The organism is Flavobacterium omnivorum, from assembly GCF_900099915.1.
Classification (GTDB): domain Bacteria; phylum Bacteroidota; class Bacteroidia; order Flavobacteriales; family Flavobacteriaceae; genus Flavobacterium; species Flavobacterium omnivorum.
The window spans coordinates 1-57,671 of sequence record NZ_FNDB01000015.1; the positions used below are offsets into that span (position 1 = coordinate 1).

Here is a 57,671-nt window from a genome sequence, read left to right on the forward strand (position 1 = left end):
TATTTAGTTACCGCAGATTCGCAGATTTAAATTTTTTGTTAATCTGTGCATCTGCGGTTTCTTTTTTTTTAAAATCTTGTGATAGAATTACAGCCGAGCTTGTAAAACGGTGAAAAAATCGCATATTAATTTTACCCATAAAAAAAAACCGAACTATTTCTAGTTCGGTTATCAAATTAAAGATGAAAATAGGAATTAATCTTTAGAAGACTTAACAGCTAAACTGTAAATTACTAAACCAAACCCTATCTTATTGATAGCATCTGCAATGTTGTACACTACATCGATGTTACCCGCAGGGATAAATGAGTTGTACCATCCTGTTGTCCCCATCATATATCCTAATGGATAAATGGACCAACCTACTAGTACAAACCAACATAAAATTTTGTGTGCTTTAAGCACTTCTCCACCAGCTGCTGTAGCTAATTTTGATGCCTCACCTAACCAGATTTCATACACGATTAAGAAATAAGCAGCTCCGGAAATGAATCCCCATAAAGCAGCACTATCTGGAGCAATTACCTCTCCAATGTAACCTGTAACTAACATTACAATAGAATAGATAATCATCTTCCATAGTAATGATTGTTTGGCTCCCGCTACTTTTAGTATTAGGTAAAATTCCAAACACATTAATGGCACCGTTAGTACCCAGTCAACGTAACGGAAGAAAGTAGGCGATTCTCCAAATGAAGCCCAATAATCTCTCATGTAGAAATAATGTACCGCAGCAATAAAGGTAATTAAACCAGAAACTAATACTGAGGTTCGCCACTTTTTATCAAATTGGCTCAGTGATAAAAAGAAGAACGCTGATGCAGCCATCATAGCCATACAGCCTACAAAAAAAGTAAATCCAACATAATCAGTAGGTAACATTTTCCCAACTAATCCTGAAATAAACATAAAATTTGTCATAAAAATTAATTTTAAATGGTTTTGTTTAACCAAATATATGAAAAGTTAAACGATAAAAAAAACATTTTTGTTTATTATTTTTTACCTAATTTTAAACAATAATTAAATTAAATGAAAAATTATTCAAATATCGCAATAGTAGCTAGCTTTTTCGGATTATGGATGGATTCCTTTTTATCCACCAGGATGCAAATACTATCGGGTTTCCTTTTGATCTTTACCTTTGGAATTTTACATGGCGCAAATGATTTACTCCTAATTAAAAATACAAACACGATAAAGCAAACCAATTCTCGATTTAAAATACTAGCGTATTACGTAATGGTTGTTTTAGCAGGGATACTTTTATTTTACATTATTCCGCAAGTAGCACTTTTACTCTTTATCATAGTGAGCGCAAATCATTTTGGAGAACAGCAATGGCAAAATTTAGAACAAGACTTTCCAACTTGGCTCCTATTACTATTCCACTTTTTTTACGGACTTGTTATTTTGCTCTTGTTATTTAATTTTCACACCATTCAAGTGCAGAACATCATCTTTAAAATAGCAAATATGCTTGTACCGCTTCCCTACTTTTGGATAGCATTGCAGGTTTCAGTAGTCACTTTCCTATGCTTAAGCGCCTATTTTTATTGGAAATCAGAAAAAATTAGAAAAAAATTACTGGTAGAGCTCTTTTTTTTACTGCTCTTTGCGATCCTTTTTAAATCTTCCAGTCTAATATGGGGATTTGCAATCTATTTTGTTTTGTGGCACAGTATTCCTTCTATAATTGACCAAATTAAGTTTTTAAATGGCTCCTTTTCTAGTACCTATTTTGTTGCCTATTGTCGAGCAGCAGGAGTTTACTGGCTAATCTCCATTGTAGGGATTGCACTGATCTATTTTATATTTAGAGAAGAGCAGCTTTTCAATGCTTTATTTTTCTCTTTCTTGGCTGCCATCACTTTTCCACATGCAGTTGTGATCACAAGGATGTTTGGCACAAAACAAACTACAAAATAGAGGCATAAAAAAAACCGAGCCATTGCTGACTCGGTTTCTCCTAATTATGATCCCGATAAAAATCGAGATAAGTGATTCACATCCCGATATATCGGGAGTTTGCTACTTATTTTACTTCTTCAAATTCAACGTCTTCAACATTGTCACCTTGAGCTGCATCCCCTTGAGGTTGTGCTTCTTGTTGACCTTGTTCTCCTTGAGCATACATTGCTTCAGTAGCTGTTTTCCAAGCTGCGTTGATGTTGTCAAGAGCCGTTTGAATTGCAGGAATGTCTTGAGATTGGTGTGCCATTCTCAATTCAGTCAATGCATATTCTACTGCCACTTTGTTATCGTCAGATAATTTAGCTCCTAGTTCTTTCAATTGCGTTTCAGTTTGGAAAATCATTCCATCTGCTTCGTTCAATTTTTCAGCTCTAGATCTTGCAATTTTATCAGACTCAGCGTTAGCTTCAGCATCTTGTTTCATTCTTTCGATTTCTTCAGATGTTAATCCAGAAGAAGCTTCGATACGAATATCGTGAGATTTACCAGTTCCTTTGTCAGTTGCTGAAACTTTGATGATACCATTAGCATCAATATCAAAAGTTACTTCAATTTGTGGAACCCCTCTTGGTGCTGGTGGAATACCGTCTAAGTTAAAACGACCGATAGTTTTGTTATCAGCAGCCATTGCTCTAGCGCCTTGCAATACGTGCAATTCAACTGTTGGTTGAGAATCTGCAGCGGTAGAGAAAACTTGAGATTTTTTAGTTGGAATAGTAGTATTAGACTCAATTAATGTAGTCATAACGCCACCCATAGTTTCGATACCTAAAGATAAAGGTGTAACGTCAAGTAACAATACATCTTTTACATCTCCAGAAAGAACTCCACCTTGAATAGCTGCTCCAATTGCAACAACTTCATCAGGGTTAACTCCTTTAGATGCTTTTTTACCAAAGAATTTTTCCACTTCTTCAGCAATTCTTGGCATACGAGTAGAACCTCCTACAAGGATCACTTCGTCAATATCAGAAACTGTTAAATTAGCATCTTTAAGCGCTTTAGCAACTGGTGCCATAGAACGTTTTACTAATGCATCAGTTAATTTTTCAAATTGTGCTCTAGTTAATTTTTTAACTAAGTGTTTTGGTCCTGAAGCTGTAGCCGTTACGTATGGTAAGTTGATTTCAGTTTCAGCAGAAGAAGACAATTCAATTTTTGCTTTCTCAGCAGCTTCTTTCAAACGTTGCAAAGACATTGGATCTAAACGCAAGTCAATCCCTTCTTCCGTTAAGAAATCAGCAGCTAACCAATCAATAATTTCATGGTCAAAATCATCTCCACCTAAGTGAGTGTCTCCGTTTGTAGACAATACTTCAAAGACTCCGTCTCCTAATTCAAGAACAGAAATATCAAATGTACCTCCACCTAAATCGTAAACAGCAATTTTTTGATCTTTTCCTTTTTTATCTAAACCATAAGCAAGTGCAGCTGCTGTAGGCTCGTTGATAATACGCATTACTTTAAGACCTGCAATTTCACCCGCTTCTTTCGTAGCTTGACGTTGTGCATCATTAAAGTAAGCAGGAACCGTAATAACCGCTTCTGTAACTGTTTGACCTAAATAGTCTTCAGCAGTTTTTTTCATTTTTTGAAGAGTCATTGCTGACAATTCTTGAGCAGAGTATAAACGACCATCAATATCCACACGTGGCGTATTGTTGTCCCCTTTTACAATTTTGTATGAAACTCTTTTGGCTTCAGCCGAAACTTCACCAAAACCACGTCCCATAAAACGTTTGATAGAAGCAATAGTCTTAGTTGGATTAGTTACCGCTTGTCTTTTAGCAGGATCTCCTACTTTAATTTCCCCACCTTCAACAAAAGCGATGATAGATGGTGTTGTTCTTTTTCCTTCTGCATTAGGAATAACAACTGCTTCATTACCTTCCATTACAGAAACACAAGAGTTGGTCGTACCTAAATCAATTCCGATTATTTTACCCATTTTTAATATATTTAATTTTATTGTATACTAGTTTTAATGACTCGAAGTCGATAAGTCAATCTTTGTGCCAATACAAAACCACCTATTAAATTGTCAGTTTATGTTAAAATTGGCGTAAAAAAATCTGACAAGATGACATTTCAGGAGCTAATCCTGCTGTTCGTTGCAATCTCTGGCTGGGTTGGCTTTTTTTTCAAGGCCACAAAGGTGCTTCCGCTGGTCGCTCTTTGTAGCCAGAAAAAAAACAGCCACCCAAAGCCACAGGATTTTCACTGCCATCAGGGCTAAAAATTAAGTACCAAAGAATTTCAGTAGCGCGCTGCTACTCGATTAAAATGCACCTCCAACATATAAATTATACAATCACTACACCTTACCTATCTTTTTATACCTATGAGCAGTAAACCTACAACAACAAAACTAAAGACTTACATCACTTATATGGTAAACCACCTCCATATATGTCAAATAAACACAACATTTTACACAACCTTTTTTACCTGAGCAGTTGGACCTATTTAATGTCATACTATAAAATGAGTGAAATAATATTTAACAGAGGAGTCATATAAGCATTAAACCTTAAATGACCTTATTGTTGTTTAAGGTATATAAGCCTAACAAATGAAACTTAAATGACTTATATGGTAAAAAAAATGCACCATTGTTTTATTCTTATTGCTTACAACTAGCCAACACAAAAAATTACAGCCAAAAACGTACATGACTTATATGGTAAATCAAAACCTACTACTAGATTAAAAATCAATATCTTTAGTTTTTTAATTCGCCCATTATGAACTGGTCTGCAAAACTACTCACACACAAAAACGAAAAACGAATAGCCGTTTATTTCAACAAAAATGCCGAATTCATTGCCCGAATCAAACAAATTGACGGCGCACGATGGAGCCAATCTCTAGTAGCATGGCATTTGCCTGATACGGAAAATAACCGATTGCGATTTAAAATAAAACCAACATCCCACACCGTACCCTCTCTAGAAGGCATAGCACAAATAGAAAAGTTCACACAATGGCTATCCTCAAAAAGATATAGTCCCAGCACTATAAAAACATACAGTGAAGCATTAAAATCGTTTTTGGTTTTTTATCGAGAAAAAGCAATCCAAGAAATATCAAATGATGATGTAATCATTTACACTAATGACTACATCCTAAAAAATAATTTATCTGCTTCCTACCAAAACCAAATCGTAAATGCCATAAAATTATATTTCAAAACAGTTCGTGAAACCAAAGTAGAAATAGAAAAAATACACCGCCCAAAACGAGCCAAGTTATTACCCAATGTATTGAGTAAAGAAGAAATAAAATTAATCTTGAATGCCCACAGCAATATCAAACATAAAATGATGCTTTCGTTAATTTACAGTTGTGGCTTGCGTTGTGGCGAATTATTGGCTTTGCAACCTAAACATATTGACTCAAAAAGGAATATTGTACTACTAAAAAATGCCAAAGGTCAAAAAGACAGAATTGTACCCCTAAGTCCTAAAATATTAGAAATGTTACGGGACTATTATAAAGTATTTAAACCCACCACTTATTTGTTTGAGGGACAAACAGCAGGTATAAGCTACGATTCAAGAAGTTTACAATTAGTATTAAAACAAGCTTTGCACAAAGCAAGAATAACAAAACCCGCTACTTTACACTGGTTGCGACACAGCTTTGCGACGCATTTATTAGAAAGTGGTACTGATTTAAGATATATACAAGAATTATTAGGACATAGTAGCAGTAAAACAACTGAAATATACACACATGTTAGCACGAAAAGTATCCAACAAATAAAAAGTCCTTTTGATGACTTGTAAGAAAATTTTAGTATATTTGGAAGCAAGTAAAACGAAACAAACCTTCGCCAATCTACCCAAATATGGGGTGATACACGAAGGTTTGTTTCGCCTATATACTAGTTGGTGGCAATATTTTCGCAACTCGTAGAAAAAGACAAAATCAAAAATGACAGAACTAAAACTATACAAATCTAACTCGAAAGGAATAAAAATCCTTGCTTTGTGTTTACCTTTTGTATTAATTGGAATTTGGATGATTTCTGAAAAGCAAAATGGAACTTTTGATTATTATATGGGTTGGTTTATTGCTTCTTTTTTTGGTTTGGGAATTCCAATTAGCATTTTTACTTTATTAGACAAAAGACCTCAAATTATAATAAATGAAAATGGAATTTGGGACAGAACAACAAAACAGAAAGAAATCAAATGGGAACAAATTAAGGAGTCTTATTTGATAGATATTTATAATCAAAAATTTATATCAATAGTTGTCGACGAAACATTTGTATTCAAAAAAAATACTTTTAGTTGGTTAAATAAACTCAATAAATATGTTGGTGCTCAAGAATTGAATATAAATTTAAGTCAAATCAAAATTGACGAAAATAAACTGACAGATTTTATCAACCATATTAGAGTTTCAGAAAAATATCAACGAAATAATCTAATCAAAAACTTCAATTCTAACTTATTATTAAGTACAGTTTCAAATAGTCAAAAATATTTTGCTTATTCGCTAATTTTAATTTGTATGCTTATTGTTTCCTTAAGCAATTTTTATATGTTTTGGGTAATTATGATTACGATGGGAATTGGAGGTTTAATAGCAAGATGGTATAGAGGAATAAATAATAATTCTAACTTAAGAAAATACTCTGAACTAATTGCCTATTTAGGTTTTGCAAATATGGTTATAATTGGTCTTGCTTTTAAAACTTATGATTACACTACAAATAAAATTGGAATTAAATTAACAAATAAAATAGAAACTTATAAAACTGAATATGGAAATTATCCAAATGAAATAAAAACGTTAAGCGAAAAACTCAATTTAAACCTAATTGAAAAATATATTGCCGACAAAATAGTCTACAAAAAAACAGAAAATGAATATATTTTAGAACTTAAATTCTTAAATCACAACTTGAAAGAATTTGACAATGAACTAAAGGAATGGGATTAATACTGCCACCAACAGGCGTTTGGCAAGATTGCGAATTTTGTAGTAAATTCACGTTTACATTTCGCAAGAAATTTTATCTTTGATAGAAAATAATCAGTTCCGAAGTTCGCAACCTCGCCAAGCGCCGGAACGTTGGGCGTCATTCTACCGGACCGCAGAAAACCTAACATTCACCATTTAGGACATCTTTTTTATACTCACTGATTAATCGTTTCATCTCTTTCAAATCCTTAATTTTTTGGTCAAGCGAAACCAACTTTTCATCCAGAAAAGCCAATTTTTCGTTTTTTGACAATTTATTGCTGTACCAAGCATCAATTAGTTGTGCAATTTCACTAATTGTATATCCTATTGCTTTTGCATCACGAATTAATTCCAATTTTTCAACTGTTTCTTCATCGTAATGAAAATAGTTATTTGACTTTATGTTTTCATCACGAACACCTTTTATCAACCCCGACTTTTCATAAAATCGAATTGTGTGTGCAGTAATAACAGTTCGTTTCGACAATTCATTTATCAGCATTTCCTATGTTTTTTTTTGGCAAAGATAAATTATTATTAAAATAATCACAAGTATAGACTATACTCTAACGTTGTAGGTTTAAGAATATTGCTTTAGGTTTGCAGAAATTTAAAAATAATTTCAAAATGACAAAGACAATTTTAATTACAGGAGCAGGTCACGGATTTGCAAAAACAACTGCTTTTATTTTAGCAGAAAAAGGACATAATGTTATTGCAACAGCAGAAATTTGGCCACAAGTAACAGAACTTAAAGCTGAAGCAAAAGCGAAAAATCTTACCAATTTGACAATAGAAAAACTAGATATAACCAAACAAAGAGAAAGAGAATATTTAATTGAAAAGTACGACATTGATGTTTTATTCAGCAACGCAGGACTTATGGAAGCAGGACCAATTGGCGAACAACCACTTGATTTAATCCGCTCTATGTTTGAAATCAATGTGTTTTCAGCTTTAGAATTTGCACAAGGATTTATAAAAAAAATGGTTACTAAAAAATCAGGTAAAATTGTATTCACTTCTTCAATGGGTGGTTTGCTAACTGTTCCATACGCATCGGCTTATTGTGCTACAAAACACGCTTTGGAAGCTATAGCAGAAGGATTAAAAGTGGAGTTAGAACCGTTCAACATCAAAATTGCTACGGTAAATCCAGGTGCTTTTGACACAGGTTTTAATGACAGAGGAATGGACAGCATCAGACATTGGTACAACCCAAAAACGAACTTTACATCAGAGACAATTTTTGCAGGATTTGAAGAAATGTTATCTCAACAATTTGACCCACAAATGATGGTTGACGTAATTGTAGATGTTATTCTTTCAGACAATCCAAATTTCAGAAATGTTTGTCCACAGCCTGTTGAGGATTATATCAAACAACTACAAGCTGATGCTTGGACTTTAAAAAGTTAAGAAAATGGAAGCAATAAAAACTTATTTTAATGCTGAAAAAGCCGAAAGCCTATTATTCATAGGTTTCGGCATTTTTGCAATTATTTTATCCGTTTATCTTTATTTCTTTGTAAAAGATAGTTTTTGGAAAGGATTAGCTATTCCATTAGTCTTTTTTTCATTGATACAAATTATTATTGGAACAACAATCTTTACAAGAAGTCCAAAGGACAATTTAAAAGTAGAAAACATTTTAAAATATGAACCACAAAAAATTCAATTAGAAGAAATTCCAAGAATGGAAAAAGTAATGAAAAATTTTGTTCTTTATCGCTATTTTGAAATTGCAATGATTTTTTTAGGCATCATCTTAATGTATGCTTTATCAAATTATGGCTTTTGGAAAGGCTTTGGTTTAGGTCTTTTTATTCAATGTGCAGTTTTGCTTTCATTAGACTTTTTCGCTGAAAAAAGAGGACATTTTTACATCGAACATTTACAATCAATCAATCAAAAAATTCAGAATAATGACAAATAATAAAATTACAAAACACTCAACATTTAAAAGAAGTGTTTATACTGAAATACTAATAAACGCACCAATCGAAAAAGTTTGGCGTGAACTAACCAACTTCAAAGAAATGCCAACTTGGAGTAAATCGTTACAAAAAATTGAAGGCGATTTTAGAAAAAATGGACAAACCGATGTTCATTTTATGGACAATAAAGGCAAAGTTGGTATTTATAAACACGAACTTATACACTTTGAAGAAGGAAAATTATTTGGTTGGAGCGACCCATTTATTTTAGGCATAACAGACAACCATAAATATCAATTGGAGAAAATATCAGAAAATCAAACGAAATTCATTCAATCAGACGAAGCGAATGGATTTGCCACTTTATTTATGGGTAATTTCATTATGAACTTTTTCTTAAAAAGCTACACAGAATTTAATCAGACGTTGAAAAACAGAATAGAAAATAAAAGTTAAGTAAAAATAGCGGAAGAAAAAGAACGAACGCCCAACAGCGGTTTTGCAATAGTGGGGCTTTAGTGCTTAATTGAACATTTGTGCTTATATTTGGCATCGATGTTTGATTGAGCATTTGTGCTTTTAATTCCCCACCATCGCAAAGCCACGGGACGTCAAACTGTCTCAAAACCTCTTCTTTTTACGCATATATTTTAACCCAAATTTTCTTCTTAAATACTTGCGTAGCTCCTTGAAATACCGTACTTTTAAGTGTGATTTTCATCCCGTGAATCACTCTTAAACCAAGGCGAATGATAAAACACATCACAGGAGAAGACAGAAGCCAAATACCTCTTTTTGTAGCCTCGCTCGAAGAGACCATCGCACAGGACAACCAAGTGCGTCTCATTGATGCTTTTGTAGATAGTTTAAACCTTGACGAATTGGGCTTTAAACTCAAAACTGATACTAACGGTAGACCGCCGTATCATCCCGCGCAATTGCTCAAACTTTACCTCTATGGCTATCTCAATAAAGTGAGGTCTTCTCGAGATTTAGAAAAAGAATGCCTGCGCAATACCGAAGCCATGTGGCTCTTGTGTAAGCTCGCCCCTGATCACAACACCATTGCTAGCTTTAGAAAAAACAATACAAAAGGCATTCAAAGAGTTTTTCAGGCTACGGTGAAAATTGCTTCGCATTTTGAACTCATTGGGGGTACTTTACTAGCTGGTGACAGCACCAAACTCAGAGCGCAAAACTCCAAGAAAAACAACTTCAACTCCAATAAAATTGAGCGTCACCTCAAGCACATTGACAATAAACTCCAAGAATATAATTTGGCTCTAGCCAAAGAAGACGGGGATTTAGAACTCAAAAAAAGTATCGTTAAAAAGGTCAAAAAACACAGCGCTCAAAAACAAAAATATCTTGGATATCAAAACACCATTGACACCACTGGAGTGACACAAATATCTACTTCGGATCCTGATAGTCGCCAAATCATGACCAGAAACAACATCTCTGAAGTGGCCTACACGGTACAAACCACTGTAGATGCACTGCACAACATTCCTATTGATTTTAAAGTTACCAATGAAAATGATTCTAAAGCAATGGGCGGCATGCTGCGCCGGGCCAAAACCATCGTAGGACACAACAATTTTACCGCTATTTATGACAAAGGCTATTACACTGGAAGTGAATTTGATTATGCCAACAGGCTCAATATTGATGTTCTGGTTGCCATTCCAGCTGTATCAGCTCATGCGCCCGATACGGCTTTTGATGTCGAGCATTTTAAATACCATAAAGATACCGATACCTATACTTGTCCTGCCAATCAAACCCTAACCACAAACGGAAATTGGTACAACAAAACAAACGGAAAGTCGATAACCCAGATGAAGCATTACAAAACAACGGCTTGCTTGAGTTGTTCGTTTTTTGACAAATGCACCAAAAATAAAAAAGGCAGACTCATAGAACGCTCTCAGTATGCCGATTTAATCTATGAAAACAAGCTCAGAATCCAAAACAACTATGAGATCTATCGCAGGCGGCAAGCTATTGTAGAACATCCTTACGGAGTAATTAAAAGACAATGGGGATTTTATTATATCATGACCAAGAAAACTATAAAACACGCCTCGGCTGATGTTGGATTGATCTTCACTGCCTACAACCTGCGCAGACTCTTGAACCTGATTGACCCAATTGAGTTCAAACAGTACCTAAAAGCACTGCCCTTGTTTTTTAATAATTATGCGAAGCATTTTAAGGCGTTTTACAGCTCTGTTTTTTGGGCTGCACACCAAACCACTTTTTACAGAAAGTTGTTTTTTTGTAGTTTAAATCAACTATATTTACGCTGACAAATAAATAAATGGAGGTTTTGAGACAAACTGACGTTGGCAGTAATATTCCCGAAAAAAACCGAAAATGAAAATAAAAGTTGGAAATTGGAAAATTGATTCCAATACTTTAGTTAGAGTTGAATGGAAAAAATATTATCCAAAACTAATTGTTCACGAGAAGTATGAAAAGTATGTCAAATGGACATTAAGAGCTTTAACAGTAATTGGAATACTATTGAGTTTTTTAATTCTTCCATACGAAGTTGGAATCATTTTAACATTTATACTTTTCTTCATTGGGAGATTCTTTGAAAAAACACTTTTTGAATATTCTGTAATGATTCTTCAACCATTTTCAACTTTTGAAGTTGAATATGACCAATGGCTAACAAATGGTTATTTTTTATTAAATCCTGAAATTCCAAAAGAAAATGGATATTTGAATTACTTTGGACCTGCATATGCGGAAAAAGAATATGCAATTAAGTTTTTTAAATATATTAAATCTTGGAATTTAGATGAAGATATTGACGAAGACAATAATATCTGTATTTCGTTCATTTTAGAGGAAGATTCAAGTTATTCAACATTTCTTTATTCAAATCCAAAACGAAAATGGATAAATAATATGTTTAACGAATATGAAAATGCAATGAAAGTTGAAAAATATGGAAAAAGCCAACAATCAACTTTAATTCAAATGATTTATTGGAATAACTTAAAGATCAGTAATGGAATGTTTTTTACCAAATTTTTAGATCAACAAAAAAATAACGAAAATTTCTTCTTTGCACCTTTTTACATTGAAAATAAACAACCAGTATTAATTGACGAATTGAAGATTCTAAAAATGGATTATAAAGTAAAACATAGAAAAGAATTAACAAAAACAGAAACCGAGTATTATTACAAATAAATACTACTGCCAACAGCGGTTTGGCGCAATTGGGGTTTTAGGCTTTATCAAAGTTGGTTTTGTGTTTGGAAGTTGGTTTTTAAATCGATACATTTGGCTAACCAAATCCCCAACTGACGCCAAGCCTCGGGACGTTACCTGCTAGTTTAACACAAAATTCATCCAAAACAGAAATTAGAAAATATGTTTAAATCACAAGAATTATACTTAATCCAAAAACTTCTAAACAAAATTAAATATTCTGAATTTGAAGTTTCTGAATTTGATGATTTTGCATACAGCCCTATTACTAATGAAATTTTAGAAAAACTTAATCTCTATTTTGACGAAAAAAATGCGGGAACTCATTTAGCCAAAAACAATAGCAAAAGTCATTTTGAGTTTGATAATCAAATCGGAATTGCTATCCGAAATAGATTTAAACAAATTGATGATAATTATATGACAGTTATTTCAAAATGGACATACTTGGAAACTGAAAAATTTGCTGTAGACATTATTGGACCTATTGCTTTTGAAAAAGTAGAATTAGATAAATTAACTGAATATATAACCGAACTTGCTAAAGAGAAAACCAGCAGGTAACAGCCACTACAACGGATTTGGGCATTGGACGTAATGGAAAGTTGGTTTTGTATTTGGAAGATTTGGCAAATCCGAAAATAGAGCTTAATTTAATCCCAAACCCGCTGTAGTGCCAGAACGTTAGCGGATATTTTCGAGAAACAACACGAAATTAAAAATGAAAAAAATGACCTATTTAATTATTGGAACTTTAATAATCGGCGTTATAGCTTATTTGTATACTAATTCAAAAAAAACAAACAACAATCCTGAAGTTGAAAATAACTTAACAGAAAAATCTCAACCTAGAACTGAATTTGATCATTCTCTAAATGATAGTTTAACTTACTCTGAAAAACTAAACAAAACCAAGGAATTATATCCATTCGCAAAATGGAGAGAGAATTTTTTTGAGTATCAAATGGAACAATATACAGAGGAAAATTGTAATGAAGCAAAAGGAATATTTGACAATTTAATATTCAAACTTATCACATTAGGTGAAAATGGAAACAAAAATGAAAAGGAAAAATATTTTGAAATAGCGATTAATTCACTAAACAAATTGAATGAGAAAGATGAAGGAATTATTGAAACAGGTGAAAGAGAAGATTTATGTGAACTTATTGACCAAATAACTCTTGCGTCAGGTTTAAAACCAAAAGATTATGCCGACGGTGAAGGAATTGCTGACTTATGGAGAGAATGGTAATAAAAAACATCCGCTAACAGCCGTTACACAAGATTTGGGCATTAGGTTGAATTTAAAGATGGTTTTGTACTTGGAAAATTTGTGTTTAACCGAAAAACCTCGCATCTTTAATCCCAAACCTCGTGTAGCGCCAGAACGTTATGCGACATATTAGAAAAAAACGTAAATAATCAAATTTAGATTTTAAATGAAGAAAATTTTATACTTAACATTAGGTTTATTTTTTGGAATATACTTTAACACAAAAGCGCAAAATATATCACAAACCAAAACCGAATTGAACAAAGCTTTATGTAAAACTTGGAAAGCAGATTATGCAGTGATGAATGGAATGAGAATAAATCAATTACCAAATAATATTGCCTTTGAATTCGAGTTTAATTCTGACAACACCTATTTAGTAATCAAAGAAAAAACTAAACAAAAAGGAAAATGGACTTTTAATGAAAATAAAAAATACATTGACCTTGCAATCAATAACAAAACAAATTCACGTATAACTAAAATCACTGAAAATGAACTCATCTTGGTGTTAGTTTCTGACGGAAAAAGCAATCCTTCTGGTTTACCAAATATGGAAGTATATTGCAAAACTAAATAGAAAATACGTCGCATAACAGCCACTACAACGGATTTGGGCAATTGGCTTAATGGAAAGTTGGTTTTGTATTTGTTATGATTTGGCAAATCCTAAAATAGGGTTTAATTTAATCCCAAACCCGCTGTAGTGCCAAGACGTTAGGCACAATAATAACCGACGACAAAAAAGTGAGAATAATGAAAATAAATCTAAAATTTTTTACTTTTAAAATTCTAATACTTACCCTTTTTTTGGGCCTGACTTCGGGTTTTAAAACGAGTGACCAATTATCAAAAGAACAAGCAATTAAACTCGCAGAAAAATTTATTGTGGACAATGGTTATACTTCATTACCTGGCGATAAATCAAAATTAAGTTATGAATTGTTTGACAGTGAAAACAATGTTGACAATATATTAAAAGGCAGACACAACAGTCTTAATCCAAAAGCATTTTGCATAAGTGAAGACACCGACAGATGGAATGTTGGTTTCTTGTCTTCAAGTGTCGACAAAACTAAACTTAACTCTTCTCAGAGAAAGTCGAACTTAAAAGGGCGCGCAGTTATAGTGATGAAAAGCGGAAATGAAATTCGAATTGCACATAAAGAACCTCTCTTTTCATACTTTGAAAAATTGTGAAAAATATTGAATTAACTAACAGCCTAAAATTACTGTGCCTAACACACGCTACAAGCAATTTGGGTATTAGGCTTAATTTGAAATTGGTTTTGTATTTGGAAGATTTGGCAAATCCGAATAATGGGCTTAATTTAGTCCCAAACTGCTTGTAGCGCGGGAACGTCAGGCTGTGAAAAAACCTCTTTTTTCTAATATAATCTTCAAATTTCACGGCGCCACAATTCAAATAAAGCCTTTTAAGAAGGCTCTTTTTTTAGGCTGCAAATTTAGTTTGATGAAAAATAAAGTCTAATTGTGGCTTTATGCGCTTCGTTTTTAGACAAAACAAGACTTTTGCCTTGTAAGGTGAGTTCCATTTTTTGAGTTTGGCAATAAGATCGGGAACGCCCAGGATATTGATACTGCGTTTGATGTTATACACCAGCATAATCAGGCTGTGTTCTCCGTTTACTTTTTCTAGTCCCGTTAAATTAGTGTGGTTATAGCCCCATTGTCGCTTGATGGTTCCAAAGATATGCTCGTTAATCTCCTGTCGCTTTCGGTAGAGTTGCGCATTTGCATGGTAACGCTTGTTGTTTTCTTCTACGGCATCGGCATATTGACTTCGGTCGATTTACTCAATTTCATATTTGTTTTTTAATGGTTTTCGTGATTCGCTTCGCTTAATTCTCTGCCTGCCGCTCTACTAGTACATAAATGTTTTACGGGACATTCTTTGCATTTTGGGGTTCGGTATTTTTTAAAATTATAGCTGTCTTTATCTGTAGTTTTCTTATGCCAACTGCCTGTAGTTTTTAGTATTTCGCCCTGCGGACATGTATAGGTATCGGTGTCTTTATTGTATTGAAATTGGGCTACCAAATAATCCTTAGTCGTACCGTTTTCGTTACTTTTTCCTTGTTCTGGCTGGGCTACAATGGTAGTGATGTTGGCTTGTTTGCAAATTTCTATTTGTTTGCCATTATGATAGCCTTTGTCCACGAGTGCGGTATAGGTTTCTATACCTAGATTCTCTTTGGCTTCTATGGCAATAGCTGACAAAGCACTGCGATCATTCTTGTTGATGGTGTGCGTGGCCACTACAAGATTATGTTTAGCATCGACTGCGGCTTGAAGATTGAATGAGATTTCAACTACTTGTCCTTGCACTAATAAGGCTCTGGCATCGCTATCGGTAGAACTTATTTGAGGCTCGCCACTGGCTTTTAGTTTTTCTTCCAGTTGCTCATAACGCAATTTGTTCCCTTTCAATCGGTCTCACTTTTGTTGGATATTTTGGATTTTAGCGGGGTTATCTTTGGCGTCATTTTCTTCCAAAGCATTTAAGTATTTTTGGGTTTTTACTTCAATATAATCCACATGTTTGTCAATTTTCTTTTGGTTGAAATTGGCTTTCTTGCTATTGTGGGCTCGGCTTTTGGTGCCATCGATCGCAATGGTTTCACAGCCTATTAAATCAGCATCTTTTAAAAAAAGAACATAGAGTTTGAATAGCTTTTTCAAGGCAATGGGATTACTCTTTCTAAAATCGGAAATACTGTGGTAATTAGGACGGATATCTTCTAAAAGCCACTGCAGTTCTATGTTTCTCAAACATTCTTTTTTTAGTTTGCGACTACTTCTTAATCCATTGAGATAACCGTATAAATAGATTTTTAGAAACACTTTACTATTGAAACTCGGGCGACCTTCGGTCTTGAGCGTTTTTACGGCAAAATCGAGCTTAGAGAGGTCAAAAAACTCTACAAAGGCATCTATAAATCGCACTTGGTTATCGGGACTTATAGTATCTTCTAAACTTGAAAAACGCATTTGCTGACGGGAAATACCTATGATGTGTTGCATTCTTAAAAATACGAAAAATCTTCTTTTTGTACAAGTATTTTGTTATATTTGAGCATAAATACAACGGAGGTTTTTTCACAGACTGACGTCAACAGATAGGTTAAAAAAAACGAGACGAAAAAATGGACTATATCATAAAAGACGAAAAACTCGAGTTAATATACGAACACGGAAAAGGTGCTTGGACTTATCATTTGAGAATTCCAAATTCAAAAAACATTGAGGGAAAATGGGGCGAAATAGTAGTTTCAGGATTCATTGATAACTTTGAAATTAGTAGAAGACAACTTGCACCAATTAAAGGAGAAGATAAAATGCTTTCTGTAAATAGTGAAATACGTAAAGCAATCAATAAAAAAGGTGGTGAAATTGTTACGGTTTCTCTATATTTATTAAAGAAAAAAGAAGGAATAACTGAAAAACAAATTTTAGAAACTTTCAAAGAATCAGAAGTTTTAGAGGCTTATAAAAAACTAAATGAAACTGAAAAAAATGAAATTTTAGAAAGCATTATTTCACAAAAAGTTGAAGAGAAACAAATCAAAACAATTATAAAACACATAGATAAATTAAGCAAATAATGATTAAACAAACGTCTTTAAATTTTTTAAAAGAACTGAAAAAAAATAACTCAAAAGAGTGGTTTGAACAAAACAAAATAATTTATCAAGACTACAAAGATGATATTATTTCGTTTACAGACAGTTTATTAACAGAATTAGCAAAAATTGACTTATCAATAGCAAATGCAGATTTAATTCCTAAAAAATGCTTAACCAGAGTAAACAGAGATTTGCGATTTTCAAAAGACAAAACACCATATAAAAACTATGTTTTAGTAGTTCTTAATAAAAATGCTCGACACGGAAATACAGCAGGATATTTTATCCACATCGAACCAGGTAATATAATGGTCGGCGGAGGAATTTGGCAAACAACACCTGAATATTTAAAAAAAATTCGCAAAGAAATAAGTTATTCATACGAGGAAATTAACGGTATAATTTCGAGTAAAATATTTCAAGATACATTCCCAAGCGGTATTCAAGGTGAAAACAAATTAAAAAAATTCAATAATTTCTCTGAAAAAAGAGAGGACGTTATTGAATTACTTAAAATGAAAGGATTTTGTACCAAAGAAAATATAAATGACGATGTTGTAACAAGTGCAGATGCAATAAAAATTATTATTACCTATTTTAAAACCACAAAACCATTAATTGAATATCTAAATAAAGCAATAGAATTTGAAGAATAAAGCCCATCCGCTAACAGCTAGGGATTCGCTGCGTGCGTAGCAAGAACAATGAATTATAATCACCGAATACCAACAAAAATTAATTCAATGAGGTAAACCCGGGTTGAACAGGCTGTCCCGTTTTTACGGGAGAACAGATTGTACGTACGTTAACACTATGGAGTTGTCGTAAAGGTTTTAGAAAGAATTATAAGAGGCAAACGAGCCTCTTTTTTTTGGAGTGTTTTCTGCTTGGTTTTTTTCGTGTTTTCGATCACTTTGGAATACAAGTTACCTTATCCGTAAATTAGCGTTAACGGGGAATGGTGTTTTGGCTACCACCAAAATACCCGATACTTCGTATATCTGATTTTTCGAACAACGATAGCGCGGATTTGCAATCCGTGCCCACAAAGAGAATGATTGAGCGAGAAATTATGCCGATTTAGAGTGTGAAATAGAAGTGGTTTTATTAGAATTATTTCGATATTATTTACGGGCACGGATTGCAAATCCGTGCTATCGAAGTTTGTTCGTCTTCAGTGCAGTATTTAAAAGTATTGGCTTTGTAATTTGGGCATATAAGAGCGATTTTCAACCCTTTTTACGGATTGTTTTATTATGAGAACGGGAAAGTGACTTTTCCCATAAAAATTTTTAATTGTAGTTTAAATCACATATATTTACTCATTGATTAACCAAATAGAGTTCGTTTAGAGGTTTTTAGACGAACTGACGTTGTGTATAAATTTAACTCATACAAACATGAAAAAAATAATTTTACTGTTTATCATCGTATCTACAATGTCTTTCAGTTTAATAAATGACAATAATTACTATCTGTTGTTTGAAAAGGCTAATAACATCAAATTTTTCAAATATGGTAAACATTACTATTATGAATATTTTACGGATGAAAAAAAAGAAATTAATGGAAACTTGTATTATGTTGAAATTAGAAAGTATTCTTTTGGCGATATTGATACTACATACATAAGAAAGTCCGACATTAATTATTTACAATTCAATAGAATTACAAATTCTGAATCAATATTATTACCAATAAATCCCAAAATTGGAGACAATTGGCTTGAAAATGATGGCAGTTGGAAATATGAAGTGATAGAAGAAAAAGCAACTTTTGAAACATCAAATAAAAATTATGATGATTGTATTTTAGTAAAATGTAAACAATTAACAAATAGAGATTCTAATAAAAATGATGAATATTTACTATATTATTCAAAAGAGTCTGGCTTTGTTGGAAACATAGATAAAGAAAAAAAAATATTAAGTTTTCTAAAGGAAATTAAATTAAACACAGTAGAAGGAGAAAAAATTAAAACGAATTAAAAACGAACGTACAACAGCTAGGGTTTCGTTGCGTGCGCAGCACGAACAATGAAACCCGGGTTGAAAGGAACCGATTGTAATTCCGTCAACCTATGCACTTGTTGTAAAGATTTTAGAGAGAATTACAAGAGGCAAGCGAGCCTCTTTTTTTTGGAGTGTTTTCTGCTTAGTTTTTTTCGTGTGTTCCTTCACTTTTAAATATAAGTTCCCTTACCCATAAAATTAATTTTCATAGGAATTTGAACTTTGGCTACCGCCAAGATACCAAGCAGGTGGACCACGCTGGTCAAAGACTGCTATCCGGTGTAAATTACCAGTTTTACAACACGGACATTTAGGTAAAAAAGGCTTCTTTTCTGCTTTTTCTAATACCTTCACTTGTAGCTTTTCCTGCAAAAGCTTCAACTTCTGACGCTTCCAAGTGCTGCTCAAAAAACCGTAATGCCGGATCTTAACACCCGAGCCCAAAGGGCGAACTGACGAAGTAAACCGTTTGGGCAAAATATGCAATAAAAATCGGCGAATAAACTCTTTGTGCGTGAGTGTCATTCGTTTTTTCACACCAGCTACTTGGTAATCCTTGTACTCAAAAGCCACGTTTTGCATGTCAATGCTCTTGATTCTCTGGTTGCTAATGGCAATTTTATGGGTGTATCTGCCCAAATATTCCACCACTGACTTTGGGCTTCCAAAAGGTTTCTTAGCAAATACAACCCAAGGCTTGCGCCACAATTCTTTCCGGATTTGTTCGTATTGGATCGGTAATTTTGCCTTGAGTTTGGCGCAATATTTAGCCCTAAAAACCTTCGACAAGGCCTTGACTGGGAATAAAAATTTGCCATCCGTTCTGCTATTTTGCCACTGTCCGTTTTTGTCGACACCACCACCTGGAACAATGCAATGCAAGTGTGGATGCAAACTCAATTGCTGTCCCCAAGTGTGTAAAACGGCAATCATTCCGCTTTGGTTTTCTTTGGCTTTGCCAAAAGGTTGAAGCGTTTCCAATGCCGGTACAAAAAAGTAAATCGTAAATTAATTTCGGATCTTGCATCGCTAGACTATTAATGCTATCAGGCGAAGTAAAAACCACCAAAAAATAGGGAACTGGTTAGCACTCGCTCCCCCTGCCTGGCTATTGTCCACTAATAAAAGCACAACAGAAAAGCTAGGGCCGAAAAAAATTATTTTTTATAATTTGTTTAAAATATTGTTAAAAATATTAAACAAACCATATTTTTGTTTATCTTTGAATATCTTAATTTAATTTAAACTTAAAATATTGACTATGAAATTAGTAAAAGCAATTAGTGCACTTGTGTTATTAGGAGTAATCACTACTTCTTGTGGAGAAAAAAAACAAGCAGAATCAACAGAAATGACTGATTCAACAGCAGTAGCAATGGACACTACAGTTGTAGTGGAAACACCAAACATTGTAGGAGTAGCCTCTGGAAATGCAGATTTCTCAACACTTGTAGCAGCTGTAAAAGCAGCAGGTTTAGTTGAAACGTTAAGTAGTGAAGGTCCTTTCACTGTTTTTGCACCAAACAACGCTGCATTTGATAAACTTCCTGCAGGAACTGTAGATGGTTTATTGAAACCCGAAAGTCTTGATAAACTGAAATCAGTTTTGACGTACCACGTAGTATCAGGTAAATTTGACGCTGCAACCGTAATTGATGCCATAAACAAAAACAACGGAAAATACACTGTTACCACTGTTCAAGGAGGTACAATCGTTTTAAGTTTGAAAGACGGTAAAGTAATGTTAACGGATGCAAATGGCGGAATGGCAACCGTTGTTCTTGCTGATGTAGCTGCTTCAAATGGAGTAATTCATGCAATTGATACTGTAGTAATGCCTAAATAAGGTTTAAACCTTTTATTTTATAAACCGTTGTAGCAATACAGCGGTTTTTTTTTGCAAAATCACTACCAATTCCCTTTGATATTTCTATAATAAGCGACTTGTTAGACTATCTTTGGAATTCCATCTCCCAACATTTGAAAAAAATATATATAATTGTGTGGGTAACAATTGGCAAACCGCTGGCTCTCTTTTAACTGCTTGAACCTACCCTATTTTAAAAACATTTCTTTTTTGATTATTGAAAAATGCTACCTTCCATTTCAAACTAATTAATTGAAAAAAATAATGTAGATACCCATCATTAAGAATAGTATTTAAGTGACTCAATACATTTGATTTAAAACACCTAACATGAAATTTTCTTCTTTTCTAATTCTTATTTCAGTATTGCTTTTGAATTGTCAAAACAAAGACAACCAAGCGACAAAAGCAGCAATTAAAAAAAAGGCAGACACTTTGCAAATTGTTGAAGATAGCAACCAGAAGACGACCGATAGTGTGACCGCTATAAAATCGCAAAAGACTCACCAACTTATTCTAACGTCAAATGCTTTACAGGCAATAAATACAACGACAGGTTCCACAACGGAAATTCCTTTTGGCAAACCCTTTGATGAAATGAAAGAAATCGTGACTAGAATTTTACAATCAAAACCAATATCCGAAGGAATTAATGCAGAGTGTGGCGCTGGACGGCTAAAAATGGCATCTTGGAATAATGGATTGACGCTAGTGTTTCAGAAAAAAGGGGCACAATCAGTGGAATCAGAAAGCCCTTGGGAATTTGCGGGTTGGTATGTAAGCCTCAACCCACGAAATACAACAAAGATTACTACCATGTCTGGAATCGGTATTGGATCTACAAGAGGAGAAATGGAAAGCGCTTATGTGATTATCGTGAAGAAATCCAGTTTGGGATATGAATTTTCAACGACTTCAGGCCTATACGGAATTTTTGACGGCATGGGAAAAGAAGCAAAAATCACTAATATGTGGAGCGGCGTTAGTTGTAATTTTAGATAAGGTAAAAAAAAAGTCGTCAAACTATTTCAGCTAGAAAAATAAAATTTAGAAAAAACAGCTAAAGCAATAGGTTTAAATTGAAGCTCTTCCTTTTTGTTGATATACAGTACGGTCTTTTCAAACAATCACATGGATTGATGTAGCAGATAAAATCTTTTTTTGACCTAACCATTCGCAGGCAAAGCCAGAGCTACGGTAGAATTAAAATAAAATTATAAGCGCCACAATAAAATCACCTCGTTATTTCATTATTTAAAATTGAAAATGACGTATGGAAAAGGGTAGCAAAATTAATCCATACAAATCGAAAGTTCCTGTTTTAAATTTGTAGTCTAAAATATAAGCGATTGTATTTAGCTTTCGTTTTGATTTTGTGCTATCTGCTATTTTTTTTTATTCTAAAGTAAAAAAAGTGTAAAAATTCCATTTTAATTTCCCCATATCCTATTTTTAAAAATATCAACTGTTTGTTTTATGTGTTGGTTTATAACCCAAAAGATGACGATAACTAACATGGCATACCCTACGACGGTAAAAATTTCCATATTAGACAATAAAACCGATTGTTTTGCCACGGAACTTGCGATTTTTTTTAACGCTAATTGACAAGCATTATCTTCCGTATACCCTTTAGAAATAAAAAAAACTGCAGCTATTGCTGGGCATCTTTTAGGTTTTTTAGAAAATGAAATCACAGCAGGTCGCTTAACTAATTCGTTGATGTCACTTCAGGCTGGAATTGGAAAAGTAGCCAATGCCGTTATGTCTGGATTTGCGAAAAATAGTTTTGAGAATTTAGTGATGTATTCCGAAGTTTTGCAAGACAGCACCTTTGAACTTATAGATAGCGGAAAAATGAATTTCGCCTCGGCTTCTTCTATCACTGCTTCAGAAACTTGCTATAAAAAAATACTGGCTAATTTTGATTTTTATAAAGATAAGATGCTACTTCGTCCTCAAACCATAAGCAATTCGGCTGAGGTCATCAGAAGATTAGGCGTTATTGCTATCAAAACAGCGATAGAATTTGATATTTACGGCTATGTAAATTCAACGCATATTGCTGGAACCAAGATGATGAACGGCACTGGCGGGTCAGGTGATTTTGCTCGAAATGCCTATCTGAGTATTTTTGTAACCCAATCCTCCTCTAAAGAAGGAAATACTGTTTCTTGTTTTACCTATGGTTTCCCATGTAGATCATACGGAACACAATGTTGATGTTTTGATGATGGAGCAAGGAGTCGCTGATTTGAGAGGACTGGCGCCAAGAGAACCCGCCAAAGTAATTATCGATAATTGCGTTCATCCCGAGTACAAAGAAGAACTATCAAATTATTTTAATCGTTCCAATCTTCGCGGTGGTCGCACCACATCTTCTGGAAGAAGCTTTTAAATTTCATTTGCAATTCTTAGAAACCGGTTCCATGAAAAAAATGCTATAATAGATTTACCCTTAACCCAATAGAACCTTTCATACTAATGGTGGATGCAGTGCAAAAAATTGCCTATCGTTTTCCCTTAACAAAAATTCTTAAAAAAGACAAAGTATACTATTCACTATTTAACCTTGCTGATTGCAATCCAAAAGACCGTTTATAATTATATTTTTAAGAAGAAACAAAAGTTTTACAGACTACGTTTGATTATAACGTTCTAAAAAAAAGGGTAAAAGAATTGATTTAGTTGGTTTTCGTTCCACATATATTGCGTAGTTTTGACCATAGTACTTTGTCTTTTTGCTGCTCTATTTAAATGCAAAAGAGATCTAATAAAAAAACTTAAAAAAAATAATAATGACATCTTTTAGCAAAGAATTATCCTTTCGTTGGTCTGACTTAGACCCTAATTTTCATGTACGCCACAGTGCTTATTATGACTTTGGTGCGCAACATCGTATTGAAATTCTAGAAGGTTTAGGCCTAACAATGAAAGTTTTACAAGCGCAGCATTTTGGTCCAATTCTATTTAGAGAAGAATGTATTTTTAGAAAAGAAATAAAACTTTCTGATAAAATCATAATGCGTACCAAAATTTCTAAAATGAAACCCGATGCTTCACGCTGGTCTATTGTGCATGAGTTCTTGAATGAAGAGGATAAACTTTGCGCCATAATAACTGTTGATGGGGCTTGGATGGATACAAAATTGCGCAAAATTGCTCATCCTACACCTGAAATTGCTATTGAAGCCATTACCCTTTTTCCTAAAAGTGAAGATTTTATCAGTCTTTAATAAATTGAAGAATCCAATCCTATTTGTTTTATCATTGCTACTTAATTAAGGTTTAAAATTAGGGTAAAATCAATTAATATTAAAAAATCATGAGAATAAGAAGCTACTCCGTCACTTATAGAATAATCCATTGGTCCATAGCAATTTGCTTGATGGCTATGCTTTTTACTATATTTTTAAGACTTACGTGGATGAACAAAAACAATGTCGCACTGATCATTCAAGATTATTTAGCGACTACAAATCAATCTTTATCACAAGACCAGCTCCTTACACTTGCCAAAAAAATAAGAAAACCTATGTGGGATTGGCATATTTATATTGGATACGCTTTGGTAGGTTTGTACAGTATCCGAATTTTACTTCCGTTTTTTGGACAGATGAAGTTCTCCAATCCTTTTAGTCGTGGCCTTACGGCACAGGAAAAATTTCAATATTCCATTTATGCCATTTTTTATGTCTGTGTAGCCATTTCTCTAACGACAGGTTTAATTATTGTTTTAGGTCCAAAAAATTTAAAAGAGCCAATGGAACAAATACACGTACTTTCGATTTACTATTTGTTGACCTTTATCGTTCTTCACTTAGGCGGTATTTTCTTATCAGAGTTTACGACACAGAATGGATTAATTTCGAGAATTATCAGTGGGTCAAAAAAGGAAAAGTAAACTAGGATGGAGTAAAAATATTTGTCTCCCCATGCATCCGTTTTTTTTATACTTTTATAATTAGGTTATCAATTAGTTATTAATCCATAAAAAACCAATAATGAAATTATCAAAACTATTATCTGCATTGCTATTGATTTTGATCTTTAGCAGTTTTAATTCATTTTTTACGGATACCAGCACCACACCATCTAAAGCGTCAGCTGAGGAATATTACCAAATTAAAACGTATATTTTTAAAAGCGAAGAACAAGAACAAACTACTGACCTGTACTTAAAGGAGGCGTATTTACCCGGTTTAAAAAAACTAGGAATTAAAGATATAGGTGTTTTTAAACCTTTATCTAACGGCAAGGATACGCTAAAAAAAATCATCGTGATAATCCCTTTTTCTACTTTAGAAGGATTTCTAACCCTAGACAAAAAATTAGCAAAAGACAAAGGGTACTTGCTTGCAAGTGCTCCCTATTTGAATGCAACACACAAGCAGCCTCCTTACCTGAGAATAGAATCTGTTTTACTAAAAGCTTTTTCAGATCATCCGTTACTAAAAAAACCAGTACTAAATAGCATAAGAAAAAATCGTGTTTATGAATTAAGAAGTTACGAATCAGCAACTGAAACCATTTACGCCAACAAAGTAGACATGTTTAATGGTGGTGGAGAAATAAAACTGTTTGATAAACTCGGATTTAATGCTGTCTTTTATGGCGAAGTCATCTCCGGTGCCAAAATGCCAAACCTAATGTACCTGACTACTTTTGCCGATAAGGCGAGTCGCGAAGCACATTGGAGCTCTTTTTCACAAGCAGCAGAATGGAAAGAAATGTCCTCCCTCCCAAAATATCAGAATAATGTATCGCACATGGATATCACGTTTATGTATCCTACTGACTATTCTGATTATTAATTTTAAAATACAAGTACTATCTGTGTTACTATGTTCATCGCAATCTATTCAAGACTTCTAGGAGACTGTGCTGCTTTAAAAGCACCATATTTTAAAATCACGAAAAACTAAAGCCTAAATTCGATTATTACAATTGAAAAACTATTGAATACAACCATCGTGCTGTTTTTAAGGAGACCATCATAACAGCTCTCTTAAGTATCCCTTCAATAAGAATAGCGATAATTTGCTATAACACTATTTAAGTAGGTATTTACCTTAAATATTATCTGTTGAAAAATAGCGTTTATGATACTCATTAGTGAAAATTAAAACTATTGTTTGCATTCCTTTTATCACCAATTCAAAGTTAAATCGGCTCCATTATCCTTTTTAATCGCTAGAAATAAGGATGAGGTTGGTTCGTGTACCATCTTATAAATTTGAGTATCTTTAATACCAAATCAAGCTATGGAAACGGTCTATACAATACTAAAACTAGGTGCTGGCGTGGGTTTATTCCTGTTCGCTATTTACCTTGTTGAGGAATCCCTAAAAAACCTCTCTGGAAGAAGTTTCAAACTATTTTTGCAACGGATTACTAAAAACAATATTGGCGCTGTAGTTGGTGGTACCATTGTCACTGGTATTCTCCAGAGCAGTTCTATGGTTTCTTTAATGGTTTTAGCTTTTGTGGGCGCCGGTGTTTTTACAATGAAAAATGCAATGGCCATTATCCTAGGCGCAAATTTAGGAACAACAATTGCCAGTTGGTTAGTGGCCACACTCGGTTTTAAAACGAATATTGAAGTTATTGCATATCCAGCCGTTTGCTTAGGCGGTTTTCTATTGATCCTATTAGGAAACCGAAAAAACATAAAATACGTTTCTTATTTTCTTTTGGGATTTGGATTGATGTTCATCGGGCTTTCCTTTATGAAATCAGCGATGGAATCACAAGTTCAGCACTTTGACTTTTCGCCGTATGCTTCAATGCCATTACTTGTCTTTCTGATTATTGGTTTTTTAATTACACTTATTGTACAATCAAGCTCCGTGACCATGGCACTGACATTAAGCGCTTTAAACGCTGGAGCAATTGGATTTCCTATGGCAGCTGCTATAGTTTTAGGCGGAGAAACTGGCACAATTATTAAAATATTAGTAAGTGCCATAGGTGGTAATGCTTCCAAAAAAAGGGTAGCCCTGGGCAATTTATTTTTCAATATTTTCATTACTGCCATTGCCTTTATCTTATTAAAACCCATTCTATTACTAATTACTGATAGCATCAAAATTAAAGATCCATTGATTGGTTTAGTTACCTTTTCTAGTTTGATCAATTTATTAGCCATCGTGCTATTTCTTCCAGTATTAGATTCATTTACTAAATTTTTAGAGCGTTTTTTCAAAAATACGGATGGCAATACTGCAGCTTTTTTAGGCCATGCTTCCATTGAAGAACCGGAATCGGCATTGGATTTATTTCGTCTAGAAGCCCACTACTTTATACACAACTCGATACTTTTCAATCTGGAATTATTTAAAATCAACAACTTCGATTTTTACAAACAAAATGATTTTTCAGCAATTAATGAAAAACGAAACTATAATTCGAAAACAAGTGAAGAAAAATATGAGTTTCTGAAACAGCTCCAAGGTGAGCTACAGGCGTTCTATCTAAAATTACGAACAAAACTGAACAGTAAACAAAGTTCAGAACTCAACCAATTTATATCTGCCGTACGAAGTGCTATGCATGCCGTCAAAAGTGTAAAAGACATTGGTAGTAATATTACAAATCTGAGCCACTCTTCAAAAGATATCAAATACCAGTTTTTTATGCACAATAAAAAAGAAACTGAAAGCCTCTATTTAAAATTAAATAGACTCTTATTCAGAGAAAAACAGTCTAGTTTTGACGAACTGGTATCTTTATTTGATAGCATTCAAAAAAACTATACCTCGGCTCTTAATACCTTTTACACAGAGGTGCAACTTACTACAATAGAAAGTATTGATATAACGACGGTCATCAATTTTAATAGGGAACTTTTTACCGCCAACAAAGCGATTTTAATGGCTGTGAAAGACCTTTTATTAGAGGAGAAAGTAGCGGAACATTTTAATGAAATTCCCATCTATAAAACCTAAAGAACACTTTTTTCAATGCAAATAGACTCGAGAATTTTACAACTTTATTCTTAAATTATATAAGCTTTTTAACAATCAAATTTTGAACTTTACAGGCTGTTGTGTTTGGGATTGAAATTGCAATTCTGATTTAAATTTGCTATTTTTAGCCAAAAATTTACCTCATTTGAAAAAATATTTAAAGAAAAGTTTAAAAGTTTTCCTTTGGATAATAGGATCTGTAATTCTATTATTCTTAGCAGTGGTTATTGCCATTCAAATTCCCTCTGTTCAAAATTATGCCAAAAGCAAAGCGGTAGCCTACTTGGAAGGAAAAATAAAAACCAAAGTGACCATTGACCGATTAGAAATTGGTATGCCTAAAAAAGTGATTTTGGAAGGCGTTTATTTTCAAGATCAAAAAAAAGACACTCTTTTTGCTGGAGAAATGTTGGCTGTTGACATTAGTTTATTTCAATTAATGAACAATAAAGTCGAAATTAATTCCGTCCACCTTGTAGGCATCTCAGCAAATTTAAGCAGAGATTCGAAGGCTGTTTTTAATTTTGATTACATTATTAAAGCATTTGCTTCACCAGAAAAGCAAAAAAGTGATTCACCACCCATGCAATTTTCTGTCGAAGAAATCAAGCTGGATCGCGTTCAATTTAAATATAAGGATGTTGTCACAAACAATACGATTTATGCTAATCTAAATCATTTTGAAACAAAAATTAAAACCTTCGATCTTGAAAAAATGAGCTTTGAAATTCCAAAAGCTAAAATCAATGGTTTGAAATTCAAACTAAAACAAGGCATAGCTCAACCATCCATTTCCACAGCAGAAGCTACAATAAAAAATGAGCCAGAATCCATTTTAAATTTAAAACTTGGAGAAATTGATTTAGCCAAAATAGATTTTGATTATGAAAATGAAGTCACAAAATTAGCTACTACTTTTTATTTGAAAAAACTGCTTGCTAAAATTGACAAAATGGATCTCAATAATAAATTTGCTATTATTGAAAGTCTCAATCTTACTGGCGTAGAAGGTGCACTAACTCTTGGCAAAGTAGATAAAATAAATGCCACGCAAGAATCTAATGATACACAATCTACGAATTGGCAAGTCAAAGTAAATGCAACGGAGTTCAAACGTATTAATTTTCGCTACGATAACAACAATGTCGCAGCAGTACAAAAAGGAATCGATTACAATCATTTAAATCTTACCAATTTAAACTTGCAAGTGGATGCGCTGAGTTACAATCCGGAAAACATTTCTGGAACGGCTACTTCCCTTTCTGTAAAAGATAAAAGTGGCTTAAACATTCAATCTTTTACCGCTGACTTTTTCTACGGAAAAAAGAATGCTTTCTTTAAAAAATTATATTTAAAAACACCGCAAACAGAATTAAAAGATGAAATCCGAATTGGGTACCCATCCCTTGCGTCTTTAGCCAAAAATCCTGGGGAATTAGGATTAATAGCTAATTTTAAGAAAAGTAAAGTTGGAGTCAAAGATATTTTACTTTTTGCCCCTACTTTATACAATACAAATCCATTTAGTAGTAATCCCAATGCTATTTTGCTAATCAATGGAACCGTAAAAGGAAAGGTAAAAAACATGCAATTCCCATCCATTTCTATTAGCGGCATTGGAAATACAAAAGTAGTAGCAAGCGGAACCATTGAAGGTTTGCCAGATATCAATAAGACGTATTTTGACCTAAATATAAAAGAGTTACAATCAGGAGCTAAAGATTTTGTTGGCTTTTTACCTAAAGGAACAATTCCAAATTCAATTCAGCTCCCATCACAATTCAGCGCTAAAGGAACTTTTAAAGGAACGATTACCGATTTTAATACCAACATGAATTTGATTAGTAGCTTTGGTAATGCTAAAATCAAAGGAACATTTGATCAAACTAGGAAAAATTATGAGAAATATAATGTCCAAGCTGAACTGACTAATTTTGATTTAGGTAAATTTATCAAAAATGATTCCATTGGAAAAGTAACTTTAAAGACCAACATTAAGGGAACTGGTTTTGATCCAAAAACAGCAATAGCTTCCTTAAACGGAAGTATTCAAAAAGCATACTATAATAAATATACTTATAAAAATATAAATGTAAGAGGAGCTATCGCCAAAGGAAAATTTAATGTAATTGCTTCCGCTAAAGATCCTAATCTGACTTTTGATGTCTTGAGTAGCGGTAGTTTTAGGGACAAATATCCTTCTGGAAAATTAAAATTAAATGTGGATATTGCAGATTTAGAAAAGCTAAATTTACATGCAGGACCATTAAAAATAAGAGGTGTTATTGATGCTGACATTCAATCGGCAAATTTAGATTACCTAAATGGAACCCTCAATGCACACAGCATTTCGGTTATCAATGCCAAAGATCAATTTGTTATAGATTCTATTACAGTAGTAGCCACATCAACCAGTGAAAAAAACACATTATCCATCAAAGCTCCTTTTTTAGATGCTGAAGTTAATGGAAAATATAAGGGGTCGAATATTGTTGATGCCGTATCCAATTCTGTTGCAAAATATTATGATAGCAGCCCGAATTCAAAAAAAATAGCAGTCGAAAACCAACAATTTGCTTTTGCAATTAATATAAAAGATAGCCCGATTATACTAAAAATGATTCCTGATTTGAAAAGTCTAGAACCTATTACTTTAACCGGAAAATACAATTCTGTAAATGATTCTATTGTTTTGAATGGTAGTATTACAAAACTAATTTACGCAGAAAACACCATTACAAATGCCGTTTTAAAAATCGATACACAAGACAAAGCGCTGGTTTACAACTTTGTTATAGACGACATCCAAAACAAACAAATTCAGTTGCCACACACCAGTATTACCGGTAAAGTGGAAAACAATCGCGTGAATTACACCTTGCAATTAAAAGATGCTAAGGACGTGGAACGGTATTTAATTTCGGGAACATTAAAGAGCATAAACGGAAATAATGAGATAAATCTGGATCCAACAAATTTATTGCTGAACTATGAATCATGGAATATAGCAGAAGACAATTTGGTGCGTTTTGGCAAAAAGGGAATTTATGTAGATGAATTTGAGTTGAGTAAAGAGGAAAGTAAGCTTCGGATTGAATCCGAATCGACTACCCAAAATGCTCCAATAGCAATTGCTTTTAACAATTTTGACATTAAAACTATCACGAGTTTTGTTGAGAAAAAAGAGTTACAACTTAGCGGTAAGATCAATGGAAATGCATTGGTAAAAAATATAAGTACCACCCCACTTTTTACCTCAGACTTAAACATTGAAAATTTTACTTTCAAAAAAGATACTGTTGGCAACATAAGCATCAAAGTCAATAATAGCATTGCAAACCAATATGATGCCCTAATTGCAATCACTGGCCAAGGAAATCTGGTTACTCTAGAAGGATTTTACAAAACGGATCAGAGTAGTTTTGATATGAATCTGGATATTGAAAAACTAAATTTGAAAAGTATTCAAGGCTTCACTTTGGATAACATAACCGAAAGTACTGGTTTTTTGAACGGAAATTTCAAAATTACAGGAAATACCTCCCAACCACAAGTTGTTGGGGAATTACAATTTAATGCTATCGGTTTCAAAGCGACACAACTTAATGCACAATTCAAATCTATAAATGATAAAATAATCTTTACCAACGATGCTATTATTTTTAATAATTTTATTGTCAAGGATGAGCTGGAAAATGACTTAGCCATCAACGGTAAGATTAATAGTACCAATTTTAGGAATTTTGGTTTTGATTTAACCGTTGATGCCGAAAATTTTAAAGCCGTTAATTCCACAGCTAAGGACAATGATTTGTATTACGGTGAATTGTATTTAGACAACCATTTAGAAATAACTGGGAATTTTGAAAACCCTATTGTAGAGGGCAATATCAAAATAAATAAAGACACTAAATTTACTGTTGTATTGCCACAATCAGACCCATCAATAGCCGATAGAGAGGGTATTGTAGAATTTATAGACCAAGATAAACCTCAACTAGTTGAAACCATTGCTTTAGATGAACTGAACAGTGAAATGGATATAAAGGGAATCAACGCCTCAGTGAATATTGAAATAGACAAAGATGCTGAATTATCGCTGGTTATCGATAAAGCCAATGGGGATTTCCTTAAATTAAAAGGAGAAGCACAGTTGAACGGTGGAATTGATCCCTCAGGAAAAACAACATTAACCGGCAGATACGAGCTATCTGAAGGTAGTTACGAAATGAATTTTAATGCAATCAAAAGAAAATTCGACATAAAAAAAGGAAGTTATATTCTCTGGACTGGAGAACCTACAATGGCCGATATAAATATCACGGCAATTTATAAAACAGAAGCAGCTCCAATCGATTTAATCAACGATCAACTAGGATCGGTTACTGCTGAGATAAGAAATACATATAAGCAAAAAATTCCTTTTGAAACTAATCTTAAAATGACAGGGGAATTAATGAAACCAACTATTTCCTTTGACATTATACTGCCGGAAGGGAATAACAGTGTTTCAACAGAAATTATTAATTCGACACAGGCTAAATTGACGCAATTACGTCAGCAACCTGATGAAATGAACAAACAGGTTTTTGCCTTACTCCTGCTGAATCGCTTTATAGGTGAAAATCCATTTGCAAGTGAAACTGGCGGAACTAATGTATCAACTATAGCCAGGGAAAGTGCTAGTAAAATTCTATCACAACAACTTAATAATTTGGCAAGCAATCTAATTGAAGGCGTCGAACTTAATTTTGACTTAAATACTTCTAATGATTATACCACTGGGCAGCAGCAAAACAAGACCGATCTAAATGTTGGATTATCTAAGAAATTATTAAATGACCGCTTGAAAGTAACGGTTGGAAGCAGTTTTGGTATTGAAGGACCACAACAAGTCAACCAGAATGCAAATAATATTGCAGGAGATGTTTCGCTAGATTATCAACTCTCTAAAGATGGAAGGTATAAAATAAGAGTGTACCGTGTGAACAAATATCAAGTAGCACTTCAAGGAGAAGTAGTTGAAACAGGCGTTGCCTTTGTTATCACTTTGGACTACAATAAATTTAAAGAATTATTTGTAAAAAGTGAAGCAAAAAAAGCAATCAAAAAAGTAAAACAAGAATCAAAAAAGAAGTCAGATGAATAAGAGCTATTTAGTATATTTTCTATTAGTAGCGGCGCTCGCTTCATCGTGTAGCAACACTCGGTTTTTACCGGAAGGAGAATTGTTGTATACTGGTGCGAAAATAAAAGTGGAAGGACAAAATATTACTAAAAAGGAAAACAAAGCGTTAAAAACCCAGTTAAAAGCTATTGTTAGACCCAAACTCAATAGTGTTTTTCTAGGATTGCGACCCAAATTGTACCTCTACAATTTGGCTGGGACGCCAAAGAAAGAAAAAGGATGGCGCTATTGGTTAAAGAACAAAGTGGGTGAAGCTCCTGTTTTATACAGCCAAGTAGATTTAGAATACAACAAAAGTGTCTTGCAAAACTTCTCTGAAAATAGTGGCTATTTCAATGCAACCACTTCTGCAGATTCCACTCGCAAAGGAAAAAAAGCAAGTGCGACATATCTTGTAAAGCCAGCAAAACAATATAAAATCAAGGAAGTAAAATTTCCTCTTGATTCCTCCGTGATCGCCAAAGCAATTAACAATACCAGACGCCGAAGTCTCTTAAAAAAAGAGGAAGGATACAGCCTTGAGCGGATAAAAGAGGAAAGGGTTCGTATTGATGCCAGACTTAAAGAAAAAGGTTATTTTTACTTCAACCCCGATTATCTGAAAGTTCAAGTTGATAGTACTGTCGCTGATCATCAGGTTGATCTTATTGTGAAAATTAAGGACGAAGCTCCTAAACTAGCAGAAACTCCCTATAGAATTAATAAAATTATCGTCTATCCTAATTACACCATTGGCAGTGATAGTTTAAAAATTGATAAGGACTCTACCCAAAAATACAACGATCTCACCATCATAGATCCTGAAAATTTATTCAAACCCCGAATTTTTGATCGGGCTTTGTACTTCAAAAAAAATGATTTGTACAACCGAACTGATCATAATTTATCGTTGAATCGCTTAGTGAATTTAGGAACATTCAAATTTGTAAAAAACCAGTTCAGAGTTTCAGATACTATTGGCAATTACTTAGATGTCTATTACTATCTTACTCCCTTACCCAAGAAATCCCTGCGATTAGAACTATTGGCTAAAACCAATTCAGCAAATTACACGGGAACGGAACTGAGTTTAAACTGGAGCAACCGAAATACCTTCAGAGGTGCAGAATTATTGACCATTTCAGCTTTTGGCGGGGTTGAAGTACAAGTTTCCGGACAAAATAATGGCTTTAATGTATACCGTTTTGGAACGGAGGCGAATTTGATTTGGCCAAGATTAGTAGCTCCTTTTAAGCTTAATTCTCCCAGTGGTTTTGTCCCAAAAACAAAAGCAACATTAGGGTATGAATTCCAAAACAGAACCAAATTGTATTCTTTACAAACCTTCAAAGGATCTTTCGGGTATTTGTGGAAAGAAAATGAACGAAAAGAACATTTGTTTAATATTACGGAGATTACCTACGCCAGTCCGCAAAACGTTACTCCTTTGTACCAAGAGCAAATTTTGGCAAATGAATCGTTAGGAAAAGTGATTGAAAAACAATTAATCTTTGGGCCAACCTACTCCTATACGTACACCAACACCTTGCAAAAAAGGAAGAAAAACACCTTCTATTACAAAGGCACAATCGATTTAGCTGGAAATGTAGCTGGATTAGTTACAGGAGCAAATAGTAAAAGAGGGGATACAATTAAAATTTTTGATGTTCCGTTTAGCCAGTTTGTAAAAATAGAAAATGATTTTAGACATTATTATAAACTAGGACCTGATTCCCAGCTGGCCAGCCGAATCATTGTAGGTGCCGGATTTGCCTACGGAAATTCAGGAGAAATGCCCTTTATAAAACAATTCTTTATAGGCGGAACTAATAGTTTACGAGCTTTTAGAGCCCGTTCTATTGGACCTGGAAGCTTTGATGGCGCCTTGGCAAACACCAGTACTTTTTTACCCGATCAATCCGGTGATTTAAAATTGGAATTTAATACAGAGTACCGAGCCAAAATTTACGGATTAGTAAATGGTGCTTTATTTTTAGATGCGGGAAACATTTGGTTGTTGAATGAAAATTCAGAGAAACCAGGAGCCAAGTTTTCGAAAAAATTCATGAATGAAATAGCCGTTGGAGCTGGAGCTGGGTTGCGTTTTGATTTTTCATTTCTAATTCTTCGAACAGATCTTGCCTTCCCACTGCGAAAACCTTATTTAGCTGACGGCGACCGATGGGTTTTGGATAAAATTGATTTTGGAAGTGGTCCATGGCGCAGAGAAAATTTAGTATTTAATTTGGCTATTGGATATCCATTTTAGTTCCAATACCAAGGAAATAGTTGAAACTAAATACCCCTATCAATAGATTTTGTTTAGCTTTTTTCAAACATAGTAACTGCAACAGTAAAAGCATATCTGTAATAATACATGACTTTAGTATTAAAAAAAAATCTCCCACTATTGCGGGAGATTTTCTATTTTATATAAATTACTTTTTATATGGTGTACATTTTAGCTCTTAATTCCTGAACACCTTCGTTATCCAAGTATTCATCGAACGTCATATATCTATCAATAGCGCCATTTGGTGTTAATTCAACAACTCTATTTCCAACGGTTTGAGCAAATTCATGATCGTGTGTGGTAAAAATAACAGAACCTTTATAGTTTTTTAATGAGTTATTAAAAGCTGTAATCGATTCCAAATCCAAGTGATTGGTAGGTTCGTCAAGCATTAAAACATTAGCTCTTTCCATCATCATTCGGGACAACATGCAACGCACTTTTTCTCCTCCGGATAATACTCTACAGGTTTTTAACGCTTCTTCTCCCGAGAAAATCATTTTCCCAAGGAAACTACGAATGTTTACCTCATCGCGTTCCTCCTCGGTTTTTACCCATTGACGCAACCAATCTACAAGAGAATAATCACTTTCGAAAAAGGAATGATTATCACCTGGCAAATAGGCTTGATTAGTTGTAACTCCCCAATCAAAAGTTCCTAAATCTGCGGGTTGATTTGCGTTTAATATTTCATAAAATGCAGTTGTTGCACGGGAATCTTTCGAGAAAAGAACGATTTTATCGCCTTTTGCCATATTCAAATCTACTCCTTTGAACAAAATTTCTCCATCGATGGAAGCGCTTAAATTTTGCACATTCAAAATTTGATCTCCTGCTTCACGTTCTTGATCAAAAATAATTGCCGGGTAACGACGACTTGATGGCTTTATCTCGGAAATATTCAATTTGCTAATCATTTTTTTACGCGAAGTAGCTTGTTTTGATTTGGCTACATTCGCACTAAAACGACGAATAAATTCTTCTAATTCCTGTTTCTTTTCTTCTGCTTTTTTGTTTTGTTGTGCGCGCTGTTTTGCTGCTAATTGGCTTGATTCATACCAGAAAGTATAATTTCCGGAATAATGATTTATTTTGCTGAAATCAATATCCGAAATATGCGTACAAACAGAATCCAAAAAGTGTCTGTCGTGAGAAACTACGATAACTGTATTTTCATAGTTGGCTAAGAAATTTTCTAACCAAGCAATAGTTTCAAAATCCAGATCATTGGTAGGCTCATCCATAATAAGTAAATCCGGATTTCCAAAAAGCGCCTGTGCCAAAAGGACACGAACCTTTATTTTCCCTTCAAGATCTCCCATTAAAGTGTAATGATGCTCCTCAGTAATTCCAAGATTGGACAACATCGATGCCGCATCAGAATCTGCATTCCAACCATTCATTTCTTCAAATTGCACTTGCAATTCCCCTATTCTGTCTGCATTTGAATCGTTGTAATCTAAATACAAAGCGTCCATTTCTTTTTTGATCGCATAAAGAGTTTTATTCCCCATCATAACAGTCTCCAATACGGTGCTTTCGTCAAACATATTGTGGTTTTGGTTTAAAACCGACATACGTTTTCCTGGTTCCAAATGAATATTTCCCGAAGTTGGGTCCATTTCACCTGCAATTATTTTAAGAAAAGTAGATTTTCCAGCGCCATTGGCTCCGATAACTCCATAAATATTGCCGTGTGTGAAGGTCGTATTTACTTCGTCAAACAAAATTCGTTTGCCAAACTGAACTGATAAATTATTTACTGTTAACATGAATGTTTATTTTATAAAATTTTTGCAAAAATACGAAAAAAATACCGATTTACTGAATTCCAAAAATACATTTTGAGCAGTGAAATTTACTCTCGTTTATAGTGATTTAAAAAAAATTCCTGTTCGTCGCGACGAACAGGAATTCAAATATCTTATTTCAGAAAGCCTGCGTTAACTTTATTGTATGTCTACTAACTTTTTCAGGCTCGTGTAAACAGCTAATTCGACATCGGCAGGACTTCTGGTATTGCATTTTTCTAATAAATCCTTCATTAAAGTTGGATTTACTTTCTTCTTTTTATCCATTTCACTTAAAAGCTGCTCTGCTAAATCACTCAAAATTTGAGACAAAGGCAAAAGGGGCTGTACAAGAGGAGCATTGGTACTTAAAGCAATCAAATCATTATTCATAACAACCCATTTCTTAAAAAAGTTAGTCACAGCTTTACTATTAGCAACGGTTTTATTGTCTAGATAGGTATTTACTGCTTCGTTAAAATCCAAAGCCTGAGCCGCATCGGCATTACAAGCATCCGCAAATAAGGTTAACGGAGAATGCATGCGATATTTCTTTCCGCCTCCATTGCGCTTGTAATTTTTCAGTGGCTCACATAGGTTCGAAAAATCATTTAATGCTCGCGTATCTTGATTGTTGCTGATGTTTCTCAAAATCACTTCTTTGTTTCTAATGTGCGTAATTCCGAGTTCTTCTAATCGAAAAGAAATAGTTTTCAACCTTTTGCGCAAACGGTTAATATCATTTACTTCGGCGTTAGACCATAATCGCTCGGCTATTGCGGCGGTTCTTGGCCAAATTCTCGAATCAATATTTAATGGCGTTACGAGTTCGCTCCACATCGCTGCTTCTCCTCCTAAAACTCTTGCTTTTTCTTCCGGACTAAGAATGATTTTTTTGGGTAAGGGATCATTTAAATAATGACTTTCTAAACCCAGCATCAAATCAATATAATACCCATTAGACAAAACGGTATTGTAACCGCTTTTTGCAGCTTTGATCAAAGCTCCACCAGCTTCTTGACCTTCATTCGTTCCTCTCCAAGCATGAATTATGGCATCTTTGGACATATTTTCAGTCATTATTTCTTCCCAACCCATCAATTTTTTATTGTGTATTTTGAGAATTGGAATCAACTTCATATTAAAATAAGTCTGTAAATCATGGTTGTTCATTAAATTATTATCCTGTTTGAATTTTTGAATTGCGGGATTGGCATTCCATTCTTTTCCATTGTTTTCGTCACCACCAATATGAAAATAACTGCTCGGAAATAACGGACAAACCTCATCAAAAATTGAGCTTAAAATTTCATACGTTTTTGGGTTTGTTGGATCTAAAGTCGCGTTGAAAATTCCTGAATTTCTTTGTATTTCGTACGTAATTTTCCCTTCGCCTACTTTACTTCCTATTTCTGGATAAGCAGTCAACAATGCCGAAGCATGTCCAGGAACATCAATTTCGGGAATAACTAAAATCCCTCTTTCATCAGCATATTGTACAATATTTTTGATTTCTTTCTGAGTATAAAAATTACCATCTGAGGCTAATTCTGTTAATTTTGGATGATTTTTTAATTGAATTCTCCATCCTTGATCATCGGCTAAATGCCAATGAAAAACATTCATTTTCATGGAAGCCATGGCGTCAAGATTTCTTTTGATAACATCTACCGGCTGAAAATGTCGTGCCGCATCAATCATCAAGCCTCTCCAGGTAAAACGCGGCGAATCCGTAATTTCAACAACCGGGAAGAAATACGAAGTACTATTATTTTGCAGCAATTGCAATAAAGTCTCTAAACCATGCAGCGCTCCTAAATCATTGGTTGCATTAATGATTATTTTATTCGAGGCAATTATAAGTTGATAACTTTCGTCCTCATTAATTTCTATTTTTCCATTGCGAGTACAATTTATTTGTAATTCGGCTTCCGGTTTTTCGTTGATCTTCGTCAAAAAACTCTGCTCCAGAAACAATCCTGTTCTGCCGTCCAATCGTCGTACGAAGTTGGTTGCGCCTATAAAAATTCGGTCATTTGGATTCCCGGTAATATTCACTTTAAAATTTTTGCTTAAAGCAAAAGTACCTTCGAACAACTTTATCTTTTGCGGCCAAGGCATCAGGTTTAATTGCTCAGAAGCAATTTGAGCATTCGAAACAAAAGTTCCAAATAATAGTATTAAAAAGTATTTCATAGTTTTAGGTATCCAATATATTTTAATAGTCAAAACGTTTAAAAGCTTCGATGGCTTCATATTCAGCCAATCCCAAATCATCATACAATTTTGCCGTATGTTTGTTTCGGTCTTCGGCACGCACCCAAAATTCTCTGGAATCATTGCCTTGAAACATCACGCGGTCTTTTTGTGATTGATGGTATAAAATAGCGTGTCTTTTTAGCATTACTTCCTCTGGACTTAACGGAACAGCCATATCGATTTCATGAATTTCCCACTCATGCCATGCGCCTCGATAGAGCCACAACCAACAGTCTTTCATAAATGGTTCGGGTTTCAAAGCTCCCATTGCAGCAAAAATAGCATTAAGGCAAACTTCATGTGTTCCGTGCGGATCTGCAAGATCGCCGGCTGCAAAAACCTGATGCGGTTTTATTTTTTCAATAATCGCTTTTACAATTGCAATATCTTTGTCATGTATTGGGTTTTTCTTAATTAGTCCCGTTTCATAAAAAGGCAGATCTAGGAAATGAATATTCGCTTCTTTTAATCCAATATACCGCACTGCCGCATACGATTCTCTTCGTCTAATAAGTCCTTTTAGTTTCAGAACTTCGAGAGAATCCATTTGGTTTTCTGACTTGTTGTTCAAGAAATCAATAACCGATTGAAAATCTATTTTTGTTACATCATTTTCCACAAAATCAATACAAACCTCCGCAAATTTCAACGCTTCTTCATCCGTAACCGCTATATTTCCTGAAGTTTGATACACGACATGGATATCGTGTCCTTGTCGTATCAATTTAGAGAAAGTCCCTCCCATCGAAATCACATCATCATCCGGATGCGGACTAAAAAGGATAATTCGTTTTTTTGCGGGATTCGCTCTTTCAGGTCTGTTAATATCATCCGTATTGGGCTTTCCTCCTGGCCATCCTGTTATGGTATGCTGCAATACATTGAACATATTGATGTTCAAATCATAAGCAGAACCTTCTAAAGCCAGTAAATCTGACATCCCGTTATTGTTATAATCCCTATCGGTTAATTTTAGAATGGAGCGATTTGTTTTTAAACACAACCAAACAATCGCTTTACATTTAAGTTCCAATGTCCAATTACAATCTTGAACAAGCCATGGTGTTTTGAATCGGGTTAGTTCCGAAGCCGCCGATTGGTCTAAAACAAAAGTGGTATTATCATGATTCTGCAAAAAGGTTGCTGGGATTTCGGGGCTGATATCACCTTGAATAGTACTTTTTATCACATCGGCTTTATTTTGGCCCCAAGCCATCAAAATAATTCTTTTTGATTTAAGAATAGTCGAAACGCCCATCGTAATGGCTCTTTTTGAAACGTTTTCAATACCATTAAAATCAGAAGAAGCGTCGACTCGAGTAATGTAATCCAGAGTGATTATTCGAGTTCCAGAATTGATGTGAGAACCCGGTTCATTAAACCCCACATGGCCAGTACGACCAATTCCTAACAATTGAAAATCAAGTCCGCCAGCATTTATTATTTTATTTTCGTAAGCAATACAATATTGCTTGAGCGCATCAATAGGAATTGTTCCGTCAGGAATATTAATATTTTCCGGTTTAATATCAATGTGATTGAACAAATGCTCGTGCATGAAATAATGATAGCTATGATTATTCTCTTTCTTCATTGGATAGTATTCATCCAAATTAAAAGTAACTACGTTACTAAAACTGAGACCATCTTCTTTATGCATCCGAACCAATTCTTCGTACACTTTTATAGGCGACGAACCTGTTGCCAAACCCAGGATAAATATTTGTTTTCGGCTTGCTTGGATACAATTAATTGTGCTATTTCCTGGGCAACTATCAAAGACGCTTCCGAAGCATTTTTGAAAATTTTATTATGAATTTTTTCAAATCGTGTTTCCTCAAATTTACCGATACTTTCATAACTAATATCTGTTTTTCCTTCTGAAGTACTTTTCATATTGTTTTTTTTTTACTGATTTATAAAGATAGTTTTTTTTAAAAGAGCAAGGAAAATAAAAAATAACAGAAATCGAATTACTGAAATTACCAATTAGAATTATTAAATAATGTAAATCTTAGACTATTTCTATCGATAAAGAATATTCTAAACCAAATTTCTAATTTGTCGTTGTTTTAGAATTAGCAAAAATTTTGAAAAAAAAGCAGGTATTTCCAACAAAAATTGGTTATTCAATAATTCTAACAATATTTATTCTGAATTATTTTTTTTTGATTTACTTAACAAATATATTTACGGTCTTACAGTTATAAAAAGTATTTAACACTAATCATTAACCAATGTATACTTATGAATTCAGAACAAACAAAGTCTAACAATTCCGCGCTTTATACGCTCATAACCGTATTTTTCTTTTGGGGTTTTATTGGAGCGTCAAACGGGATTTTTATTCCATTTTGCAAAGCTAAATTTGGCTTAGATCAATTTCAAAGTCAACTAATCGATTTTGCTTTTTATGGTGCTTATTACATCGGTGCTTTATTGCTTTTCATTTTTAGCAGTATTGCCAAAAAAGATATTCTTAACGGTTGGGGATTCAAAAAAGGAATTATTTACGGATTATTGGTCAGTACATTTGGAGCTGTACTAATGATAATTGCAGTAACACAAGGAAGTTATTTGTTTATTCTAGGCGCATTATTTATTGTTGCACTTGGTTTTTCACTACAACAAACATCGGCTCAGCCTTTTGCAGCCTCTCTTGGTGAACCACATTCTGCATCTAGCAGATTGAATCTTGCAGGAGGAATCAATTCTTTGGGAACCACGATTGGCCCGATCGTAGTTTCTATTGCTTTATTTGGAGCAATACCTTTAATTGAAGTAGATGATGAATTCATTAAAAAGTTTGCACAAAAAGCAGATTCTCTAGATTCAATGATTACGCTGTACATTGCAGTTGGTGCACTTTTTTTATTGGCAGCAGCCTTGTTCCATTTTTCAAAAAAATTACCGGCTGGAAAAAGTGATTCTTCTTTTGAAACGGCTAACAAAGCAATGCAAACCTTAATTGCAATCACTGTAATTTTGGTTGCCATTTTTGCTTATATCTTTTCTCGTTATGAAGATGCTGAATTTATCACTCGTTTTATTGAGAATAAAGAAAAAGATTATTTAGGATTAGGCCTAACAGTTTCTACACTTTTGGTAGTTGTTATTGGATTGTTTTTCGCCAATACAACTGCTCAAAAAAATCCTGAAGGATGGGGAGCAATGAAATACCCACAATTAGTTTTGGGAATGTTAGCCCTTTTCGCTTACGTAGGTGTCGAAGTAACCATTGGAAGTAACCTTGGTGAATTATTGGTGACCGCTGATTTTGGTTCTATAGCTGGACCTGCTTTAGCACCCTATATGTCTATGTATTGGGGAAGTTTAATGATTGGACGTTGGGCAGGAGCTATTACGGTTTTCAACCCATCATCACAATTAAAGAAAATTTTACTTATTGTTGTTCCTTATATCGCATTTGGAGTAGTTTTAGCTGCAAACGCTATTTCTGGACAAGATGTAACGCCTTTATATGCTTACGCATTTGTAATTTTGTTCCAAATCGCAGGTTTCTTTTTAGGAAAAGACCAACCTTCAAGAACCTTAATGATTTTTGGTTTAATGGGAATGACAGCTATGCTTATTGGTTTATTCACTACTGGAACCATTGCAATTTTTGCTTTTATGAGCGGTGGTTTATTCTTAAGTATCATGTGGCCATCTATCTTCTCCTTAGCCATTGCAGGTTTAGGGAAATACACGTCTCAAGGTTCTGCCTTCTTGGTAATGATGATCCTTGGTGGTGGAATTATCCCGCCATTACAAGGTAAATTAGCGGACATAATCGGAATTCATACGTCTTACTTCATTCCTGTTTTATGTTTCGCTTTCATCGCATTCTACGGATGGAAAGTTATCGGGATTTTAGAAAAACAAGGAATCGGAAAAGAAATAGAAGTGGGTGGAGCGCACTAATTTCAACACATAATAACCAAAACCAAACCAACAAAAAACTCCCATTTTGCTTAGCATAATGGGAGTTTTTATTTATAACGATATCTCAAAATCAAAAATCGTTGCCCGAGCCTAAAAAGGTGAACTGGCGAAGCAATTTACAATCTTAAATCTATTTATTTCCTTTTTCGAAATCAGCCACAAACTGCGCTAATCCAATATCAGTCAAAGGGTGTTTCAACAATCCGTAAATAGCTGAAAGTGGTCCAGTCATCACATCAGCACCAATTTTTGCACAGTTTACAATATGCATAGTGTGACGCACTGAAGCTGCAAGAATTTGAGTTTCGTACCCGTAATTATCATAAATCAATCTGATTTCTTCAATCAAAGCCAAACCATCTGTAGATACATCATCCAAACGACCGATGAATGGAGAAACGTAAGTAGCTCCCGCTTTTGCAGCCAATAAAGCCTGTCCAGCAGAGAATACTAAAGTTACATTGGTCTTAATTCCTTTGTCCGAAAAGTATTTAGCAGCCATAACTCCTTCTTTAGTCATAGGCAATTTTACTACGATTTGCTCGTGTAAATCCGCTAATTCTTCGCCTTCTTTAATCATTCCGTCGTAATCCAAAGCATTAACTTCGGCACTTACATCACCATCAACTAGGTTACAAATGTCAACATAATGCTTCAAAATGCTGTTTTTACCTGTAATTCCCTCTTTAGCCATTAACGAAGGATTGGTTGTAACGCCATCCAAAACGCCTAATGCATGTGCTTCCTTAATCTGAGCTAAATTAGCCGTGTCAATAAAAAATTTCATATTATATATTTAATTGTGTGTTTCTAATTCTTTGGGCGTGATCCTTCGTAAAACTTCGGTTGGGACTTTACGCAACAATCTTTTATTTTTTAAAGAAAAAATAAAAGGATTTTCACTGCAAATGAAATTCACTGAACTCCGATGAGGATAAACGATAAGCGAAGTAATCCCTCACGCAACCTAAAATACCTAACAGCTGCTGGTTGTACTATTTTTAATCTAAAATCTCACGCGAGTGTAAAATCAAAAATTGAGTACAAAATTACAACTTATAATATTTAAATTTTATTTTAATTCCTGTTATAACAGCATCTAGCGCCTTTTTTTTATTTGCGGTGTGTCTGTTGATTGACAAAAATATAAAACCTTACAACGTGTATTAGCTCCTAAATTGCAAATATAAGGCTAAATATTTACAAAAAAGTTCCTATAATAAAAATCTTTATTGTCCTGTTCCATCCAGAATTAAAGAGCGTTAAGCATCTAAACCACCGTTAAATGATACTAAAAATAGTACTTGTATAAAAAATAAAGATGATACAATTTTCTCAACCCTACTTTACTTGATTTTGATGGTCTTACGGCTTTAAAGTTGGTATTGAATATAAAATTTCGTTTCGAAAACCACTTAAAAATTAACTACTTTTACGCTACCTTATATTAACCTTCAATTTTATAATGCAATGGATATACCCATGACTTCTATAATAAAAAGAAATAATGTGAAAATATTAGGCAAAGGCACTCAGCCTATGCTTTTTGCTCACGGTTATGGCTGCGACCAAAATATGTGGAGGTATATATACCCCGCTTTTGAAGAAGATTATAAAATTGTTTTATTTGACCATACTGGCGCAGGAAATTCCGATGAAAGCCAATACTCTTTTGAGAAATACAACACGTTGGAAGGATATTCTGAGGACCTCCTTGAAATATGTGAAGAACTCGATCTGCAAGATGTTATTCTTGTTGCCCACTCGGTGAGTTCCATGATTGGTGTTCTTGCAGCCATCAGGAATCCAGAAAGATTTTTAAAACTCATTCTTATAGGCCCATCCCCCCGCTATATAAATGATGAAGGCTATTTTGGGGGCTTCAACCATGAAGATATTGTGGAGCTAATGGAAGCGCTGGACAGCAACTATCTTGGCTGGTCAGCTCAAATGGCTCCTGTTATTATGGGAAATGGAGAACGTCCAGAACTAGGGGAAGAACTAACCAATAGCTTTTGCAGCACAAACCCTGTAATAGCAAAGCACTTTGCACAGGTCACTTTTTTATCTGACAATCGCATTGACCTTAATGCTGTCAAAGTGCCGGCTCTTGTTGTGCAATGTTCTCAAGATATCATTGCGCCTAAAGAAGTGGGTGAATACGTGCATAAAAATTTACAAAATAGCAGCTTTCGTTTATTAAATGCAACAGGGCATTGTCCTAATTTAAGTGCTCCAGACGAAACTATAAAGGTGATGAAAGAATTTCTGGTTCAATCTTCAAATCCATAAATATGGGTACAAATTTGTATAAAAACCATCTTGAAGAATCTGTTGAAGACTTATATGAAAATGCCCCTTGTGGCTATATTTCTTTCTTAACAGATGGCACCATTTATAGGATAAACAAAACCCTGCTACAACTTCTAGATTACAAAGATAAAAAGGAGGTTGTACAGGTAAAAAAGATCCAGGACCTGTTTAGGATTGGAGGAAAGATCTATTTTGAAACCCATTTCTTCCCTTTGATAAAAATGCAGGGATTTGTAAAGGAAATTAATTTTGACCTATTGAGAAAGGATGGCAGTTTTTTTCCTGCACTTCTTAATGTTAATCAAATATCTTTTGCTGAACAAAATTCAGCAATATTTAGAGCATCAGTTCTGGACATTACCGACAGGAAAAAATATGAGAAGGTTCTTATGGATGGCAAGGCAAAAGCCGAGGAGGCTGCAAGGGCAAAGGCAGAATTCTTGTATACTATGAGCCACGAAATACGTAATCCTCTTAATGCAATTATAGGTATAGGAAATCTTATTCAAGATACTTCCCTAGATGACCTGCAAAAGGAATACGCCAGAATACTTCAACTTTCATCATCCAATCTATTAGATTTAGTAAATAACCTTCTGGATTTAGGTAAGTTGGAATCGGGTAAAGAAAAACTGGAAAAAAGAAACTTCAGCTTAAACCAACTTTTGGAAGTTCTTCTTCATTCTTTTAAACTACGTGTTGAGGAAAAAAAAATTAAGCTAAAAGTGGAATATCCACAAAATTTACCTGAAAACTTGCTTGGGGATCCGGTAAAACTAAATCAGATACTTACTAACCTGCTGACTAATGCACTAAAATTTACAAAAGAAGGTTTTGTCAAGTTAATAATTGCGGAGACAGAAAGAAGCGATAATGAAATTGCATTACAATTTACCGTTTGTGATACTGGCATTGGAATCCCACAGGATAAATTAAAAATAATTTTTCAGGAATTTTCCCAAGCCAGTTATGATGTTAACATGGAATATGGCGGCACCGGGCTAGGCCTTACAATCAGCCAGAAATTGCTTCAAATGTTTGAAAGCACATTGACCGTGGCTAGCGAAGAAGGGAAAGGATCTGAATTCAATTTCGACTTAAAATTCAAAATATCAGCAAACGTTGCTCCCGTTAAAAATGAAAGATCTCGTCTAACAGAATTGCTTGCAGCAACAGGCGCGAGAATTCTAGTGGTAGATGACAGTTCTATAAACCTGTTTATTACCTCCCGATACCTAAAAAATTGGGGCCTTGCTCATGATTTAGTTGATTCCGGAGAGGCTGCAATAAAAGCAGTAAAAGAAAATAATTATGACATAATACTGATGGATATTCATATGCCGAAAATGAGCGGCTATCAAGCTGCTATGATCATACGAAAAATGAACATGAAGTCCTCACCGTTAATCATTGCCCTTTCAGCTTTAGAAAGAGGTGATGTAAACCTAAAAATGAAAAGAGCGGGCATATCTGCTTTTGTTCCCAAACCATTTAATCCTGTTGATTTGCAGGAACTAATGTTAAATTTTCTTAGTGATCATACAACGGCCATAAAAATTTAAAAACTACCCAGCAATTACAAATAGTTCTCGATAAAAAAAATATCCCAGCAAATAAAACTTTGCCCTATATAAATTAGTTATTTTGATGGGTTTTGATTTAGGAAAAGTGATATTTAACTGTTTGCTTACAAATACATGTAAATATCATTTAACTCTTCTAGTCTTATCCTCAAATACCGCTTTGTTATTGCTGGTAATGAATGAATATGCAAATAAACCACTTTAGACTTACAGTGTATAGTGGTTTATTTGCAGACTGAAAGTCTGTCAGGTTGCTAGTGTTCAATTGTGAAGTTCCCATTATTATCATGTGAATTTCTAGCATGTTCCAAATATTGATTTACCATCTCATCTGTTATATTTCCTGTACTCCAACAGCCAAATCCTATTGCTCAAAAATGACCATCCCAATATCTCTTCTTCAATTCTGGGAATTCTATTTGCAATTTTATTGAAGAACGCACATTCATTAATTTCACCAAAGCACTTAGCTCTTGTAAAGGACGGTACACAATATGAATATGATTTTTCGAGACAACTTCTTTCAATATCTAAATATCCTCCAGTTCACATATTTGTATTAGAAGTGTTCTGCATCTTGTTTTTATATCGCCTTCTAATACAGAATATCTAACCTTTGTAACCCAAACTATATGAACTGTTAATCTTGAAACTCTATTAACATTAGTCCTTTCAAAATCCATAAATCAAAGCTAATATATTTTTATAAGCTTAAGCGAAATGCACTAAAGTGCCTAGTTAAACTATATTTGAAACAAATAAACTACCTTAAATTACAACTTATAATGGTTCATTAGCATTTTTTCATATACTTTATCAGGCAAAATTCTTTTTAAAACAATAGAAATTTTTTGCATAAAAGCACCTACTTTGTAGTGAATTTTAGGTTCCCAAGTTTGAATAATCTGATAGACCGCTTCGGCCATTTCATTTGGATTACTGCCACTGTCCACATGATCGTCCATTGCTTTTAAAGTATTTCCATACGGAGCTTCATAGGCTGAACCTTGTAAAACTGGGGCATGAAAACGTCCCGCAGCAATATTTGTTGCAAAATCACCAGGCGCTACATTTGTTATATGGATTCCAAAAGATTTAACTTCCATTCTCAAGGCTTCGGTAATGAGTTCAAGTGCACCTTTTGAAGCGGAATAAACACTTCGATAGGGCAAACCCATATAACCTGCAATGGACGTCACGTTAATAATTAATCCTGATTTTTGAGCACGCATTTGTGGCAATACGGATTTCATTACTTCGATTGGACCAAAAAGATTAGTCTCAAAATTATTTTTGATTTCTTGCATTGGAATTTCTTCCAATGGCCCTGTAATCCCTACACCCGCATTATTGATAACGACATCCAATCTTCCGGCAGTCGCAATCACTTTGGCAACAGCCGTATGAATTGAGGCTGCATCCCTAACATCCAAAGCCACTAGAGGAAAAACCGAATTCAAAATTCGATCCGGATTCCTGCTGGTTCCATACACAACAAAACCTTTGTGGTGCAAAAATTCGCCAATAGATTTTCCTATTCCCGAAGAACCTCCTGTAATTAGAACTACTTTATTCATGTTTCTTGCTGTTTGTGATACGAAAGGTCCAAAAATAAAAAAATCCTCCCGAAGGAAGACTACTATTTTGTATATTTAGAAAAAGAATCTAAAATAATTAAGATTAAAAAAAATGGCAAGCGACCTACATCGCATCGCTCAACCGCTTACCCTTGCTATGTTCCCATCCTGGGGGAGTCTGCAGGAGCTGATCGTGTAGGACTTGCCGGTGCAAATATACAATCTTTTTGTATTTTTGCAAGAGCTTTATAAATTAAAAATAACGTTGTATATTCGAGTATTCAAAATCCAAACTATGAGAAATTATAACTTCCTATCTATCATTTTATTAGGAATCACTTTAGCCAATTGTAACCAGACAAAAAAAGGCAAAAATACTTCATTCACCTTTGATAATTCAAAATTTAAGGAGCAATACAAGCCACAAGAAATGCTTTCTTTGGAAATTTTGAACTTAAAAGAACAAACAGTAGACAGCATTATTTATTTTGTAAATGATAAAAAAATAGCTTCTAAAAAGGGCTTGGACAAACTAACTTTTGAATTAAAAGACCAAAAACTAGGTTATCAAAACCTAAAAGCATTGGTGTATTTTGGGGAAGAAAATTCAGAAGCTACCGCTAGAGTAGAATTAGTTTCTGACATCCAGCCCAAATTATTAAATTATACTATTGTAAATACTTATCCACACGACATCGGTGCCTACACACAAGGATTAGAATTTTATCGAGATACTTTATACGAAGGAACTGGACAATATGGAAAATCTTATTTAAGAAAAACGAATTATAAAACAGGCAAAGTACACAAAGAAATTAAACTTGATTCCAAATACTTTGGGGAAGGAATTACAATTCTGAAAAATAAAATATACCAGTTGACATGGCAAAACAACGAAGGATACGTGTACAATGCAGATACATTCAAAAAAGAAAAAACGTTTACTTATTTCAAATCTATCGAAGGTTGGGGATTAACAAATGACGGGAAATATCTATATCAATCTGATGGTTCTGAAAAAATTTGGATTATCGATCCAACTACTTTTAAAGAAATAGACTTTATCAATATTTACTCCTTTGAATCAAAAATAAAATCTATCAACGAACTCGAATGGATTGACGGTAAAATTTATGGAAATGTATACCAAAAAGATGCGATTGCTGTTATCAATCCAAAAAATGGTGCTGTAGAAGCAATTATCAATCTTGCGGATTTAAAGAAAAAAATAACTCAGTTACCTGATACGGATGTCCTTAACGGAATTGCCTATAACCCAAAAACAAAGACCATTTTTATAACTGGAAAAAATTGGGATAAAATGTTTGAAATTAAAGTTTCAGAGTAATTATCATATATAATGACAACGTTAATTATCAATATAAAAGAGTTACTTCAGGTTCGGGAAACAACTATAGCTAAAGTTTCTGGTGCCGAAATGGCTATTCTTCCCACAATCAAAAATGCCTTCTTAGTAATTAAAGACAACTTAATTGCTGATTTTGGTTCAATGGATCAATTACCGAAAATTCACCCGGACAAAACAATTGATGCCACCGGAAAGATAGTTTTACCATCTTGGTGTGACAGTCACACACATATTGTGTATGCCGGCAACCGAGAGCAGGAATTTGTAGACCGAATCAATGGGTTGACGTACGAGGAAATCGCTAAGCGTGGCGGTGGAATATTAAATTCCGCTAGAAAACTCAATGAAACTTCAGAAAACGAACTGTACGACCAGTCTAAAGTTCGACTGGAAGAAGTGATGCGTTTAGGAACCGGAGCCTTAGAAATCAAATCGGGATATGGCTTAACTGTTGAAGGGGAGTTGAAAATGCTTCGAGTGATAAAGCGATTAGCTCAAAATTATCCTATTACGATAAAAGCAACTTTTCTTGGTGCCCATGCTTTTTCCTCAGAATTTAAAGAAAACCATCAAGGCTATATCGATCTTATCATCAACGAAATGCTTCCTGCAATAGCCAAAGAAAAGTTAGCGGATTTCATCGATGTTTTTTGTGAAACTGGTTATTTTACTGTTGCCGAAACACAACAAATTATGGAAGCCGGAATTAAATTTGGATTAAAGCCAAAGATTCATGTCAATCAGTTCAACTCCATTGGTGGAATTCAAGTTGGAGTGCAACAGGAAGCACTTTCTGTAGATCATCTGGAAGTAATGACTATCAATGATATCGAATCTTTAAAAAATACAACTACAATGCCAGTAGCGCTGCCTTCATGTTCCTATTTTTTGAGTATTCCGTATGCTCCAGCACGAGAAATGATTGCCGCTGGACTTCCTATAGCGCTAGCAACGGATTATAATCCAGGCTCTACTCCATCGGGAAATATGAATTTTGTGGTGGCAACGGCCTGTATAAAAATGAAAATGATGCCAGAGGAAGCAATTAACGCGGCTACAATAAACGGAGCGTATGCAATGGGAATTTCATACACGCACGGAAGTATCACTATTGGCAAAAAAGCAAATCTTATTCTGACCCAACCTATACCCTCCTATTATCAACTGCCTTATGCTTTTGGCAGTAATTTAATTGACACCGTATTCATTGAAGGAAAAATAGTTACATAAAAAAAGAGGAACATTACGTTCCTCTTTTAAATAATTTTATACGAGTGATTATCTTAAGATAAAACTTGTTTTAGAAACTAACACATCTCTATCAAAAATATTGATAAAATAAGTTCCTTTAGCAAAATCTTTTCCTCTTAAATCTTCAGAAACTTGAATTGTTTTATTTTCATATTTCACATTAGTTAAAAAACTATAGGTTAATGTGTTTTCTCCAAAGTTCTCTGTTTTCTTATCCCCTAAAACATTGCTTTTACTATCAATTACTTGAACGTAATATGTTTTTTCACCAGATTTAGCAATAGCATTTTCAGCAATTGTAAAATTAACTCTCAAAACATCAGCTCTACTTGCTTTGTCTGTTTCAATTTGTTTACCAGAGCTGCGTAATTTAAAAGCCGATCCCCTTGTGTTCAAAACTGTTAGTTTCGAACCTATTTCTACCGCTTTAGCTAATTCTTCGTTTTGCCCAACCAACGCTTCATTGTATTTTTTAGACTCTCCTAGCACAACAATAGTACTATCACGTTGCACTGTAAGCGTCGTGTTAGCCTTTTTTAAGTTGTCGTTCTCCGCCATTAGAACCTTCATATTCCCTTGCAAAGCATTGAATTGACTTCTATATTTTGACAAAGAAGCCACATCACCTTTTGATTTACTTAGGTCTGACATTAAGTTAACCACTTTATCTCTTTCCAAAATTAACTCATCAGACATTGATGTGTTTTCTGAAATAGCAGCATCGTAAGTCGATTTTAGTTCCTGTAGATCTTTCATTACCGTTTCTTTTTCGGTCAATGTAGTTTTCAATTCTGTTTTTACTGTATCTGCATCAGAGGTCATTTTGAATATGTAGATTAAACTACCTACTAATAAAATAGCCAATACTGCTACTACCGCTTTAAGACTTGAACTGCTTTTTTGATTTTCCATCTGGTTTAAATTTTTTAATTTATTTACAAATTTAACATTATATAACCACCTGATAACGTAAGTTAACACAATTATATTATTTTTGAATAAAAATTATTTTTTTAATGGACAAAATTATCCCGTTTACAATCAAAGATCTTGCAAAAATAACCAACCACAGAAGTGGCGAAATAAAATTTGGAGAGAAAATGTTAACTATTCCAAAAGATGCAGATCCCACTGATTTTTTAAAAAAATGTGAAGCTAAATATGTACTCTTTGGAATTCCCGAAGACATAGGCATAAGAGCCAACTATGGCAGACCTGGAGCTGCTTCCGCATGGGATAGTGCGATAAAAAGCATTGCAAACATTCAGCACAATCGTTTTTGCAAAGGCAGTCAACTTGTGATTTTAGGACAGCTAGATGTGAGTGAACTCATGAAAAATGTAGAATCACTAGACTTTAATGATATTGATGACCGTTCTAAATTAAGTCAGCTCGTTGATAAAATTGACAAAGATGTTTCTCACATTATTTTTAATTTGGTAAAATTAGGCAAAACACCAATTGTTATTGGCGGCGGACACAATAATTCTTATGGAAATATAAAGGGAACGGCACTCGCCAAAGGCAAACCTATAAATGCAATTAATTTTGATGCCCATTCTGATTTTAGAATTCTAGAAGGACGGCACAGCGGCAATGGTTTTTCGTATGCTTATGAAGAAGGTTTTTTAAAAAAATATTTTATTTTTGGATTGCATGAAAACTACACTTCCAAAAGTGTTTTGGATATTATCAAAAAAATCGAAGATCGGGTGCGCTATGCCACGTATGATAGTATCAGCATTAGAAGAGAAAAGGAATTTGATAAAGAAATGGCACACGCGCTAGAGTTTGTAAATGACGATTTCTTTGGAATTGAAATAGATCTCGATGCCATTCCAAATATTGCTTGCAGTGCAATGACCATGAGCGGTTTTTCAGTAGAACAACTTCGACAGTTTATTTCTTTTTTTGGCAAAAATAAAAATGCATCCTACCTACATATTTGCGAAGGTGCTCCAGATTTAGGAGAAGAAAAAAACAATCACCTTATTGGCAAATTGATAGGATATCTAATTACTGACTTTATTAAATCCAACACGATCCCTCCGATTCAAATTCCGACTTCAATAATTAAAATGCTCTAAAGTAGTGCCTGACTGACCTACGATTACCCATCAAAAATATTAATACTATCTTTGCAGCACTATCTATGTACTTATTACAAGATAATTAATATCAAAAATATGTTATTCGAAGATTTATCACTCTCAAAAAGTATACAAAGAGCCGTATTTGAACAAGGCTATTTAGAGGCAACTCCAATACAAGAACAAGCAATTCCAATCGTTTTATCGGGAAGAGACATGATTGGTTGTGCACAAACAGGAACTGGAAAAACTGCTGCTTTTGCTATTCCAATTATTCATCAACTTCATAGAATAGTGGGTTCGTCTAAAAAAGCAAGCCCAATCCGTGCCTTAGTTATCACCCCAACTAGAGAATTAGCCGTTCAAATTGGACAAAATTTTGACCAATATGGCAAATACACTAACTTAGTGCAACTTACCATTTTTGGAGGAGTTTCTCAAGTACCACAAGTAGAAATGCTTAAAAAAGGAATAGATATCCTGATTGCTACGCCAGGACGTTTACTAGATTTGGTAAAGCAGGGATTTATAGATTTAGACCATTTACATACATTAGTTCTTGATGAAGCAGATCAAATGCTGGATATGGGATTTGTAAATGATGTCAAAAAAATTGTAAAGTTGACTCCTAACAACAGACAAACACTTTTATTCTCTGCAACAATGCCAATTGCAATAAGAGAGTTGGCGGAGATGTTTTTAAAAGACCCAGCAACAGTTACGGTTTCGCCTGTTTCATCAACTGCGGAAAATGTAGAACAACGCGTCTATTTTGTTGAAAAAGGAGAAAAAAGAAATTTATTATATCATTTAATAAAAAACGAAAATTTATCTAATGTTTTAGTTTTTTCAAGAACAAAACATGGGGCTGACAATGTTGTCAAAGCCTTGCGAAAACATGAAATTGCAGCTGAAGCTATTCATGGAGATAAGTCTCAAAATGCAAGACAACGTGTTCTTGATGGTTTCAAAAATAAAGAAATCAAAGTTTTAGTTGCTACTGACATTGCCGCCAGAGGAATTGATATTGACCAATTACCATTTGTCATCAATTTTGATTTACCAAATATTCCTGAAACGTATGTACATAGAATTGGGAGAACTGGTCGCGCTGGGAATGAAGGTGTTGCCATTTCTTTTTGTGGTAAAGATGAGCATCAGTATTGGAAAGACATTCAAAAATTAATTAAAGTAGATGTAAAAATAGTAAGTGACCATCCCTATGGTTGGCATTCTGGAAGTCCAGAGACTGCCCCTGCATCAAAACAAAGCAACTCTAATAGAAGCGGTGGAGCCCATAAATCAAGAAAATCAGACGCAAGCAAGCAAAACAAAAAAAGGTGGTATTAATACCGTTTTCAACTGTCAGAAATACCTTTTTAACTTTAGTTAAAAGAGGTAAATAGACATCAACTATTTGTATTTCAACGTTTTGTATTTATTATTTTAGATTAAAATAAATTATATCAGTACATTTGATTTAAGATATTAAAACAATTAAATACAAAATTATGGAAACTTTAGTTAAAAGAAACGGCTTTTTCCCATCAGTAAATACTTTATTTGATGACATCTTTTCAAAAGATGTATTCGATTGGACTGATAAAAATTTTTCCTCCAATGGATCAAATTTACCTTCGGTAAATTTGAAAGAAACAGAAAATAAATTAGAAGTGGAATTAGCAGCTCCCGGATTAAAAAAAGAAGATTTCAAAATTGAAATTGACAACAACATGCTAATGATTTCTTCTGAAAAGAAAGAAGAAAAAGAAGAAACTCGAAAAAAAGATAATTATGTTAGAAAAGAGTTTAATTATCAGTCGTTCTATAGATCTTTCTCTTTACCAGAATACGTAGACGAAAGTAAAGTCGAAGCCAGTTATAAAGATGGGATTCTACATGTTGAGATTGCCAAAAAACCAGGGATCACGAAAAAAAAGCATCAAACAATTACAATAAAATAATGAGGATCTTCACTTCGAGTCTCTATAACTTTATAATCGTTAGACCTTAAAACTGATAAAATAGTTTAGGGTTTAGCGATTTTATATTAAATGTAAACTGACGAAGTGATTTCTTAGGTATTAATTAGTAGCTATCAAAATAGTTATAATTTTAAACAATTTGGCGGAATCAAATGGTTTAATAATGATGTCATTAATTCCCGCAGAAAGGGCCTCTTCTGTAATTTCAGATTTATCAAATGCGGTTAGTGCAACAATTGGAGTTACTATTCCCTTTAAACGAATTTTTCTAGTGGTTTCAAAACCATTTATCAATGGCATATTAATGTCCATTAGTATAATATCAAAAAATTCTTTGTCCAAAATTTCTAGTGCTGCATAGCCATTATCAACAACACTGCACTTGTAGTTATTCTTTTCGATGGTCTTTTTAGTGACCAATTGATTAATGTGATTGTCCTCAACTACTAGGACATTTATCGTTTGTGGTGCCGTGATATCGACTTGAATATTATTGATGAGTTCAATTGTCTTCGCTGGATTATATTCAAAAGGAATCACAAATTTGAAAACTGTTCCCTGATCTAGGGCACTTTGAACTGAAATTGTACTATTAAATAGACCTAATAATTGCTTTACTATAGAAAGACCGAGACCAGTTCCTTGATAATCAGTTTCTTTTCTTCCCACTTGAACAAATTTTTCAAAAATCTTTTCCTGATCTTCAGCCGCTATTCCTATGCCGTTATCTTCAATTTTAAATGCTAAAAAATAAGATTTGCCTTCTTTTTTTTCTAATTCAACATGGATGGTTACTTTACCATTTCTAGTGAATTTCAATGCATTACTGACTAAATTCATAATGATTTGAGAAAGCCTTAACTTATCACCAATTAGATATTCCGGAATTGCAGCATCAATTTTAACTGCTATAGTATTGTTGTTATTTTTAGCCAAAAATGAAAGCGAATTTCTGACCATATTAATTTCATCAGATATATTAAAAGTCAAATTTTCCAAAACAATTCTATTATCTTCAATCTTGTTAATTTGTAGAATATCGTTCACTAATGATAGTAAATATCTGGCTGAAAATTTAAGCGAACTCAAATGTGGACTGTTGGCTAATTCTTTGTGTTCGTCTAGCAGCATATTTGTAATTCCTACTACGCCATATAAAGGGGTTCTCAGCTCATGACTGATAGTTGAAACAAATTGTGATTTTAAAACAGACGCTTCCTCTGCTTTTTCTTTCGCAATTAGTAACGCTTCATTAGTCTTGGAAAGTGCCGCATTAGATTTTTTTCTGAAATTATTATTTTTGAATAAAGTATAAAGCAGCAACAGTAACACCAAGGAAATTACCGTAAATAGCACTACAATAGTTTTAGATTTTTCCACTATTTGAAGTTGAGCCTCCTTTTCAATTTCAAATTTATCAATTTCTCTTTTATACTCTTCTAATTGGATGTTTATTCCCGCTACATTAGCTTTATATAGTTTTTCTTTATTATACAGTGCTTCCGTAATTTCATTGTATTTAGAAAGGTTAACATAAGCCGCTTTGTAATCCCCTTTCTTCCATAAAAACTTCGAAAATTCTAAATGAGCAAAGGACAAATCTGACATCTGATTCGATTGATTTCCATTTTTAATGGCATTTAAAAAAAAAGAAGTCGCTTTTTTATCGTTGCCCTGATGCGCATAGTACATTCCATTAAGCATGTTAACGGCTGCAACATTTGATTTAGTACCAAACTCTTCATTATGCGTGTTGATAAATTCTAAATTTGGATATCCTTTTTCGAAATGACCAACGTCAAAATAAGCCCAAGCAATATTAAGTTTAGTCATAAAAATTTGAGTACTATCTGCTATTTTTTGACTGTATCTAAGCGTCTTTTCATAGTAACTAATCCCTTTTAGATATTGCTTTTTTTCAAAACAATAGATGTTACCTAAGTTATTATTAATTTTATTTTTTAAAGTATCATTAGTGGATTTAGTAGCATAAAGCATGGCCTTATTATAGAAAAAGATAGCTTTGTCAAATTCAGCGATTTCGGCATAATTTGCAGCAATCGTACTGTACGAAATAGTTGTAGCGAAAAAATCATTAGCTATAATTGATTTTTGCAGTGCTATTTTAGAAATCTTTAAGGATTTTTCGAAATTGGCCTC

Annotated in this window: 43 protein-coding genes, 1 other RNA gene and 4 pseudogenes (1 of these 48 running past the window's edge); 32 read left to right on the top strand and 16 right to left on the bottom strand. The window is 34.0% G+C overall.

Translation table 11 applies throughout. The features are described 5' to 3' along the window. Window positions 1–195 precede the first annotated feature (195 nt). Entirely contained in the window at window positions 196–921 is a 726-nt protein-coding gene (locus BLS90_RS12675) for a bacteriorhodopsin-like (RefSeq protein ID WP_073353058.1), read from the bottom strand. Window positions 922–1,032: 111 nt separating this feature from the next. On the opposite strand from BLS90_RS12675, the gene BLS90_RS12680 reads away from it, so the two are divergent. Beyond that, window positions 1,033–1,929 (top strand): Brp/Blh family beta-carotene 15,15'-dioxygenase, encoded by an 897-nt coding sequence (locus BLS90_RS12680; protein WP_091258270.1) that lies wholly within the window; start codon window positions 1,033–1,035, stop codon window positions 1,927–1,929. Window positions 1,930–2,035: 106 nt separating this feature from the next. On the opposite strand, the gene dnaK is transcribed toward BLS90_RS12680, so the two are convergent. Beyond that, window positions 2,036–3,922 carry a molecular chaperone DnaK gene (gene dnaK / locus BLS90_RS12685; protein ID WP_066077149.1) on the bottom strand — a complete coding sequence of 629 codons (1,887 nt, stop codon included), beginning with the start codon at window positions 3,920–3,922 and terminating at the stop codon, window positions 2,036–2,038. Window positions 3,923–4,718: 796 nt separating this feature from the next. Between dnaK and BLS90_RS12690 the strand changes: the two genes are divergently transcribed. After that, window positions 4,719–5,762, top strand: a complete 1,044-nt coding sequence (locus BLS90_RS12690) for a tyrosine-type recombinase/integrase (protein ID WP_091258272.1) — start codon at window positions 4,719–4,721, stop codon at window positions 5,760–5,762. 148 nt (window positions 5,763–5,910) lie between these two features. After that, window positions 5,911–6,927 (top strand): STM3941 family protein, encoded by a 1,017-nt coding sequence (locus tag BLS90_RS12695; protein WP_091258274.1) that lies wholly within the window; start codon window positions 5,911–5,913, stop codon window positions 6,925–6,927. A gap of 163 nt (window positions 6,928–7,090) precedes the next feature. Here the strand turns inward: BLS90_RS12695 and BLS90_RS12700 are convergent, their stop codons facing one another. Beyond that, a complete protein-coding gene (locus tag BLS90_RS12700; protein WP_091258276.1) occupies window positions 7,091–7,453 on the bottom strand; it encodes a MerR family transcriptional regulator in 363 nt (120 codons plus the stop codon). Window positions 7,454–7,578: 125 nt separating this feature from the next. Between BLS90_RS12700 and BLS90_RS12705 the strand changes: the two genes are divergently transcribed. The 9 genes from BLS90_RS12705 (at window position 7,579) to BLS90_RS12745 (ending at window position 14,595) form a co-directional block, all read left to right on the top strand. Further along, window positions 7,579–8,370 carry an SDR family oxidoreductase gene (locus BLS90_RS12705; RefSeq protein ID WP_091258278.1) on the top strand — a complete coding sequence of 264 codons (792 nt, stop codon included), beginning with the start codon at window positions 7,579–7,581 and terminating at the stop codon, window positions 8,368–8,370. A gap of 4 nt (window positions 8,371–8,374) precedes the next feature. Beyond that, window positions 8,375–8,887 carry a hypothetical protein gene (locus BLS90_RS12710; RefSeq protein WP_091258280.1) on the top strand — a complete coding sequence of 171 codons (513 nt, stop codon included), beginning with the start codon at window positions 8,375–8,377 and terminating at the stop codon, window positions 8,885–8,887. Then, window positions 8,877–9,344 (top strand): SRPBCC family protein, encoded by a 468-nt coding sequence (locus BLS90_RS12715; RefSeq protein ID WP_091258282.1) that lies wholly within the window; start codon window positions 8,877–8,879, stop codon window positions 9,342–9,344. The genes BLS90_RS12710 and BLS90_RS12715 overlap by 11 nt, the downstream gene beginning before the upstream one ends. A 293-nt stretch (window positions 9,345–9,637) precedes the next feature. After that, window positions 9,638–11,200, top strand: a complete 1,563-nt coding sequence (locus BLS90_RS12720; protein ID WP_175455483.1) for an IS1182 family transposase — start codon at window positions 9,638–9,640, stop codon at window positions 11,198–11,200. A 67-nt stretch (window positions 11,201–11,267) separates the two neighbouring features. Further along, window positions 11,268–12,098 carry a hypothetical protein gene (locus tag BLS90_RS12725; protein ID WP_091258284.1) on the top strand — a complete coding sequence of 277 codons (831 nt, stop codon included), beginning with the start codon at window positions 11,268–11,270 and terminating at the stop codon, window positions 12,096–12,098. Between the two features lie 183 nt (window positions 12,099–12,281). Then, entirely contained in the window at window positions 12,282–12,683 is a 402-nt protein-coding gene (locus tag BLS90_RS12730) for a hypothetical protein (protein WP_091258286.1), read from the top strand. A 166-nt stretch (window positions 12,684–12,849) separates the two neighbouring features. Further along, the gene (locus BLS90_RS12735) at window positions 12,850–13,374 is read left to right on the top strand and encodes a hypothetical protein (RefSeq protein ID WP_139171424.1); all 525 of its coding nucleotides are present in this window, start codon (window positions 12,850–12,852) and stop codon (window positions 13,372–13,374) included. Window positions 13,375–13,561: 187 nt separating this feature from the next. Continuing rightward, window positions 13,562–13,975 (top strand): hypothetical protein, encoded by a 414-nt coding sequence (locus BLS90_RS12740; protein ID WP_091258289.1) that lies wholly within the window; start codon window positions 13,562–13,564, stop codon window positions 13,973–13,975. 176 nt (window positions 13,976–14,151) lie between these two features. Continuing rightward, complete coding sequence (locus BLS90_RS12745) at window positions 14,152–14,595, top strand: hypothetical protein (protein WP_091258291.1); 444 nt, start codon at window positions 14,152–14,154, stop codon at window positions 14,593–14,595. A gap of 253 nt (window positions 14,596–14,848) precedes the next feature. On the opposite strand, the gene BLS90_RS17240 is transcribed toward BLS90_RS12745, so the two are convergent. Genes BLS90_RS17240 through BLS90_RS17140 form a run of 3 tightly spaced genes read right to left on the bottom strand, consistent with a single transcriptional unit; the run spans window position 14,849 to window position 16,440 of the window. Beyond that, window positions 14,849–15,208 carry a transposase gene (locus tag BLS90_RS17240; protein WP_262488579.1) on the bottom strand — a complete coding sequence of 120 codons (360 nt, stop codon included), beginning with the start codon at window positions 15,206–15,208 and terminating at the stop codon, window positions 14,849–14,851. A gap of 23 nt (window positions 15,209–15,231) precedes the next feature. Then, window positions 15,232–15,846, bottom strand: a complete 615-nt coding sequence (locus BLS90_RS17245; RefSeq protein ID WP_262488578.1) for a transposase — start codon at window positions 15,844–15,846, stop codon at window positions 15,232–15,234. A gap of 6 nt (window positions 15,847–15,852) precedes the next feature. Beyond that, on the bottom strand, window positions 15,853–16,440 hold the full coding sequence (locus BLS90_RS17140; protein WP_245705107.1) for a transposase: 588 nt from the start codon (window positions 16,438–16,440) through the stop codon (window positions 15,853–15,855). A gap of 122 nt (window positions 16,441–16,562) precedes the next feature. On the opposite strand from BLS90_RS17140, the gene BLS90_RS12755 reads away from it, so the two are divergent. The 3 genes from BLS90_RS12755 to BLS90_RS12765 all read left to right on the top strand — a co-directional run bounded on the left by BLS90_RS12755 (window position 16,563) and on the right by BLS90_RS12765 (window position 19,030). Continuing rightward, on the top strand, window positions 16,563–17,021 hold the full coding sequence (locus tag BLS90_RS12755; RefSeq protein WP_091258293.1) for a DUF1905 domain-containing protein: 459 nt from the start codon (window positions 16,563–16,565) through the stop codon (window positions 17,019–17,021). Further along, complete coding sequence (locus BLS90_RS12760; RefSeq protein WP_091258295.1) at window positions 17,021–17,698, top strand: DUF2461 domain-containing protein; 678 nt, start codon at window positions 17,021–17,023, stop codon at window positions 17,696–17,698. The genes BLS90_RS12755 and BLS90_RS12760 overlap by 1 nt, the downstream gene beginning before the upstream one ends. 744 nt (window positions 17,699–18,442) lie before the next feature. After that, window positions 18,443–19,030, top strand: a complete 588-nt coding sequence (locus BLS90_RS12765) for a hypothetical protein (protein ID WP_091258297.1) — start codon at window positions 18,443–18,445, stop codon at window positions 19,028–19,030. A gap of 222 nt (window positions 19,031–19,252) precedes the next feature. Here the strand turns inward: BLS90_RS12765 and BLS90_RS12770 are convergent. After that, window positions 19,253–20,138, bottom strand: a pseudogene (locus BLS90_RS12770) (IS91 family transposase); the annotation flags it as partial. Window positions 20,139–20,315: 177 nt separating this feature from the next. Here BLS90_RS12770 and BLS90_RS12775 point away from each other — a divergent pair. The 9 genes and pseudogenes from BLS90_RS12775 to tamL all read left to right on the top strand — a co-directional run bounded on the left by BLS90_RS12775 (window position 20,316) and on the right by tamL (window position 35,325). Continuing rightward, complete coding sequence (locus BLS90_RS12775) at window positions 20,316–20,900, top strand: fasciclin domain-containing protein (protein WP_091258299.1); 585 nt, start codon at window positions 20,316–20,318, stop codon at window positions 20,898–20,900. A 351-nt stretch (window positions 20,901–21,251) separates the two neighbouring features. Continuing rightward, on the top strand, window positions 21,252–21,923 hold the full coding sequence (locus BLS90_RS12780; protein WP_091258301.1) for a hypothetical protein: 672 nt from the start codon (window positions 21,252–21,254) through the stop codon (window positions 21,921–21,923). 642 nt (window positions 21,924–22,565) lie between these two features. Further along, window positions 22,566–23,368, top strand: a pseudogene (locus tag BLS90_RS12790) (acetyl-CoA hydrolase/transferase C-terminal domain-containing protein); the annotation flags it as partial. A 351-nt stretch (window positions 23,369–23,719) separates the two neighbouring features. Further along, a complete protein-coding gene (locus tag BLS90_RS12795; RefSeq protein WP_091258305.1) occupies window positions 23,720–24,157 on the top strand; it encodes an acyl-CoA thioesterase in 438 nt (145 codons plus the stop codon). Window positions 24,158–24,246: 89 nt separating this feature from the next. Continuing rightward, on the top strand, window positions 24,247–24,825 hold the full coding sequence (locus tag BLS90_RS12800) for a cytochrome b/b6 domain-containing protein (RefSeq protein ID WP_091258307.1): 579 nt from the start codon (window positions 24,247–24,249) through the stop codon (window positions 24,823–24,825). Between the two features lie 100 nt (window positions 24,826–24,925). Next, window positions 24,926–25,735 (top strand): NIPSNAP family protein, encoded by an 810-nt coding sequence (locus BLS90_RS12805; protein ID WP_091258309.1) that lies wholly within the window; start codon window positions 24,926–24,928, stop codon window positions 25,733–25,735. 450 nt (window positions 25,736–26,185) lie between these two features. Further along, on the top strand, window positions 26,186–27,868 hold the full coding sequence (locus BLS90_RS12810) for a Na/Pi cotransporter family protein (protein WP_091258311.1): 1,683 nt from the start codon (window positions 26,186–26,188) through the stop codon (window positions 27,866–27,868). A 166-nt stretch (window positions 27,869–28,034) separates the two neighbouring features. After that, on the top strand, window positions 28,035–33,038 hold the full coding sequence (locus BLS90_RS12815) for a translocation/assembly module TamB domain-containing protein (protein WP_091258381.1): 5,004 nt from the start codon (window positions 28,035–28,037) through the stop codon (window positions 33,036–33,038). Continuing rightward, a complete protein-coding gene (tamL, locus tag BLS90_RS12820; protein ID WP_091258313.1) occupies window positions 33,031–35,325 on the top strand; it encodes a translocation and assembly module lipoprotein TamL in 2,295 nt (764 codons plus the stop codon). Before BLS90_RS12815 ends, tamL begins: the two co-directional genes overlap by 8 nt. Before the next feature lie 176 nt (window positions 35,326–35,501). Here tamL and BLS90_RS12825 read toward each other — a convergent pair whose 3' ends face one another. From BLS90_RS12825 to nagB, 3 genes and pseudogenes are all read right to left on the bottom strand, one after another. Beyond that, window positions 35,502–37,121 (bottom strand): ABC-F family ATP-binding cassette domain-containing protein, encoded by a 1,620-nt coding sequence (locus BLS90_RS12825; RefSeq protein ID WP_091258315.1) that lies wholly within the window; start codon window positions 37,119–37,121, stop codon window positions 35,502–35,504. Window positions 37,122–37,298: 177 nt separating this feature from the next. Next, window positions 37,299–39,335, bottom strand: coding sequence for a beta-N-acetylhexosaminidase (locus BLS90_RS12830; protein ID WP_091258383.1), 2,037 nt, complete (start codon window positions 39,333–39,335; stop codon window positions 37,299–37,301). Window positions 39,336–39,357: 22 nt separating this feature from the next. Beyond that, window positions 39,358–41,294: pseudogene (gene nagB / locus BLS90_RS12835) on the bottom strand (glucosamine-6-phosphate deaminase). A gap of 351 nt (window positions 41,295–41,645) precedes the next feature. Between nagB and BLS90_RS12840 the strand changes: the two are divergent. Continuing rightward, window positions 41,646–43,322: an MFS transporter gene (locus BLS90_RS12840; protein WP_091258317.1), complete on the top strand. Its 1,677-nt coding sequence runs from the start codon at window positions 41,646–41,648 to the stop codon at window positions 43,320–43,322. Between the two features lie 151 nt (window positions 43,323–43,473). Here BLS90_RS12840 and fsa read toward each other — a convergent pair whose 3' ends face one another. Beyond that, window positions 43,474–44,130: a fructose-6-phosphate aldolase gene (fsa, locus tag BLS90_RS12845; RefSeq protein WP_091258319.1), complete on the bottom strand. Its 657-nt coding sequence runs from the start codon at window positions 44,128–44,130 to the stop codon at window positions 43,474–43,476. 695 nt (window positions 44,131–44,825) lie between these two features. Here fsa and BLS90_RS12850 point away from each other — a divergent pair. Together BLS90_RS12850 and BLS90_RS12855 are read left to right on the top strand one after the other, a co-directional pair. After that, window positions 44,826–45,635, top strand: coding sequence for an alpha/beta fold hydrolase (locus BLS90_RS12850; protein WP_091258321.1), 810 nt, complete (start codon window positions 44,826–44,828; stop codon window positions 45,633–45,635). A 2-nt stretch (window positions 45,636–45,637) separates the two neighbouring features. Further along, entirely contained in the window at window positions 45,638–47,218 is a 1,581-nt protein-coding gene (locus tag BLS90_RS12855; protein WP_091258325.1) for an ATP-binding protein, read from the top strand. Between the two features lie 275 nt (window positions 47,219–47,493). On the opposite strand, the pseudogene tnpA reads toward BLS90_RS12855, so the two are convergent. From tnpA to ffs, 3 genes and pseudogenes are all read right to left on the bottom strand, one after another. Next, window positions 47,494–47,922: pseudogene (tnpA, locus tag BLS90_RS12860) on the bottom strand (IS200/IS605 family transposase). Window positions 47,923–48,012: 90 nt separating this feature from the next. Then, window positions 48,013–48,816: an SDR family oxidoreductase gene (locus tag BLS90_RS12865; RefSeq protein WP_091258327.1), complete on the bottom strand. Its 804-nt coding sequence runs from the start codon at window positions 48,814–48,816 to the stop codon at window positions 48,013–48,015. A gap of 110 nt (window positions 48,817–48,926) precedes the next feature. Beyond that, window positions 48,927–49,024, bottom strand: an RNA gene (ffs, locus tag BLS90_RS12870) — signal recognition particle sRNA small type. Window positions 49,025–49,111: 87 nt separating this feature from the next. Here ffs and BLS90_RS12875 point away from each other — a divergent pair. Both BLS90_RS12875 and hutI read left to right on the top strand, forming a co-directional pair. Then, entirely contained in the window at window positions 49,112–50,164 is a 1,053-nt protein-coding gene (locus tag BLS90_RS12875) for a glutaminyl-peptide cyclotransferase (RefSeq protein WP_091258329.1), read from the top strand. Between the two features lie 12 nt (window positions 50,165–50,176). Continuing rightward, on the top strand, window positions 50,177–51,415 hold the full coding sequence (gene hutI, locus BLS90_RS12880) for an imidazolonepropionase (RefSeq protein WP_091258332.1): 1,239 nt from the start codon (window positions 50,177–50,179) through the stop codon (window positions 51,413–51,415). Window positions 51,416–51,463: 48 nt separating this feature from the next. Here hutI and BLS90_RS12885 read toward each other — a convergent pair whose 3' ends face one another. Then, window positions 51,464–52,348, bottom strand: coding sequence for a hypothetical protein (locus BLS90_RS12885; protein ID WP_091258334.1), 885 nt, complete (start codon window positions 52,346–52,348; stop codon window positions 51,464–51,466). Window positions 52,349–52,452: 104 nt separating this feature from the next. Between BLS90_RS12885 and BLS90_RS12890 the strand changes: the two genes are divergently transcribed. The 3 genes from BLS90_RS12890 (at window position 52,453) to BLS90_RS12900 (ending at window position 55,490) form a co-directional block, all read left to right on the top strand. Further along, a complete protein-coding gene (locus BLS90_RS12890) occupies window positions 52,453–53,523 on the top strand; it encodes a formimidoylglutamase (RefSeq protein WP_091258336.1) in 1,071 nt (356 codons plus the stop codon). A 99-nt stretch (window positions 53,524–53,622) separates the two neighbouring features. Further along, window positions 53,623–54,876, top strand: a complete 1,254-nt coding sequence (locus tag BLS90_RS12895; RefSeq protein ID WP_091258337.1) for a DEAD/DEAH box helicase — start codon at window positions 53,623–53,625, stop codon at window positions 54,874–54,876. A 161-nt stretch (window positions 54,877–55,037) separates the two neighbouring features. Then, window positions 55,038–55,490: an Hsp20/alpha crystallin family protein gene (locus tag BLS90_RS12900; RefSeq protein WP_091258340.1), complete on the top strand. Its 453-nt coding sequence runs from the start codon at window positions 55,038–55,040 to the stop codon at window positions 55,488–55,490. A 120-nt stretch (window positions 55,491–55,610) separates the two neighbouring features. Here BLS90_RS12900 and BLS90_RS12905 read toward each other — a convergent pair whose 3' ends face one another. Further along, window positions 55,611–57,671, bottom strand: the 3' portion of a protein-coding gene (locus BLS90_RS12905) for a response regulator (protein WP_091258343.1). 135 nt of this gene lie beyond the right edge of the window; only the last 2,061 of its 2,196 coding nucleotides appear in the window; its start codon lies off the right edge, out of view; it ends in the stop codon at window positions 55,611–55,613.

Bases quoted from the DNA above. Each gene is read 5' to 3' on its own strand.
- BLS90_RS12895 (WP_091258337.1), top strand. From the start codon at position 53,623: ATGTTATTCGAAGATTTATCACTCTCAAAAAGTATACAAAGAGCCGTA.
- BLS90_RS12680 (WP_091258270.1), top strand. From the start codon at position 1,033: ATGAAAAATTATTCAAATATCGCAATAGTAGCTAGCTTTTTCGGATTA.
- BLS90_RS12855 (WP_091258325.1), top strand. From the start codon at position 45,638: ATGGGTACAAATTTGTATAAAAACCATCTTGAAGAATCTGTTGAAGAC.
- BLS90_RS12795 (WP_091258305.1), top strand. From the start codon at position 23,720: ATGACATCTTTTAGCAAAGAATTATCCTTTCGTTGGTCTGACTTAGAC.
- dnaK (WP_066077149.1), bottom strand. From the start codon at position 3,922: ATGGGTAAAATAATCGGAATTGATTTAGGTACGACCAACTCTTGTGTT.
- BLS90_RS12715 (WP_091258282.1), top strand. From the start codon at position 8,877: ATGACAAATAATAAAATTACAAAACACTCAACATTTAAAAGAAGTGTT.
- BLS90_RS12725 (WP_091258284.1), top strand. From the start codon at position 11,268: ATGAAAATAAAAGTTGGAAATTGGAAAATTGATTCCAATACTTTAGTT.
- BLS90_RS12850 (WP_091258321.1), top strand. From the start codon at position 44,826: ATGACTTCTATAATAAAAAGAAATAATGTGAAAATATTAGGCAAAGGC.
- BLS90_RS12885 (WP_091258334.1), bottom strand. From the start codon at position 52,348: ATGGAAAATCAAAAAAGCAGTTCAAGTCTTAAAGCGGTAGTAGCAGTA.
- BLS90_RS12900 (WP_091258340.1), top strand. From the start codon at position 55,038: ATGGAAACTTTAGTTAAAAGAAACGGCTTTTTCCCATCAGTAAATACT.
- BLS90_RS12775 (WP_091258299.1), top strand. From the start codon at position 20,316: ATGAAATTAGTAAAAGCAATTAGTGCACTTGTGTTATTAGGAGTAATC.
- BLS90_RS12755 (WP_091258293.1), top strand. From the start codon at position 16,563: ATGGACTATATCATAAAAGACGAAAAACTCGAGTTAATATACGAACAC.
- BLS90_RS12890 (WP_091258336.1), top strand. From the start codon at position 52,453: ATGGACAAAATTATCCCGTTTACAATCAAAGATCTTGCAAAAATAACC.
- BLS90_RS12800 (WP_091258307.1), top strand. From the start codon at position 24,247: ATGAGAATAAGAAGCTACTCCGTCACTTATAGAATAATCCATTGGTCC.
- BLS90_RS12745 (WP_091258291.1), top strand. From the start codon at position 14,152: ATGAAAATAAATCTAAAATTTTTTACTTTTAAAATTCTAATACTTACC.
- BLS90_RS12720 (WP_175455483.1), top strand. From the start codon at position 9,638: ATGATAAAACACATCACAGGAGAAGACAGAAGCCAAATACCTCTTTTT.
- BLS90_RS12830 (WP_091258383.1), bottom strand. From the start codon at position 39,335: ATGAAATACTTTTTAATACTATTATTTGGAACTTTTGTTTCGAATGCT.
- BLS90_RS12805 (WP_091258309.1), top strand. From the start codon at position 24,926: ATGAAATTATCAAAACTATTATCTGCATTGCTATTGATTTTGATCTTT.
- BLS90_RS12810 (WP_091258311.1), top strand. From the start codon at position 26,186: ATGGAAACGGTCTATACAATACTAAAACTAGGTGCTGGCGTGGGTTTA.
- BLS90_RS12735 (WP_139171424.1), top strand. From the start codon at position 12,850: ATGACCTATTTAATTATTGGAACTTTAATAATCGGCGTTATAGCTTAT.
- BLS90_RS12875 (WP_091258329.1), top strand. From the start codon at position 49,112: ATGAGAAATTATAACTTCCTATCTATCATTTTATTAGGAATCACTTTA.
- BLS90_RS12825 (WP_091258315.1), bottom strand. From the start codon at position 37,121: ATGTTAACAGTAAATAATTTATCAGTTCAGTTTGGCAAACGAATTTTG.
- BLS90_RS12710 (WP_091258280.1), top strand. From the start codon at position 8,375: ATGGAAGCAATAAAAACTTATTTTAATGCTGAAAAAGCCGAAAGCCTA.
- BLS90_RS12865 (WP_091258327.1), bottom strand. From the start codon at position 48,816: ATGAATAAAGTAGTTCTAATTACAGGAGGTTCTTCGGGAATAGGAAAA.
- BLS90_RS17140 (WP_245705107.1), bottom strand. From the start codon at position 16,440: ATGCAACACATCATAGGTATTTCCCGTCAGCAAATGCGTTTTTCAAGT.
- tamL (WP_091258313.1), top strand. From the start codon at position 33,031: ATGAATAAGAGCTATTTAGTATATTTTCTATTAGTAGCGGCGCTCGCT.
- BLS90_RS12760 (WP_091258295.1), top strand. From the start codon at position 17,021: ATGATTAAACAAACGTCTTTAAATTTTTTAAAAGAACTGAAAAAAAAT.
- BLS90_RS12705 (WP_091258278.1), top strand. From the start codon at position 7,579: ATGACAAAGACAATTTTAATTACAGGAGCAGGTCACGGATTTGCAAAA.
- BLS90_RS12690 (WP_091258272.1), top strand. From the start codon at position 4,719: ATGAACTGGTCTGCAAAACTACTCACACACAAAAACGAAAAACGAATA.
- BLS90_RS12840 (WP_091258317.1), top strand. From the start codon at position 41,646: ATGAATTCAGAACAAACAAAGTCTAACAATTCCGCGCTTTATACGCTC.
- BLS90_RS12780 (WP_091258301.1), top strand. From the start codon at position 21,252: ATGAAATTTTCTTCTTTTCTAATTCTTATTTCAGTATTGCTTTTGAAT.
- BLS90_RS12700 (WP_091258276.1), bottom strand. From the start codon at position 7,453: ATGCTGATAAATGAATTGTCGAAACGAACTGTTATTACTGCACACACA.
- BLS90_RS12695 (WP_091258274.1), top strand. From the start codon at position 5,911: ATGACAGAACTAAAACTATACAAATCTAACTCGAAAGGAATAAAAATC.
- BLS90_RS12740 (WP_091258289.1), top strand. From the start codon at position 13,562: ATGAAGAAAATTTTATACTTAACATTAGGTTTATTTTTTGGAATATAC.
- hutI (WP_091258332.1), top strand. From the start codon at position 50,177: ATGACAACGTTAATTATCAATATAAAAGAGTTACTTCAGGTTCGGGAA.
- BLS90_RS12765 (WP_091258297.1), top strand. From the start codon at position 18,443: ATGAAAAAAATAATTTTACTGTTTATCATCGTATCTACAATGTCTTTC.
- fsa (WP_091258319.1), bottom strand. From the start codon at position 44,130: ATGAAATTTTTTATTGACACGGCTAATTTAGCTCAGATTAAGGAAGCA.
- BLS90_RS12730 (WP_091258286.1), top strand. From the start codon at position 12,282: ATGTTTAAATCACAAGAATTATACTTAATCCAAAAACTTCTAAACAAA.
- BLS90_RS12675 (WP_073353058.1), bottom strand. From the start codon at position 921: ATGACAAATTTTATGTTTATTTCAGGATTAGTTGGGAAAATGTTACCT.